52 protein-coding genes (1 of these 52 running past the window's edge) are annotated in these 57,671 nt (G+C 65.2%); 14 read left to right on the top strand and 38 right to left on the bottom strand.

Going from position 1 to position 57,671, the window contains the following annotated elements:
- The 3 genes from ABIR17_RS06470 to ABIR17_RS06480 form a co-directional block, all read left to right on the top strand.
- Window positions 1-525, top strand: a 525-nt coding sequence (locus ABIR17_RS06470) for an SDR family oxidoreductase (protein WP_348003560.1), incomplete at its 5' end; no start/stop codon positions are given.
- Between the two features lie 52 nt (window positions 526-577).
- On the top strand, window positions 578-1,021 hold the full coding sequence (locus ABIR17_RS06475; RefSeq protein ID WP_348003561.1) for a hypothetical protein: 444 nt from the start codon (window positions 578-580) through the stop codon (window positions 1,019-1,021).
- 45 nt (window positions 1,022-1,066) lie between these two features.
- The gene (locus ABIR17_RS06480) at window positions 1,067-1,909 is read left to right on the top strand and encodes a hypothetical protein (protein ID WP_348003562.1); all 843 of its coding nucleotides are present in this window, start codon (window positions 1,067-1,069) and stop codon (window positions 1,907-1,909) included.
- 15 nt (window positions 1,910-1,924) lie between these two features.
- Here ABIR17_RS06480 and trpD read toward each other — a convergent pair whose 3' ends face one another.
- Complete coding sequence (trpD, locus tag ABIR17_RS06485; protein WP_348003563.1) at window positions 1,925-2,977, bottom strand: anthranilate phosphoribosyltransferase; 1,053 nt, start codon at window positions 2,975-2,977, stop codon at window positions 1,925-1,927.
- 88 nt (window positions 2,978-3,065) lie between these two features.
- Between trpD and ABIR17_RS06490 the strand changes: the two genes are divergently transcribed.
- From ABIR17_RS06490 to ABIR17_RS06505, 4 genes are read left to right on the top strand one after another with little or no spacing between them, the layout of a single operon-like run.
- A complete protein-coding gene (locus tag ABIR17_RS06490; protein ID WP_348003667.1) occupies window positions 3,066-3,683 on the top strand; it encodes a heme-copper oxidase subunit III in 618 nt (205 codons plus the stop codon).
- Window positions 3,684-3,687: 4 nt separating this feature from the next.
- Window positions 3,688-4,488 carry a c-type cytochrome gene (locus ABIR17_RS06495; RefSeq protein WP_348003564.1) on the top strand — a complete coding sequence of 267 codons (801 nt, stop codon included), beginning with the start codon at window positions 3,688-3,690 and terminating at the stop codon, window positions 4,486-4,488.
- 50 nt (window positions 4,489-4,538) lie between these two features.
- A complete protein-coding gene (locus tag ABIR17_RS06500) occupies window positions 4,539-5,639 on the top strand; it encodes a Rieske 2Fe-2S domain-containing protein (RefSeq protein ID WP_348003565.1) in 1,101 nt (366 codons plus the stop codon).
- A gap of 59 nt (window positions 5,640-5,698) precedes the next feature.
- A complete protein-coding gene (locus ABIR17_RS06505) occupies window positions 5,699-7,264 on the top strand; it encodes a ubiquinol-cytochrome c reductase cytochrome b subunit (protein ID WP_348003668.1) in 1,566 nt (521 codons plus the stop codon).
- Window positions 7,265-7,318: 54 nt separating this feature from the next.
- Here the strand turns inward: ABIR17_RS06505 and ABIR17_RS06510 are convergent, their stop codons facing one another.
- The 6 genes from ABIR17_RS06510 to ABIR17_RS06535 form a co-directional block, all read right to left on the bottom strand.
- Entirely contained in the window at window positions 7,319-7,780 is a 462-nt protein-coding gene (locus ABIR17_RS06510; RefSeq protein ID WP_348003566.1) for a GNAT family N-acetyltransferase, read from the bottom strand.
- An 11-nt stretch (window positions 7,781-7,791) separates the two neighbouring features.
- Window positions 7,792-8,244, bottom strand: a complete 453-nt coding sequence (locus ABIR17_RS06515; RefSeq protein ID WP_348003567.1) for a cytochrome c oxidase subunit 4 — start codon at window positions 8,242-8,244, stop codon at window positions 7,792-7,794.
- A gap of 1 nt (window position 8,245) precedes the next feature.
- The gene (ctaD, locus tag ABIR17_RS06520; protein WP_348003568.1) at window positions 8,246-9,964 is read right to left on the bottom strand and encodes a cytochrome c oxidase subunit I; all 1,719 of its coding nucleotides are present in this window, start codon (window positions 9,962-9,964) and stop codon (window positions 8,246-8,248) included.
- Window positions 9,961-10,845, bottom strand: a complete 885-nt coding sequence (gene coxB, locus ABIR17_RS06525; RefSeq protein ID WP_348003569.1) for a cytochrome c oxidase subunit II — start codon at window positions 10,843-10,845, stop codon at window positions 9,961-9,963. Before coxB ends, ctaD begins: the two co-directional genes overlap by 4 nt.
- Before the next feature lie 116 nt (window positions 10,846-10,961).
- Window positions 10,962-11,327 carry an iron-sulfur cluster insertion protein ErpA gene (gene erpA / locus ABIR17_RS06530; protein WP_348003570.1) on the bottom strand — a complete coding sequence of 122 codons (366 nt, stop codon included), beginning with the start codon at window positions 11,325-11,327 and terminating at the stop codon, window positions 10,962-10,964.
- A gap of 83 nt (window positions 11,328-11,410) precedes the next feature.
- Window positions 11,411-12,811 (bottom strand): dipeptidase, encoded by a 1,401-nt coding sequence (locus ABIR17_RS06535; protein ID WP_348003571.1) that lies wholly within the window; start codon window positions 12,809-12,811, stop codon window positions 11,411-11,413.
- Between the two features lie 17 nt (window positions 12,812-12,828).
- Between ABIR17_RS06535 and ABIR17_RS06540 the strand changes: the two genes are divergently transcribed.
- Window positions 12,829-13,392 carry a DUF3043 domain-containing protein gene (locus ABIR17_RS06540; RefSeq protein ID WP_348003572.1) on the top strand — a complete coding sequence of 188 codons (564 nt, stop codon included), beginning with the start codon at window positions 12,829-12,831 and terminating at the stop codon, window positions 13,390-13,392.
- Between the two features lie 18 nt (window positions 13,393-13,410).
- Here ABIR17_RS06540 and ABIR17_RS06545 read toward each other — a convergent pair whose 3' ends face one another.
- The 3 genes from ABIR17_RS06545 to hisD are packed head-to-tail and all read right to left on the bottom strand — an operon-like array spanning window position 13,411 to window position 16,285.
- Window positions 13,411-14,418 carry a quinone-dependent dihydroorotate dehydrogenase gene (locus tag ABIR17_RS06545; protein WP_348003573.1) on the bottom strand — a complete coding sequence of 336 codons (1,008 nt, stop codon included), beginning with the start codon at window positions 14,416-14,418 and terminating at the stop codon, window positions 13,411-13,413.
- Between the two features lie 26 nt (window positions 14,419-14,444).
- Window positions 14,445-14,927 (bottom strand): transcriptional regulator NrdR, encoded by a 483-nt coding sequence (gene nrdR, locus ABIR17_RS06550; protein WP_348003574.1) that lies wholly within the window; start codon window positions 14,925-14,927, stop codon window positions 14,445-14,447.
- Between the two features lie 47 nt (window positions 14,928-14,974).
- A complete protein-coding gene (gene hisD, locus ABIR17_RS06555; protein WP_348003575.1) occupies window positions 14,975-16,285 on the bottom strand; it encodes a histidinol dehydrogenase in 1,311 nt (436 codons plus the stop codon).
- Window positions 16,286-16,351: 66 nt separating this feature from the next.
- On the opposite strand from hisD, the gene ABIR17_RS06560 reads away from it, so the two are divergent.
- Window positions 16,352-16,855, top strand: coding sequence for a flavin reductase family protein (locus tag ABIR17_RS06560; RefSeq protein ID WP_348003576.1), 504 nt, complete (start codon window positions 16,352-16,354; stop codon window positions 16,853-16,855).
- 2 nt (window positions 16,856-16,857) lie between these two features.
- Here ABIR17_RS06560 and ABIR17_RS06565 read toward each other — a convergent pair whose 3' ends face one another.
- The 21 genes from ABIR17_RS06565 to ABIR17_RS06665 all read right to left on the bottom strand — a co-directional run bounded on the left by ABIR17_RS06565 (window position 16,858) and on the right by ABIR17_RS06665 (window position 41,812).
- Window positions 16,858-18,204 (bottom strand): FAD-binding oxidoreductase, encoded by a 1,347-nt coding sequence (locus tag ABIR17_RS06565; RefSeq protein ID WP_348003577.1) that lies wholly within the window; start codon window positions 18,202-18,204, stop codon window positions 16,858-16,860.
- 40 nt (window positions 18,205-18,244) lie between these two features.
- The gene (dnaE, locus tag ABIR17_RS06570; RefSeq protein WP_348003578.1) at window positions 18,245-21,769 is read right to left on the bottom strand and encodes a DNA polymerase III subunit alpha; all 3,525 of its coding nucleotides are present in this window, start codon (window positions 21,767-21,769) and stop codon (window positions 18,245-18,247) included.
- A gap of 46 nt (window positions 21,770-21,815) precedes the next feature.
- Window positions 21,816-22,739 (bottom strand): RluA family pseudouridine synthase, encoded by a 924-nt coding sequence (locus ABIR17_RS06575; protein WP_348003579.1) that lies wholly within the window; start codon window positions 22,737-22,739, stop codon window positions 21,816-21,818.
- Window positions 22,739-23,305: a signal peptidase II gene (gene lspA / locus ABIR17_RS06580; protein WP_348003580.1), complete on the bottom strand. Its 567-nt coding sequence runs from the start codon at window positions 23,303-23,305 to the stop codon at window positions 22,739-22,741. The genes ABIR17_RS06575 and lspA overlap by 1 nt, the downstream gene beginning before the upstream one ends.
- A gap of 37 nt (window positions 23,306-23,342) precedes the next feature.
- A complete protein-coding gene (locus ABIR17_RS06585) occupies window positions 23,343-24,080 on the bottom strand; it encodes a DivIVA domain-containing protein (RefSeq protein ID WP_348003581.1) in 738 nt (245 codons plus the stop codon).
- A 216-nt stretch (window positions 24,081-24,296) separates the two neighbouring features.
- A complete protein-coding gene (gene sepF, locus ABIR17_RS06590) occupies window positions 24,297-24,752 on the bottom strand; it encodes a cell division protein SepF (protein WP_348003582.1) in 456 nt (151 codons plus the stop codon).
- Between the two features lie 50 nt (window positions 24,753-24,802).
- Window positions 24,803-25,468, bottom strand: coding sequence for a YggS family pyridoxal phosphate-dependent enzyme (locus ABIR17_RS06595; protein WP_348003583.1), 666 nt, complete (start codon window positions 25,466-25,468; stop codon window positions 24,803-24,805).
- 19 nt (window positions 25,469-25,487) lie between these two features.
- Window positions 25,488-26,630 carry a cell division protein FtsZ gene (ftsZ, locus tag ABIR17_RS06600; protein WP_348003584.1) on the bottom strand — a complete coding sequence of 381 codons (1,143 nt, stop codon included), beginning with the start codon at window positions 26,628-26,630 and terminating at the stop codon, window positions 25,488-25,490.
- A 134-nt stretch (window positions 26,631-26,764) separates the two neighbouring features.
- Window positions 26,765-27,502 carry an FtsQ-type POTRA domain-containing protein gene (locus tag ABIR17_RS06605; protein ID WP_348003585.1) on the bottom strand — a complete coding sequence of 246 codons (738 nt, stop codon included), beginning with the start codon at window positions 27,500-27,502 and terminating at the stop codon, window positions 26,765-26,767.
- Window positions 27,503-27,693: 191 nt separating this feature from the next.
- Complete coding sequence (gene murC / locus ABIR17_RS06610; protein ID WP_348003586.1) at window positions 27,694-29,091, bottom strand: UDP-N-acetylmuramate--L-alanine ligase; 1,398 nt, start codon at window positions 29,089-29,091, stop codon at window positions 27,694-27,696.
- A 10-nt stretch (window positions 29,092-29,101) separates the two neighbouring features.
- Window positions 29,102-30,205, bottom strand: a complete 1,104-nt coding sequence (locus ABIR17_RS06615) for a UDP-N-acetylglucosamine--N-acetylmuramyl-(pentapeptide) pyrophosphoryl-undecaprenol N-acetylglucosamine transferase (RefSeq protein ID WP_348003587.1) — start codon at window positions 30,203-30,205, stop codon at window positions 29,102-29,104.
- The gene (gene ftsW, locus ABIR17_RS06620) at window positions 30,202-31,386 is read right to left on the bottom strand and encodes a putative lipid II flippase FtsW (protein WP_348003588.1); all 1,185 of its coding nucleotides are present in this window, start codon (window positions 31,384-31,386) and stop codon (window positions 30,202-30,204) included. Before ftsW ends, ABIR17_RS06615 begins: the two co-directional genes overlap by 4 nt.
- Window positions 31,387-31,474: 88 nt before the next feature.
- Window positions 31,475-33,148, bottom strand: coding sequence for a UDP-N-acetylmuramoyl-L-alanine--D-glutamate ligase (murD, locus tag ABIR17_RS06625; RefSeq protein ID WP_348003589.1), 1,674 nt, complete (start codon window positions 33,146-33,148; stop codon window positions 31,475-31,477).
- Window positions 33,133-34,263 carry a phospho-N-acetylmuramoyl-pentapeptide-transferase gene (gene mraY, locus ABIR17_RS06630; protein ID WP_348003590.1) on the bottom strand — a complete coding sequence of 377 codons (1,131 nt, stop codon included), beginning with the start codon at window positions 34,261-34,263 and terminating at the stop codon, window positions 33,133-33,135. Before mraY ends, murD begins: the two co-directional genes overlap by 16 nt.
- A complete protein-coding gene (gene murF, locus ABIR17_RS06635) occupies window positions 34,260-35,657 on the bottom strand; it encodes a UDP-N-acetylmuramoyl-tripeptide--D-alanyl-D-alanine ligase (protein ID WP_348003591.1) in 1,398 nt (465 codons plus the stop codon). Before murF ends, mraY begins: the two co-directional genes overlap by 4 nt.
- Window positions 35,654-37,168, bottom strand: coding sequence for a UDP-N-acetylmuramoyl-L-alanyl-D-glutamate--2,6-diaminopimelate ligase (locus tag ABIR17_RS06640; RefSeq protein WP_348003592.1), 1,515 nt, complete (start codon window positions 37,166-37,168; stop codon window positions 35,654-35,656). Before ABIR17_RS06640 ends, murF begins: the two co-directional genes overlap by 4 nt.
- A 127-nt stretch (window positions 37,169-37,295) precedes the next feature.
- Window positions 37,296-39,071 (bottom strand): penicillin-binding protein 2, encoded by a 1,776-nt coding sequence (locus ABIR17_RS06645; RefSeq protein ID WP_348003593.1) that lies wholly within the window; start codon window positions 39,069-39,071, stop codon window positions 37,296-37,298.
- Between the two features lie 16 nt (window positions 39,072-39,087).
- A complete protein-coding gene (locus ABIR17_RS06650; RefSeq protein WP_348003594.1) occupies window positions 39,088-39,711 on the bottom strand; it encodes a hypothetical protein in 624 nt (207 codons plus the stop codon).
- Complete coding sequence (gene rsmH, locus ABIR17_RS06655; protein WP_348003595.1) at window positions 39,708-40,685, bottom strand: 16S rRNA (cytosine(1402)-N(4))-methyltransferase RsmH; 978 nt, start codon at window positions 40,683-40,685, stop codon at window positions 39,708-39,710. Before rsmH ends, ABIR17_RS06650 begins: the two co-directional genes overlap by 4 nt.
- A 103-nt stretch (window positions 40,686-40,788) precedes the next feature.
- Window positions 40,789-41,223 carry a division/cell wall cluster transcriptional repressor MraZ gene (gene mraZ, locus ABIR17_RS06660; RefSeq protein WP_348003596.1) on the bottom strand — a complete coding sequence of 145 codons (435 nt, stop codon included), beginning with the start codon at window positions 41,221-41,223 and terminating at the stop codon, window positions 40,789-40,791.
- A gap of 226 nt (window positions 41,224-41,449) precedes the next feature.
- Window positions 41,450-41,812, bottom strand: coding sequence for a DUF3040 domain-containing protein (locus ABIR17_RS06665; protein WP_348003597.1), 363 nt, complete (start codon window positions 41,810-41,812; stop codon window positions 41,450-41,452).
- 63 nt (window positions 41,813-41,875) lie between these two features.
- Here ABIR17_RS06665 and ABIR17_RS06670 point away from each other — a divergent pair, with 63 nt between their 5' ends.
- Window positions 41,876-42,994 carry a polyprenyl synthetase family protein gene (locus tag ABIR17_RS06670; RefSeq protein WP_348003598.1) on the top strand — a complete coding sequence of 373 codons (1,119 nt, stop codon included), beginning with the start codon at window positions 41,876-41,878 and terminating at the stop codon, window positions 42,992-42,994.
- Here the strand turns inward: ABIR17_RS06670 and ABIR17_RS06675 are convergent.
- Window positions 42,991-43,332, bottom strand: coding sequence for an Rv2175c family DNA-binding protein (locus tag ABIR17_RS06675; protein WP_348003599.1), 342 nt, complete (start codon window positions 43,330-43,332; stop codon window positions 42,991-42,993). The genes ABIR17_RS06670 and ABIR17_RS06675 overlap by 4 nt on opposite strands.
- Window positions 43,333-43,477: 145 nt before the next feature.
- Between ABIR17_RS06675 and ABIR17_RS06680 the strand changes: the two genes are divergently transcribed.
- On the top strand, window positions 43,478-44,803 hold the full coding sequence (locus ABIR17_RS06680; protein WP_348003600.1) for a LysM peptidoglycan-binding domain-containing protein: 1,326 nt from the start codon (window positions 43,478-43,480) through the stop codon (window positions 44,801-44,803).
- A gap of 73 nt (window positions 44,804-44,876) precedes the next feature.
- Window positions 44,877-46,877 carry a Stk1 family PASTA domain-containing Ser/Thr kinase gene (gene pknB / locus ABIR17_RS06685; protein WP_348003601.1) on the top strand — a complete coding sequence of 667 codons (2,001 nt, stop codon included), beginning with the start codon at window positions 44,877-44,879 and terminating at the stop codon, window positions 46,875-46,877.
- 4 nt (window positions 46,878-46,881) lie between these two features.
- Here the strand turns inward: pknB and ABIR17_RS06690 are convergent, their stop codons facing one another.
- The 3 genes from ABIR17_RS06690 to ABIR17_RS06700 form a co-directional block, all read right to left on the bottom strand.
- Window positions 46,882-48,252, bottom strand: coding sequence for a 3-deoxy-7-phosphoheptulonate synthase class II (locus ABIR17_RS06690; protein ID WP_348003602.1), 1,371 nt, complete (start codon window positions 48,250-48,252; stop codon window positions 46,882-46,884).
- Window positions 48,253-48,319: 67 nt separating this feature from the next.
- Window positions 48,320-49,024, bottom strand: a complete 705-nt coding sequence (locus ABIR17_RS06695; RefSeq protein WP_348003603.1) for a lysophospholipid acyltransferase family protein — start codon at window positions 49,022-49,024, stop codon at window positions 48,320-48,322.
- A gap of 44 nt (window positions 49,025-49,068) precedes the next feature.
- Entirely contained in the window at window positions 49,069-50,022 is a 954-nt protein-coding gene (locus ABIR17_RS06700; RefSeq protein ID WP_348003604.1) for an ROK family glucokinase, read from the bottom strand.
- Between the two features lie 81 nt (window positions 50,023-50,103).
- Between ABIR17_RS06700 and ABIR17_RS06705 the strand changes: the two genes are divergently transcribed.
- Window positions 50,104-51,930, top strand: a complete 1,827-nt coding sequence (locus ABIR17_RS06705) for an AMP-dependent synthetase/ligase (RefSeq protein ID WP_348003669.1) — start codon at window positions 50,104-50,106, stop codon at window positions 51,928-51,930.
- A 30-nt stretch (window positions 51,931-51,960) separates the two neighbouring features.
- On the opposite strand, the gene ABIR17_RS06710 is transcribed toward ABIR17_RS06705, so the two are convergent.
- From ABIR17_RS06710 to ABIR17_RS06720, 3 genes are read right to left on the bottom strand one after another with little or no spacing between them, the layout of a single operon-like run.
- Entirely contained in the window at window positions 51,961-52,461 is a 501-nt protein-coding gene (locus ABIR17_RS06710) for a peptide deformylase (RefSeq protein WP_348003605.1), read from the bottom strand.
- Window positions 52,458-53,648, bottom strand: coding sequence for a MinD/ParA family protein (locus ABIR17_RS06715; RefSeq protein ID WP_348003606.1), 1,191 nt, complete (start codon window positions 53,646-53,648; stop codon window positions 52,458-52,460). The genes ABIR17_RS06710 and ABIR17_RS06715 overlap by 4 nt, the downstream gene beginning before the upstream one ends.
- A 4-nt stretch (window positions 53,649-53,652) precedes the next feature.
- Window positions 53,653-57,051, bottom strand: a complete 3,399-nt coding sequence (locus tag ABIR17_RS06720) for a pyruvate carboxylase (RefSeq protein ID WP_348003607.1) — start codon at window positions 57,049-57,051, stop codon at window positions 53,653-53,655.
- 71 nt (window positions 57,052-57,122) lie between these two features.
- Between ABIR17_RS06720 and ABIR17_RS06725 the strand changes: the two genes are divergently transcribed.
- A protein-coding gene (locus tag ABIR17_RS06725) for a ParA family protein (RefSeq protein WP_348003608.1) crosses the window boundary here: on the top strand, window positions 57,123-57,671 show its 5' portion. Its footprint extends 264 nt past the window's final position; 549 of the gene's 813 nt are visible here — the first part of the coding sequence; its start codon is at window positions 57,123-57,125; the stop codon falls past the right edge of the window.

The raw sequence follows: 57,671 nt of genomic DNA on the forward strand, positions 1-57,671 counted from the left end.
GGCACCGCGATCGATGCCGGAGGGCTCCTCCCCGACCTGCACGACTCGAACTCGTGGACGCAGCACGTGCAGGAAGTCGATCCGCTCGAGATGCTCGAGGTGCAGCTCGCGAACACGACAGCGCCGTTCCTGCTCGTCTCGCGGCTGCGCCCGTCGATGGCGGCAAGTCCGGCACGGCGGAAGTACATCGTGAACGTCAGCGCGATGGAGGGTGTGTTCGGCCGTGGCTACAAGGGCCCCGGTCACCCGCACACCAACATGGCCAAGGCCGCGCTGAACATGCTGACCCGGACCAGCGCCACCGAGATGCTGACCGACGGCATCCTGATGACCTCGGTCGACACCGGCTGGATCACCGACGAGCGCCCGCACCCCACGAAGGTTCGGCTCGCTGAGGAAGGATTTCACGCTCCCCTCGATCTCGTCGACGGCGCGGCCCGGGTCTACGACCCGATCGTGCGCGGCGAAGCAGGAGATGACCTGTTCGGCGTCTTCTTGAAGGACTACGCCCCAGCCGCTTGGTAAGTCGAGCAGCTTCGGAGAAGCATCCGCCCGGAGGCCTTCCTAACATGGGTCTATGGCAGAGACGAAGAGCACCAAGTCCGGATTCACGGCCGACGAACGCGACGCGATGAAGCAGCGTGCGGCCGAACTCAAGGCGCAGGCGAAAGCCACCGACCTCCGCGTGTCGGGCACGAAAGACGTTCTCGACGCGATCGCCAAGCTCGACGGCACCGACAAGAAGATCGCCGCCCGTCTGCACGAGATCGTGACGGCTGCGGCACCGCAGCTGGTTCCGAAGACTTATTACGGGATGCCGGGCTGGGCCAACGCGGACAGCAAGATTGTTTGCTTCTTCCAGCCCGCATCGAAGTTCAAGGTGCGCTATGGAACCCTCGGCTTCGAGACGGTGTCGAAGCTCGATGACGGCACCATGTGGCCGACCGCGTTTGCGATTCTCGAGCTGACTCCGGCACACGAGAAGGCGATCACCGCCCTCGTGAAGAAAGCCGTCGGCTGAACCCCAACTCGCCGTCACGTCCACTTCCGTGCTTGTCTTGGTGGCATGACGTCGTCGTCAGAAAGTGATCGATCGGGTCTCGACACCGGGCGTCCAATCGCGCAAGCGGCACTCACCGTCGCGATCAGCACCGTGACGCTCGTGGCCGGAGTCGCGACCTTCAGCCTGGCAACGTCGGCCGCGACGCTTTCACTCGCGCTTCTCGCCGCGGTAGTCAACCCCATTCTCGGCATCTGGATCCTCGCCGTCGCCCTGATCACCGTTCTGGCTCGCCGTCGGGATTCTCGCGGTCGAGCGCGCTGGTACATCGGTGCCGGCGTCGCGGTCGCCGTCATCAGCGCGGGGATCAACGTGGCGCCAAACATCGTCTACAACGGCCCGAGCATCCTGCTCCTCCTCGGGCTTCCGGGCCTCATCTCAATCGCCTCCTTCGCAACCTGTGTCGCTGTCGGGTCGATCGGTGCCGAGAGGCTTACCCGCGGCCGCTTGAGGCTGCGACCCGGAGCCGTCGTCAGCGCAATCGGCACGGCCCTCTTGGTGATCGGCGGCGCCCTTGTCGTGGCTGTGTTCGGTCAGTGGGTCCAAACGTCGTTCACCCTCTTCGGGTCGCCTCCCGCCCCGACCGACGCGGACGGTGTGAGATACCTGGTGACCGCAGGAGCTGCGTTGACATTCACCCTCGCGGCGACCGGGATCGGCTTCGCCCGACGGTCGTTGGCACTTGGTGGGTGGGGAGTCGCCTTCGTTGCCGTTGCACTGCTCACGGCTCTGACCTTTTCTGTCCCCACCGGACGGTGGTTCGACCAAGACCTCACCCCGCCAACCGCTCCGGGGGGCGGTGGAACAGACTGCCAGTTCGATCCGTCCCAACCCGGATGCGGCGGCTGACCGCTCGGGGCGTCCCTACTTTCGCGTGGCCGCGACCAGGGCGTCGAGTTTCGCGGTGGCGGCGCCCGAGTCAATCGCCTCAGAGGCCAGCGCGATCTTCTCGGTGAACCGCTCCCGAATGTCGCGCTCCTGCTCACCGGGGTCGCGCGCGAGTTCCCACGCGACCAGCGCGGCGGCGCTGTTCAGCAGCACGATGTCGCGCACCGGTCCCGACTCGCCCGCGAACGTCGCGCGTGCGATTGCCGCGTTTCGTTCGGCATCCCCACCCCGCAGCTCCTCAATCGTTGCGCGGCGAAGACCGAAGTCACCCGGGTCGATGTCGTGCTCGCGCACCTCCCCCCGAGAGACCTCCCAGAGGTGGCTATGGCCCGTCGTGCTGAGTTCGTCGAGCCCGTCGTCGCCACGGAACACCAGCGCCGCCGCACCACGCGTACGAAACACCCCGACGATCAGCGGCACTTTGTCGAGCGCAGCAACCCCGACACTCGACGCCTCGGGACGCGCCGGGTTGCAGAGCGGGCCGAGAAAGTTGAAGACGGTCGGGATGCCGAGCTCACCGCGCACCGCGCCAGCGTGCTTGAACCCGGGGTGAAAGAGCGTCGCGTAGACGAAGGTGATCCCCACCTCGTCGAGAACTTCGGCGACGCGTTCGGGGCTGATCGTGAGGTCAAGACCGAGCGCCGCAAGCACGTCCGACGACCCGGATGCGGAGGACGCGGCACGGTTTCCGTGCTTGATCACACGTGCGCCTGCCGCCGCCGCCACGATCGATGCCATCGTCGACACGTTGACCGTTCCCATCCGATCGCCGCCCGTTCCGGCAAGGTCGACGGCCATCGGATCGACCGGCAACGGGAGGGCGTGCGCGAGTACGGCATCCCGGAAACCGACGATCTCGTCGACAGTTTCCCCCTTACCGCGTAAGGCGACCAGGAAGCCGGCCAGTTGCGCAGGTGTGGCGCGACCGGCCATCACCTCCTCCATCGCCCAGGAGGCTTCGGCGATCTTCAGATCCGCCCCAGCCAACAATTGCGTCAGCAGCGCGGGCCAGGTCAATTCCGTCGGCATGGCGTCGATCGTAGCGACCTCGGATATCGGCCATAATGAGAGAGTGACTTCCGCACCGCTCACCCATAGCTCCGCTGGGGCGCATCCGATGGCCGGGGGCATCAATCGCCCGAACGTCGTCCAGGTAGGAACCATCGTCTGGCTGGGCAGCGAGGTCATGTTTTTCGCTGGCCTCTTTGCGGTCTACTTCACGCTGCGCTCGACCTCGCCGGAGTTGTTCGCGGTCCAATCCGGAAAGCTCAACGTCGCGCTGTCCGCGACGATCACGATCATCCTGGTTTCGTCCTCGTTCACGGCCCAGTTCGGCGTGTTCGCGGCTGAGCGGCTGCAGAAGTGGCGCACGGGCTCAGTCTTCAACCTCGCCAAATGGGGCGTTGTCGAGTGGTTCTTCCTGACCTTCCTTCTCGGCGCGCTGTTCATCATCGGCCAGTCCTACGAGTACGCGTTACTCGTCCAAGAACACGTCGGAATTACCTCCGACTCTTTCGGGTCGTCATTCTTCCTCGCGACCGGATTCCACGGGCTCCACGTGACGGGCGGCCTGTTCGGCTTCCTGATCGTGATCGGACGCTTCTTCGCCGTGAAGACCTTCACCCACAAAGAGGCGACCACCGCGATCGTGCTCTCGTACTACTGGCACTTCGTCGACGTGGTGTGGATCGGTCTGTTCCTGATCATCTACATCCTTCCCCACATCGGAGGTTGAGATCGTGACTCAACGCACCGTGACCCGTACCCGTCGCACCGGCCGACGCTCGCCGCTGGCGTCTGTTTCGTTGCTTCTGATCGGCCTTCTTGCAACCGGTGGCGCGTACGCGCTGGTCACCTCGAGCGCTACGGCGAACACGAACTCCGCAGCCGTCGCTGCAGCATCCGAAGGCGAGAAGTTGTTCCTCGCGAACTGCGCTTCGTGCCACGGCATTGGAGCAATCGGCAGCGCGGTTGCCCCCAGCCTGATCGGCGTCGGCGCGGCTGCAACGGATTTCCAGGTCGGAACCGGTCGGATGCCGGCCGCCGCGTCCGGTCCGCAGATCGAAGAGAAGCCATCGCAGTTCACCGACGAGCAGGTCAAGGCGCTTGCGGCCTACGTCGCGACTCTCGGAATCGGCCCTGGCATCCCTTCCTCCTCTGTACTCACGAGTTCGAGCAACGTATCCGCCGGCGCAGAAGTGTTCCGCGTCAACTGCGCAATGTGCCACAACGTCGCGGGTGCCGGTGGTGCACTCACTCAGGGCAAGTTCGCGCCGGCCCTTCAGAACGTTGACCCGGCCCACGTCTACGAGGCGATGGTCACCGGCCCGCAGAACATGCCGGTCTTCAACGACCTGAACATCACACCCAAGGACAAGGCGAACGTCATCGCCTACCTTCAGTACCTCGACGACAACCCCTCTCCTGGCGGCCTCGACCTTGGAGGATTGGGACCCGTGTCGGAGGGACTTTTCGTCTGGATCTTCGCGCTCGGAGCGGTCGTTGCGGTGACCGTCTGGCTCACCTCGAAGTCCAACTGAGTTTCGAACCCGCCGACTGAACTTCGACAAGCAGACAAGAGAGCATCGAAATGGCTGACCACGGCAGCGTCGACCACGGCAGCGCCACTCACGGCAGCGTCACTCACGGCACCGCGCTCGAGCGTCTCGATGTGCCCGTGGATGCCCCTGGAACGGCCGTCGTCACCTCGGACGGCATCCAGAACCCCGGCTTCGAGCCGTACCGTCCTCGCGTTGGTGACCTCGATCCCAAGAAGGAACGGCAGAACGAGCGTCGCGTCGCTTGGTACTTCTGGGCTTCGATCGTTGGCAGCGTTTTCGCGATTGTTGCGTACTTCGTCTTTCCGATCGATCCGAACGACTTTGGCTCGATTCGCACCAACAACGCGATGCTGGGGATTGGTATCGCGCTCGCTCTGCTCGGTATTGGCTTTGGTGCCGTCCACTGGTCTCGGTCGATCATGGAGGGCCACGACCTGGTCGAAGACCGCAATGCCGGTCACCCGCCCGAAGAGAAGTACGAGAAGCGTGCCGGCGCTGCCGCTGTCTTCACCGCCGGCAACCAGGAGTCGGGCTTCACGCGTCGCAAGCTCATTCGTAACTCGCTGATCGGCGCCCTCGTTGTGTCGCCGCTGCCCGCGATTGTGCTGTTCCGCGACCTGGCCCCAGCCGCCGACCCGGTGGGTTTGCTCAAGCACACGATGTGGGACAAAAACGTCCGACTGACCCGTGACCCCGACGGCGCCCCGATCCTGGCATCCTCGGTCACGCTCGGCTCGGTGTTCCACGTCATCCCCGCCGGTCTCAACGATCGCGAAGACCGCCTCGAAGAAAAGGCCAAAGCCGCTGTTCTGCTGATGCGCTTGAAGCCTGAAGACCTGCACGTTTCGCCGGAGCGCAAAGACTGGAACTACCAGGGCATCGTTGCCTACTCCAAGATCTGCACCCACGTTGGCTGCCCCGTGGCGCTGTACGAGCAGCAGACCCATCACCTCCTGTGCCCGTGCCACTCCTCGCAGTTCGACATCACGCATGAGGCGAAAGTCATCTTCGGACCTGCGAAGCGCCCGCTGCCGCAATTGCCCATCACCGTGGATGCCGAGGGTTACTTGATCGCGCGCAGCGACTTCACCGAGCCTGTCGGCCCGAGCTTCTGGGAGCGTTCGCTGTGACTGTAGAAAATGCCGCGCTCCCCGGCAATGAACCCGAAAAGCCGGAGACGAGCCCCGGCATGCGCCTGACCAACTGGGCAGCCGGCTACGTCGATGAGCGGTTCAAACTCTCCGGCTGGGTGCGCGACTACGGTCGCAAGATCTTCCCCGACCACTGGTCGTTCATGCTCGGTGAGGTCGCCCTCTACTCCCTGATCATCGTGCTGCTGTCAGGAACTTTCCTGACCTTCTTCTTCCAGGCGTCGATGGCGGAGGTTGTCTACGACGGCTCCTACGTGCCGCTCAAGGACATCCACATGTCCGCGGCGATGTCGTCGGTGCTCGACATCTCGTTCGACGTGCGCGGTGGGCTTCTGGTGCGGCAGATCCACCACTGGGCGGCGCTGCTGTTCGTGGCCTCGATTGGCCTGCACATGCTGCGCATCTTCTTCACCGGTGCATTCCGCAAGCCGCGTGAGTTGAACTGGCTGCTCGGCTTCACCCTCTTCGTGCTCGCTATGGGTGAGGGTTTCACCGGCTACTCGCTCCCTGACGACCTGCTGTCGGGCAACGGCCTGCGCATCATTGATGGCTTGGTCAAGGGCCTCCCGATCGTCGGAACCTGGATCTCATACCTGCTATTCGGCGGGGAGTTCCCGGGCACCAGCGTGATCGGAATGTTCTACAGCCTGCACATCCTGTTGCTTCCGGCGATCCTGGTCGCGATCGCCGGTGTGCACGTGCTGATGGTGTTCGTGAACAAGCACACCCAGTACGCGGGGCCGGGTCGAACCAACGACAACGTCGTCGGCGTACCCGTGATGCCGGTGTTCGCTGCCAAAGCCGGTGGATTCTTCTTCATCGTCTTCGGCATCGTCGTGCTGATCGCCGCGAACGTCACGATCAACCCGATTTGGACGTACGGGCCCTACGACCCCTCCCCTGTTTCGGCAGGGACTCAACCGGACTGGTACATCGGCTTCGCCGACGGCATGCTCAGACTCATTCCATCTGGGTGGGAGTCCGTGATCTTTGGCTTCACGTTCTCGTGGAACATCATCGTGCCCGTGGTCGTGCTGGGCCTGTTCCTGGTGATCGTCGCGCTGTACCCGTTCTTCGAAGCGTGGGTTACGGGAGACAAGCGTCATCACAACATCGCCGATCGGCCGCGCAACGCCCCGACCCGCACCGCGATCGGCGCTGCCGGCGTCACCTTCTACGCGGTCATGTGGGCCGCCGCATCGTCTGACCTCATGGCGACGCATTTCAAGCTGACCGTTGAGGGCGTCATTCTGGTGCTCCAGATCCTGCTGATCTTCGGCCCGATCATCGCCTTCGTGATCACGCGGCGGGTCTGCTTCGCGCTCCAGAAGAAGGACCACGAGATCGCGCTGCACGGCTACGAGTCGGGTCGCATCGTGCGCCTTCCCGGCGGTGAGTACGTCGAGGTCCACCAGCCGCTCAGCGACTACGAACGCTGGCGCCTGGTGTCGTACAACGACTACAAGCCGCTGATGGTTCGTCCCGACAAGCACGGCCGCATTTCGGTGATCCAGCGCATCCGGGCTGTTGTGTCCAACGCGTTCTTCGAAGACCGCATCGTGCCGGTGACCAAGGCCGAGCTCGAGCAGCAGTCCCACCACTAAACGACGGTCGCTGCCTCACGCTTGTTACTTGCCGCGTTGTTACTTGCGGCGTTGTTATTGTGAGGGCGTTGCCGAAGGCGTAGGCGTGAAGAAGCGCCTCATGTATTCGGCGCTTTCGTGGAATCCCAGGCGGTCGTAGAAGCCGCCAGCACGACGGCTCGCAACGGTGAGCTGCGTGACACCGCGGCGTTCGCACTCCGCTTCAACAGCGCGAACGAGCAACGTGCCGTACGACAGGCCGCGTGCCGCGTCGTCAACGACGATTTCCTGGAGCTGTGCGGAAGGCCCGTTCGTCGCGAGAAGGGGCACAATCGTCGTCAACGCGTAGCCGCCCAATTGCGGCGTTCCGTCGTCGACGACGAGCAGAAACACGCTGGGATGTTCCCCGGCGAAATACGACTCGAGCGTCGCATCGTAAGCCGCCCGATTCGGCGCGAGGGCGTGCCCGAGTTGGAGGACAAGGCGATACAGCGCGTCCTCGTCGCCGCGATGAGCCTCACGAATCGTTGCAACCATGGATGCTGCGCTCAGCGCGCGAAGAAGCCGCGGTAGTACTCGTACTGCCACCCGATGATCGCGATCACCGCGAGCGGCGCTCCAATGAAACTGATCCAGGTACCGATCGCGAGGCCGAGGAAAAACAGCGCCAGACCAAACGCCAAGAACATCGGCCACCAGCTCCAGGGGCTGAATTGCCCGACTTCGGGGTCGCCGTCGTCGATTGCGGCGGTCAGGCTGTCTTCCGGCAGGTCGCCGCCCTGTGCGCGCCGCGTGATCGTGATGTAGAAGCCCAGAAAGAACGAGAGCACAGCGCCTAGCGTGATGCCGACAGTTCCGACCCACTCAACGCCCTGGTGAGTGATCGGCTGGACCGCGGTTGGAGTGTTCCCGTAGTCGATCAACGACCACACCGTGTAGCCGGCGGCCGAGATCAGAAAGAAGGCACCGAGGATCCAGAACAGATTCGCGTTGACGCGCACGTTACTTCACCTCTCCCGTGCTCAGTTCGACGACGGGTCGCTCGGGGGCATCCTTCAACGGACCAATTCCCACCTGCACCAATTCAGGGTGGTGCAGGTCAAACGCAGGAGACTCGGAACGGATGCGCGGGATTGATTCGAAGTTGTGACGCGGCGGTGGGCAGGAGGTGGCCCACTCAAGCGACCGCGCGTTGCCCCAGGGGTCATCGACCGTGACCTTCTCGCCGCGACGGGCCGTAATGAAGACGTTGAAGAGGAACGGGATCATCGAGATGGCCAGAATGTAGGCGCCAATCGTCGAAATCTGATTCATCCAGGTAATGCCGTCTTCGGGAAGGTAGCTCCAGTACCGGCGTGCGCCGCCCATGACCCCGATCCAGTGCTGGATCAGGAAGGTGGTGTGGAAGCCGATGAACAACAACCAAAAATGCACCTTACCGAGCGTCTCGTTGAGCATCTTGCCGGTCCACTTGGGCCACCAGAAGTAGAACCCGGCGAACATCGCGAAGACGACAGTGCCGAACACCACGTAGTGGAAGTGCGCGACCACAAAATACGTGTCGGAGACGTGGAAGTCGAGCGGCGGGCTCGCCAGGATGACACCCGTCAGGCCGCCGAAGGTGAACGTAATGAGGAAGCCGATCGCCCAGATCATCGGCGTCTCGAACGTCACCGAGCCTCGCCACATCGTGCCGACCCAGTTGAAGATCTTCACCCCGGTCGGCACAGCAATGAGCATGGTCAACAGCGCGAAGAACGGCAGGAGCACCGATCCGGTGACGTACATGTGGTGCGCCCAGACAGTGACCGACAGCGCGGCGATCGCGATGGTCGCGTAAATCAGAGTCTTGTACCCGAAGATCGGCTTTCGGCTAAATACCGGGAGGATCTCCGAAATGATGCCGAAGAACGGCAGCGCAATGATGTACACCTCGGGGTGACCGAAGAACCAGAACAGGTGCTGCCAGAGGATGGCGCCGCCGTTCGCCGGATCAAGCAGGTGAGCGCCGAACACGCGGTCGGCGCCGAGCGCGAACAGGGCGGCAGCGAGGACCGGGAAGGCGAGCAGCACGAGGATCGACGTCACCAGGATGTTCCAGGTGAAAATCGGCATGCGGAACATCGTCATACCGGGCGCACGCATCGTGATGATCGTTGTGATGAAGTTCACCGCACCGAGGATCGTGCCGAAGCCGGCGAGAGTCAGGCCGAATACCCACAGGTTCCCGCCGAGCCCGGGCGTGAAGGTAGTGTCCGAGAGCGGTGCGTACGCGGTCCATCCGAAGGATGCCGCTCCCTGCGGGGTGAGGTAGCCGCCCATCACAATGAGGCCGCCGAACAGGTAGAGCCAGTACGCGAAGGCGTTGAGACGGGGGAACGCCACGTCGGGCGCACCGATCTGAAGCGGCATCGCCACGTTGGCGAAGCCCGCGAACAGCGGCGTCGCGAACAGCAGCAACATGATCGTGCCGTGCATCGTGAAGAGCTGGTTGTACTGCTCACCGGTGGGCACGATGGTCAGACCGGGCTCAAATAGCTGGGTTCGGATGATCAGGGCCATCACGCCACCGAGGCAGAAGAAAATGAACGACGAGATCAGATAGAGGTAGCCGATCGTCTTGTGGTCAGTCGTGGTGATCCACTTGACGACGATGTTGCCCTTGCGCTCAACGCGCGGCGATCCATAGACCGTTTGCGATGCCGCTGTCGCGCTGCTCATTTGTTTTCTCCCGTGGAGGGTGCGCCGGTTCCCGGCAGGTTCTGGTCCAAGTTGTAGGTGGCATCCAGCTGGCCGGTCTGTCCCTTTTTCGCCAGCAGGTCCATCTGGTGGTCGTACTCCGCCTGCGAAACCACCTTTACGGTGAAGAGCATCTGCGAGTGGAACTCACCACAGAGCTCGGCACATTTGCCCTCGTAGGTGCCCTCTTTGAGAGGGATGAAGTACATGTAGTTGGCTCGCCCCGGGATCATGTCTTTCTTGTACAAGAAGTCGACGATCCAGAAGGAGTGAGCGACGTCGCGCGACTCGATCTCGATCTGGACCCGAGCGTTGACGGGCAGGTACAGCACCGGCAGGGCGTCGACGTCGATTTTGCCGTCGGGGCCTGCTTGCGCCTGAACGCCCGGGGAGTAGACGTTGGCCGAGACGTAGTTGAAGTCCCATGACCAGCGCTTGCCAAAGACCTCGATCTTCACTTGCGGGTTGGGATCGACCTTCTCGATAGCAGCCTGATCGCGTGCCGTGAACGCGAAGAAGCCGAGCACGAGGATGAGCGGAACGATCGTGTAGAAGATCTCGATCGGAAGGTTGTAGCGCAGCTGAATCGGAAGGCCGGTCTGACCCTTCCGTCGGCGGTAAACGACCGCCGCCCAGATGATCAGAGCCCAGGTGACGATTCCCACCGCAAGCAACACGATCCACGAGTTGACCCAGAGAGCCGTGATCGGACCGGTATGGTTCGTCGCCCCCTCGGAGTCTGCGGGAAGGTAGCCACGCAGTTGAGCCTGGGTGCAACCACCCAGGATGACGGTGACGACGGCTCCGATCGGGAGCAACGCCCAGCGCGCCAATTTCGACTTCTGGGAGCGAGTTGAGCGCACCGTAGACCTCTCAGGACAGAAGGATGATCTCCTCCGGTCAGTCTATCTACCGGCGGGACGGGATCGAACGCAGCCGCGCTAGGACGCGTGCAGTTTGCGGACGACGCTCGTGCCGTTTAGTGGAAGGAGTCCCCGCAGGCGCACGATCCGCTGGCGTTCGGGTTGTCGATCGTGAAGCCCTGCTTCTGGATCGTGTCTTCGAAGTCGATCGCCGCGCCCTCAAGGTACGGGACGCTCATCTTGTCGACGACGACCTCGACACCGTCGAAGTCGCGCGTCACGTCACCGTCGAGCAGGCGCTCGTCGAAGTAGAGCTGGTAGATCAGGCCGCTGCATCCGCCGGGCTGCACCGCAACTCGCAGGCGCAGATCGTCGCGACCCTCCTGCTCGAGCAGGGTCCTGACCTTCGTCGCCGCGACGTCGGTCAGGTTCACACCGTGAGTGGCGAGATCGGGCGACGTCGTGAGAGCGGTATCGGTCATGTCACCGATTGTAAGCCTGACGGCTGCTCGGTGCCGGAAGCTGGGCGCCGGAAGGTCAGTGCCGCGAGATCAGTGCCGCGAGCTCAGTGGCGATCGTTCAGGCGCGACAACAGGAATGCCTCCGCGAGGATCGCCCGCTGAAGCGTCGGCAAATGGAGCGACTCATTCGGGCTGTGTGCCCGCGATTCGGGGTCTTCCACGCCCGTGATCAAAATCTGCGCCTTCGGGAACATCTCGACCAGATCCGAAATGAACGGAATCGACCCGCCGGCTCCGATCTCGACGGCGTCGACACCGTAGGCCTCCCCCATCGTCTCGAGGGCGTCTTCGGCAGCCCAGCCACTGGCATCCACCAGGAAGGGATTGCCGAGGTCGAGATCTTCGATACTCACGTGGGCGCCGTGTGGCACGTGGTCGAGAATGTGAGCCTCGATCGCAGCGAAAGCTTCTTTCGCGGTCTGACCGGGAGCGACCCGAGCCGAAATGCGCACCCGAACGCTGGGCACGAGAGTGTTCGACGCGTTGCGGATGTTCGGGATGTCCATGCCGGTGACGGTGATCGACGGTCGGTACCAGAGGCGGGAGAGGATCTCCCCTTTGCCGATCGGCGAGACGCCGTGGAGCAGGCCGGTTTCTTCGCGCAATTTCGCTTCGTCGTACTCGGGAGTCTCTTCATCGTGACTCGTGAGGCCTTCGACGGCGACGCTGCCATCCTTCTTCCAGAGGGTCGCGAGCAATTCGATCGCAACGAGCGGCGCATCAGGGACTGCTCCACCGAACATCCCGGAGTGCGAGGCGTGGTCGAGTGTCGTGATGCGCAGATTGAAGGCGACCGCGCCGCGCAGCGCAATCGTGAGGGCGGGGGTGGTGAGGTCCCAGTTGCCCGAGTCGGCGACAACGATGACGTCGGCCGCGAGTCGGTCCCGGTAGCGGCGCAGAATCTCGGGAAGTGCGCGAGAGCCGAACTCTTCCTCCCCTTCGACGAACAGCACGAGGCCGACATCCAGGTCATCGCCGACAACGGAGGTGAGGGCACGAATCGCGCCGAAATGGGTCATCACACCGGCCTTGTCGTCAGCAGCGCCGCGTCCATACAAGCGGTCACCGCGAAGGGTGGGCTCGAACGGCTTGGAGTCCCAGGCCTCCTCGTCGCCTTCCGGCTGCACGTCATGGTGCGCATAGAGCAGGATCGTCGGCCGGCCGTTGCGAGCCTTCCGGGTGGCGATCACGGCGGGCAGCCCGAGGTTCGCGCCGTCGTGGATCGGAACCTGCACGATGTCGATGTCGTCGAAAACACCGGTCGCCTCGGCGAGCCGCTTTACCTCGGCCGCACTAGCTTCGACGTGCGCGGCGTCGAAGCCATCCCACGATACCGACGGGATGCGAACCAGGCGCGAAAGGTCGGCGACGGCTACCGGAAACCCGGCCGCGACGGCCTCAGTGAGCTGCGCGGCGTTCGGGGTCGAAGAGTGCTTCTTGGGCATGCCACTAATCTTAAGAGGTGGCCAGAATCTCAAAGAGCGAGCCGACCCCCGAAGTCGAGCCGGACAGCGCATCAGGCAAGGGCCACGCGACTCCGAGCCGCAAAGAGCAGGAAGCCGCTCGCCGACGTCCGCTCGTCCCCAGCGACCGCCGCCTTGCTGCCCGCCAGAACCGAGCCACCGCCGCAACGGAGCGTGACCGCGCCCGGGTCGGGATGGCCGCGGGCGACGACAAATACCTTCCGTTGCGCGACAAGGGTCCCCAGAAGCGCTACATCCGCGATTACGTTGACGCTCGATTCAGCGCCGGCGAGCTGATGATGCCGCTCCTCGTAGTCGTGCTGATCGGATCGTTCGTGCCCGTGGTCGGCGAGTACGCATTCTTCGCCTTCTACGCGTTCTTCATCTTCATTGCGGCAGACACCATCTACCTGATCGTTCAGGTCAACAAACGTCTCGCCGCGAAATTCGGCAAGGCCAAGGTCGAGCGCGGGGTGCGCTGGTACGCCATCTCGCGCGCCATCCAGATGCGGTTCCTGCGTCTGCCGAAGCCGCAGGTCAAGCGCGGCGCCTTCCCCTCCTGAGATCAGGCCCCCCTGAGCTCAGAACCGCCTGAGTCCTCGGTTGATCGACCGGGCCCAGAACGGGCCTCGGTAGAGGAACGCCGTGTAGCCCTGCACCAGGGTCGCGCCCGCAGCAAGCCGCTCGGCGACATCGGCCGCGGTGTCGACACCTCCGACCGAAATCAGCACGAACTCGGCGGGAACCGCGGCGCGCAGTAGGCGCAGCATCCCGAGTGAGCGTTCCGCGAGGGGCGCACCTGAGAGGCCGCCCTCCCCCGCGTCCGCTACGGTCCTGGCATCGGTGAGCAGCCCCTCGCGCGACAGCGTGGTGTTCGTTGCTACCAGCCCCGGGAGGCCGAGGCGCACCGACAACTCGGCGATCTTCAACGCCTGCTCGTCGGTGAGATCAGGCGCGATCTTGACCAGCACCGGCACTCCCCCGGCAGCATCCCGGACTGCCTCGATGAGTGGAGCGAGGCGGTCGAGTTCCTGCAGGCCGCGCAAGCCGGGCGTGTTCGGGGAACTGACATTGACGACGAGGTAGTCGGCGTGCGGTGCCAGAGCTCGGGTCGAGATCAGGTAGTCGTCGATGGCATCGTCGACCGCAACGACGCGCGACTTGCCGATGTTGACGCCGATGATCGGGCGGCTGCGGCGACGGCGTTCGCGTTCGAGATGGCGAGCAGCAGCATCCGCGCCTGCGTTGTTGAAGCCCATCCGGTTGATCACGGCGCGGTCCGGAACGAGCCGGAACAGCCGCGGTTTCGGGTTGCCCGGCTGCGGGACTGCCGTGATCGTGCCCACCTCAACATGCCCGAAACCCAGAACTCCGAGACCGCGGATGCCGGACGCATCCTTATCGAACCCGGCCGCGACTCCGAACGGGGAGGCAAAACGAAGGCCAAGCGCCTCAACCGCGAGAGATGGATGCGGACGGCTCAGGCCGCGCAGAAATCCGGGCAGGAGGCGGATGACACGGAACGCGAAATGGTGGGCACGCTCGGGGTCCATCCGACTGAGCACGAGTCGGAACAGGAGGGCGTACATCCCGATCAGATTACGGGGTGCCGCGGCTACGGGGTGTCGCGGACGATCGGAATCGACCCGGTAGCATTTTCGACCCGGAGCAGCGCGATCGCCGACTCGAAGTCGTCGAGAGAGTCGAAGCCCTGGTACACGCTGGCAAACCGCAGGTAGGCGACCTCGTCGAGTTCGCGCAGCGGCGGCAGGATGGAGAGCCCGATGTCGTTCGCGTCGATCTGCGAGACACCCGTCGCGCGAATGGACTCCTCGACGCGCTGAGCGAGCAACGCGAGGTCAGCATCACTCACCGGGCGCCCCTGGCAGGCCTTACGCACGCCCGACACGATCTTCTCCCGGCTGAATGACTCGACGATGCCGGACCGCTTGATGACCGTGAGGCTTGCCGTTTCGGTCGTCGAGAATCGACGTCCACATTCCGGGCACTGGCGGCGTCGGCGAATGGCGAGTCCGTCGTCACTCGTACGGGAGTCGACGACGCGACTGTCTGGATACCGGCAGAACGGGCAGAACATGGTGCGACCAGGATACCCGGGCGGTGGCGCGGACGGCTGGTTCAGCCTTACGGAGTAAGGAATCTGGCGTCGACGGCGTCGCCGTGGGCAGGCAGATGTTCGGCGTCACTCATCGCCCGGATGTGGGGTGCAACGGCGCGCAGGGCATCCCGGTCGTACTGAATGATCTGTTGCGGACGCAGGAACGTCGTCGCCGTAATGCCCGATGTGAACCGAGCGGAGCCTCCGGTCGGCAGGATGTGATTAGACCCGGCGAGGTAGTCACCGAGGCTGACCGGGGAGTACGCGCCGAGGAAGATCGCGCCCGCGTGCGAGACACGGTCGAGCACCGCACCCGGGTCGGCGGTCTGGATCTCCAAGTGTTCAGGCGCGTAGGCGTCGCTGACGCGGGCCGCGGTCTCGAGATCGTCGACGAGCACGATCGCCGACTGCGGTCCGCCGAGGGCGATGGTGACGCGGTCGCGTGCCGATGCGTGCGCGACTTGACGTTCCAACTCGGCCCGCACGGCATCCGCGAGTGCTGCCGAATCGGTGACCAAAACGGCAGCCGCCGACTCGTCGTGCTCGGCCTGGCTAATCAGATCGGCCGCGATGAGAACCGGGTTCGCCGTGGCGTCGGCAATTACCAGCACCTCGGACGGCCCAGCTTCGGCATCGATGCCGACATCCCCCTGCACGACGCGTTTCGCCGCAGCAACGTAAACATTCCCCGGGCCGGCGACGACGTCAACGCGGTCGAGACCCACCGACGGGATGCCATAGGTCATCGCCCCGATCGCTCCCGCTCCGCCCATTGCGTAAATCTCTTCGACACCCAGAACACCGGCCGCCCCGAGGATGAGCGGGTGGATGCCGTGGTCGAAGTCCGCCTGTGGCGGCGACGCAAGCGCGATCGATCCGACCCCCGCAACCTGAGCGGGCACGACGTTCATCACGACGCTGGATGGGTAGACCGCCTTGCCGCCCGGGATGTAGAGCCCCACGCGATCGACAGGTTGCCAGCGCTGCGTGATCTCGGCACCGGTGGCGACCCGACTCACGGCGGGCGGCGGCACTTGCGCGTCACTTGCCGTGCGCTCGCGACCGATGACCTCGTCGAGGGCGGCGCGAATCTTCTGAGGCAGTTTCAGCACGGCAGCTGTGATCAGCGCGGGATCGACCCGTAGGGCGGCGGGACGACCCCCGTCGAATCGCTCGGCCTGTTCGGCGAGAGCATCAATGCCCCGAGCACGCACGTCGGCTATCAACTCGGCGGCAACGGGCATCGCCGCAGATACGTCGATCTCGGCACGATGCACGAGGGCCTCGAGGTCCCGACGAGAAGGACGTTGACCGCGGAGATCGAGGGTCTGGATCATGGCTCGACCATGCTACGGGTGCCTCCGGCCGGAATACGTCCGACGCCGCCGCGGTTGACTGTGCACGTGGAACCGCACATCGTTGATGAGCTCTCGGCGTTCAAGCTCGCGTTCCGCAGGCACGCCGCCGGTGTCGCCGCAGTGACAGGTCTCACGCCCGCCGGCATCCCCGTGGGTTTCACAGCGACCTCGCTCGCCTCCCTGGCTGCCGTGCCGCCTCTCGCGACCTTCAACATGTCCCGTATCTCGACAGCGTGGCCCGCCGTCGAAGGAACCTCGCACGTGCTCATCCACCTGCTGGGTGCGCGCAACCGCGCCCTCGCCGATCGGATGTCGGGTCCGCACGATCAACGGTTCGTGGGCGAACACTGGGCGGTTGGCCCACTCGGCCTCCCGCTCCTGAACGACGTGCCGGCCTGGATGCTGGGTCGAATCGTTGAGCGCGTGCCCGTCGGGGACGCCGCCGTGGTCGTCGTGCAGATCGAAGACGGCGGACTTGGGGACGACGACGAAGCGCTCCTGTACCACGAGCGCGCCTATATGAGTCCGGGCGACGTCATTCTCGACTGAACTCAGCCGGCGCCGTAGGCGATGACGCCGTGCGGGTCGACGGTCTGTCGTACCTTCTCGAGCCGAGCGAAGGTCGCATCGGGCCACGCTCTCGCAAAGTCGTCCCGTGTCTCGAAATGGTGCGCGTAGTTGATGGTCGTTTTGGGGGCGATCCACGCACCAATTGCGTCGGCAAACCCAGCCGCGGCACGAGGCAGGACCTCGGCGAACAGGGTCGGGTCGGGCGCTCCGATGACGTGAATGGCGAAGGCCGCATCCCGACCGCCCACCGCAGAACCGCCGTCGACATCGACCTTCGTTCGACCCCCGAGATGTCGAATCTCAATCGCCAGAAACGGGATGCTGGCCGTGGGGTTGAAGAGGTCACCGAACACGGTCGCGAAGTCCTGATCGATCGGCGTGAGAAGCGCACCCCACCCCCATCCCGGAGCGGGATCCGTCGGGTCGGCGTGAATCTGCGCCACGTCGGTCAGCGCCATCGTGCCGAGCGCATCCGTTTCAACCGGGGCGAGAGCACGCAGCGGAGCCGCGAGTCGCTCACCCTCTCGCGCGCTCCCGGCGTACGCGAAGCGGAGGGTCAGCAGGAAGCGTCCCCGAAGATGCGGTGGCAAGAACGGAAGATCGGGGAACTTCGCGACCAGAACCGAGGTGGTGACATCATCCGGAGCTGCAGCTGTCCAGTCGATCCAGCCGCGCAGCACCGCCTCGACGTTGGCGGCGGCGAAGGTGAGCGATCCCGCGTACAACTCCGGGATCGCCACGAGCCGCACCCGCACCCCGACAACGACGCCGAGTCCACCCTTCCCCCCGCGCAGCGCCCAGAACAGCTCCGGCTCGGAGTCCGGGGTCGCCTCGACGACGTCGCCAGCGGCCGTCACCACGGTCGCTCCGAGCAGGTAGTCCGACGAAAAACCGTGGCTGCGAGCGAGAGGTCCGAGACCGCCGCCCATCAGGTAGCCGACAACGCCGACGTCCGGCGACGATCCGGTGATCGGCGCGAGACCGAACGGCGCGGCCGCGGCCACCACCGCCCCCCAGCGCGCACCAGCACCGATCGTCGCGACACCGGCATTGGCGTCGACGGTCACCCCGTTGAGACGTTTCGTTGATATCACCAGGCCATCGGTGATCGGCTCCTCCGAGCCGTGCCCGGTGGCCTGCACCCGCACCGCCATGCCGTGCCGTGCGGCGTACAACACGGCAGCGACGACATCCGCCGTCGATGCCACGGCGACCACGAGGTCCGGGCTGTGGCTCACGGCGAGGTTGAAGCCGGCCAGTTCTTCGGTGAACCCCGCCTCCCCCGGTTCGAAAACCGCGCCGTCAAGGGACCCGCTGAGCTCGTGCATCCTTCGATGCTACCCAGGGCCACCAACGTCGCTACAGCGCTCAGACCAGGCAGTTGGGCCCGAGCAGCGACTTGAGTTCGCCGTAAAGGTCGGCCGTCACGGTCACCGGGAACGGGATCTCGAACATGCGCGCACTATCGCCGCGCACGAGCCGCAGTCGCACCTCGTTATCACCCCGGTGCCGGATCAACACGTCGTTGAGTTTTGAGACGATCTCGGTGGTCGCGCGATGCTCGGGAACCGAGATCACGAGCGGCCCCGAGCCCAGCGATGAGCCGGTATCGGGCACCACGAGACTCACCGCATGCAGGTTGAGCCCGTCGTCGCGCGTGGCGACGCGACCCTTGATGACGACGATGGCGTCGTTGTGCAAGGCGGGTGCGAACTCCTGGTAGGTCTTGCCGAGGAACAGGACGGTGACTTCTCCCCCGAAGTCTTCGACCGTCACCATGCCGTACTGGTTGCCTGACTGCCGTGCCGTGCGGTGCTGAACGCTGGTCAGCAGGCCGGCGACCGTCACCGTCTCGCCGTCACCGGCGGCCTCCCCGCCGATCAGGTCGCCGATTGAGACGGTTGCATGTTTGGCGAGAGTTGACTCGAGCCCAGCGAGCGGGTGATCGCTCACGTAGAGGCCGAGCATCTCGCGCTCGAACGCCAGCTTGTCGCGCTTGCTCCACTCGGGCCGAACGGGCACCGAATCGGCTGCCTGTTCAGGCTCATCCCAGAGCGAGTCGAAGTCGAACCCGACCTGCCCGTTGGCCTCGTTGCGCTTGTCAGCCACCGCGCGTTCGACGGCGCCCTCATGGATCTCGATGAGAGAACGCCGGGTCGACCCGAGCGAGTCGAAGGCACCCGCCTTGACGAGCGACTCGACAGTGCGCTTGTTCGCGACCGGAATCGGCACCTTGCGAAGGAAGTCGTGGAACGCGACGAACCGTCCGTGCGTCTCGCGCGCAACGCGGATGTGCTCAACGACCCCGTAGCCGACGTTGCGCACCGCACCCAGACCAAACCGGATGTCGCCGATTCCGGTCTCCGAGGGAACGGCGGTGAAGTCGCCCGCCGACTCGTTGACGTCAGGTGGCAGCACGTGGATGCCCATCCGGCGACACTCGTTGAGGTACATCCCGAGCTTGTCCTTGGCGTCGCCGACACTGGTCAGCAGTGCCGCCATGTATTCAGCGGGATGATGCGCCTTCAGGTAGGCCGTCCAGTAGGCCAGAATTCCGTATCCGGCGCTGTGAGCCTTGTTGAACGCGTAGTCGGCGAACGGCATCAGCGTGTCCCACAGCACCTCGACAGCCTGTGGGGAGTATCCGTTGCCGATCATTCCCGACTGGAAGTCTTCGAACTGCTTATCGAGCTCGGACTTCTTTTTCTTGCCCATCGCGCGACGCAGAACGTCGGCCTGTCCGAGCGAGAACCCGGCGACCTTCTGAGCGACCGCCATGACCTGTTCCTGGTAGACGATGAGCCCGAATGTGGTGTCGAGAATCTCGCGCAGCGAGTCAGCAAGTTCGGGGTGGATCGGCTCGGCCTTCTGCAGGCCGTTCTTGCGCAGCGCGTAGTTGGTGTGCGAATTCATGCCCATCGGGCCGGGCCGGTAGAGCGCAATCACCGCCGAGATGTCTTCGAAGTTCGTGGGTTTTAGCTGCTTGAGCAACGCGCGCATCGGCGCACCATCGAGTTGAAAGACCCCGAGCGTGTCGCCGCGCGACAACAGGTCATAGGTCTCGGCGTCGGCGTCGAGGTCGAGATTCTCGATCTCGAGCGCTGTGCCGGTGTTGCGTTTGATCGCGTCGAGAGCGTCTTGGATGACGGTGAGGTTGCGTAGCCCGAGGAAGTCCATCTTCAGTAGGCCGAGATCTTCGAGCGGCGGCTGGTCGAACTGCGTGATGATCGCGCCGTCATCCTGTCGCTTCATCAGGGGAACGATGTCGATCAACGGTTCGGCCGACATGATCACCCCGGCCGCGTGCACGCCCCACTGCCGCTTGAGATTCTCAATGCCGCGGGCAGTTTCGAAGACCTTCGCCGCATCGGCATCGGTGTCGAGGATGGCGCGCAGGTCGCCCGCCTCCTTGTAGCGGTCAGAACCGGGGGTGACAGCGTCGCTGAGCGACATGTCCTTGCCGAGCACCGGCGGCGGGAAGGCCTTCGTGAGCTTCTCGCCGACCGAGAACGGCATCCCGAGAACGCGTGCGGAGTCTTTCATCGCCTGCTTGGCCTTGATCGTGCCGTAGGTGATGATCTGAGCCACCCGGTCGTCGCCGTACTTGTCGGTGACGTAGCGGATCACCTTGTCGCGGCCCCGGTCGTCGAAATCGACGTCGACGTCAGGCATCGACACGCGCTCCGGGTTGAGGAACCGCTCGAAGATGAGCCCGTAGCGCTGGGGGTCGAGTTCGGTGATCCCCATCGCGTAGGAGACCAGGGACCCCGCGGCCGAGCCACGCCCGGGACCCACGCGGATGCCGTGCGCCTTCGCCCAGGTGATGAAGTCGGCGACCACCAGGAAGTATCCGGGGAAGCCCATCTGCTTGATAACGCCGACCTCGTAGTCCGCCTGCCTGCGTTGCTCGTCGCTCACGCCACCCGGGAAGCGAACGAGAAGTCCGCGTTCGACCTCCTTCTCAAACCATGACGCTTCAGATTCGGAGTCGGGTACCGGGAACCTCGGCATCAGGTCGCGCTTGGTGAAGTCGACTTCAGACCGCTCAGCGATCAGCAGGGTGTTATCGCACGCCTCGGGATGATCGCGAAACAGCTGCCGCATCTCGGCCGCTGACTTGAGGTAGTAGTCCTGCCCGTCGAACTTGAAGCGATTCGGGTCGTCCATCGTCGAGCCGGACTGGATGCAGAGCAGAATCTCTTGCGCGTGAGCATCCGCGGCGTGCGTGTAGTGCAGGTCATTGGTCGCGACGAGCGGAAGGCTCAGTTCCTTCGCCAGCCGGATCAGGTCGCTCTGAGTACGGCGTTCGATCTGGAGGCCGTGATCCATGATCTCGACGAAGTAGTTGTCTTTGCCGAAGATGTCCCGAAACTCTGCCGCAGCTGCGACGGCTTCGTCCCACTGACCCAGCCGAAGTCGGGTCTGCACTTCGCCGCTCGGGCAGCCGGTCGACGCGATGAGACCTTTTGAGTATGTGTTCAGCAGCTCCCGGTCCATGCGCGGCTGAAAGTAGTAGCCCTCGATCGACGCCAGCGACGACATCCTGAAGAGGTTGTGCATCCCTTCGGTGCTTGAAGCCCACATCGTGATGTGCGTGTATGAGCCCGATCCCGACACGTCGTCTTGCCCGCCGTCGCCCCACTTGACGCGCGTCTTGTCGGTGCGGTGGGTGTTGGGAGTGAGGTAGGCCTCGGTGCCGATAATCGGCTTCACCCCGACCGCTTTCGCCTGCTTCCAGAAGTCGTAGGCACCGAAGTTGTTGCCGTGGTCGGTGATCGCGATAGCCGGCATCTGCTGCTCGGCGACGGCTGCCATCAGTTCCCCGACGCGCGCCGCGCCGTCCAGCATCGAGTATTCGGTGTGGACGTGCAGATGCACGAAAGAGTCGGTCACTTGCTCTCCGGGGTCGAGTCTTCAGAATAGGCCGCCCCGGCCTGACTCACTGGTCGGCTCGCAGGATGTCGAGCGCTCGCTCGAGATCCTTGGCGTACGGTGACTCGAACTCGACGTGTTCACCCGTCGTGGGGTGGGTGAATCCCAACTTGTGTGCGTGCAGCCACTGCCGGGTAAGCCCCAGCCGTTCGGTCAGAGCCTTGTCAGCGCCGTACAGGGTGTCGCCAACACAGGGATGCCGCTGGGCTGCCATGTGCACACGAATCTGATGGGTGCGCCCGGTTTCGAGATGAATAACGAGCAAGCTGGCGGCCCGCATCGCCTCGATCGTTTCGTAGTGAGTCACGGCGTTTTTACCTTCGGCGCGAATCGCGAACTTCCAGTCGTTGCTGGGATGGCGCCCGATCGGCGCATCGATCGTCCCAGCCAACGGATCCGGATGACCTTGCACGACGGCGTGGTAGATCTTCTCGACCTCTCGGTCGTGAAACTGACGCTTGAGTTCGGTGTAGGCGTGTTCCGACTTCGCGACGACCATCAGGCCGCTGGTGCCGACGTCGAGGCGGTGCACGATGCCAGCACGCTCGGCGGCGCCCGACGTCGAGATGCGAAAACCGGCGGCGGCGAGGGCGCCCAGTACTGTGGGGCCGCTCCATCCCGGCGCCGGATGGGCGACGATGCCCACCGGCTTGTCGATCACGACGAAGTCGTCGTCGTCGTACACGATCCGAAAGCCCGGGACGAGTTGCGGAATGATGCGCGGCGCCTCCTTGGGCGCCCACTCCACCTCAAGCCAGCTATCGACACGAAGCCGATCTGACTTTCCGAGCAGGATGCCATCCAGCCGGACTCCGCCCGCCTCCAGAACCTCGACCGCAAAACTGCGCGAAAATCCGAGAAGCTTGGCGATCCCGGCATCCGCGCGCTCCCCCGCGAGCCCCTCGGGGACCGGCAGGCTGCGCGTTTCCATCAATCGCCGGCCGGGTGGTCGTGCAACGGGGCCGCCGAACTTTTCTCGCCGGCCGGCAACTTCGTCGCATACGCGCTCGACTTGTCGCGGGTGCCGTCGAGCCGGATGTTCCGCAGGGTCAGCAGCAGGAAGAGCCCCATCGCAGAGCTGACCGCAATGTCGGCAACGTTAAAGATTGCCGGGAACGCGTAAACCTGGATGAAGTCGACGACGTGACCGACACCGAACCCGGGCGGACGCGTCAGCCGGTCCGTGACATTGCCCACTGCGCCGCCAAGAACTAGGCCAAACATCGTTGCCCACCCAAGCGAGCGGATGCGTCGAGAGAACCAGACGATAAATACGATCACCAGCGCGGCGACAATCGAGTAGACCCAGGTAAACCCTGTGCCCAGAGAGAACGCGGCACCTGAGTTGGTCACGTAGTGGAGTTGCAAAAACTCACCCAGCACAGGCACCGATTCGTTGAGCCCGATATGGGTCGTGACCAGGTACTTCGAAAGTTGGTCGAGACCAAACGCGACGACGGCGACGCCAGCGAGCAGCACGAGCGCGCGCGGACTCACCCGACCCTTCGGTGTGGCTGAATCCGGCGCAGAAGCGTCAGTTGCCCGAGCCAAAAGGCGGGTAGTCGGTCGGCTGGGGGTACGCGGCATAGTCGGGCTGCGGCGGCGCGTAGCTCGCCGGAGCTACCGGAGCCGCGACCGCTTGCGCATACTGGCCGCCCGTAACCGCCGCCGGTCCTGCCCCGATTGCGTTCGAGGTCTCGAGCTCGCGGAGCTGGCCCTCGATGTAGCCCTTCAGCTTGGTGCGGTACTCGCGCTCGAAGGTGCGAAGCTCGTCAAGCTTGCGCTCGAGTTCCTGCTTCTCTCGCTGGAGCGATTCCACCTGGGACCGTGCCCCCTGCTCGGCGTCGGAAACGACTCGGGCGGCGGCCGCATGGCCCTCGGAGATCAGAGCATCGCGCTTCTCCATACCCTCACGAACGTGCTCCTCGTGGAGGCGTCGCGCGGACTGGAGCAGATTGTTGGTGCTGCCCAGGTCCATCGCGTTCGGGTCGAACCCGCCGGGGGCAAAAGTCGCCTGCTCGGGGACCGGAGCGGCCACGGGTGTCTGAGGAGCGATCGCTTGCGGAGCGCTCTGGGCGGCACGAGCCATCTCGGCGACGCGCGACTCACCGGCGACGATGCGCTGACGCAACTCGTCGTTCTCCTGGTTGAGGCGTCGAAGCTCGACGACGACCTCGTCGAGGAAGTCATCCACTTCATCCTGGTCGTAGCCCTCACGGAACTTCGTCGGGTTGAACCGCTTGTTGACTACGTCTTCCGGAGTCAGCGCCATCACCATCACCTCATCGAATCTCTCGCTAGCGCCCCGGCCGTCGAGCGGCAGCGGTGCATCGCGGTTGTGATCATATTCATCCTTCGTCCTGAGGATGAGACTCTCACTGTACAACGGCACAGGCCATCGTCCGAAAGGTCCAGAAGCCCTGCTAACCGAGAAACTGCTGAAAGTCCCCGGTCACCTCTCAGGGACGTAAACGGTTCTGCCCCGGCTCTACTGCCCGAAGAACCCCGCGTCGACGTCCATCTCAGCTTCCGACTGCTCGCCGCTCACGGCGACATGCTCGGGCGAGAGGAGGAACACCTTGTTGGTCACGCGCTCGATTTTTCCGTAGAGGCCCGAGGCGAGACCGCTGGCAAAGTCGATGAGTCGGCGGGCGTCGCCCTCGGGCATCTGCGACAGATTCATGATCACCGGGACGCCCTCACGGAAGGCTTCGGCAATACCCTGCACGTCTTTGTACTGACGCGGGTTGACCGTCAGGATCTCGTTCATTCCGGGAGCAGGCTGGTGCTTGCTCGGCGCAACCGGACGACGCAGCGGAGTTACCGGGGCACCGCGACCGCTCGACTGGGCCACCGGAGCGACCGGAGCTGACGGCATGTGGTCGTCGTACTCCTCATCGGCCAGGCCGAGGTACACCATCGTCTTGCGCAGTGGGTTAGCCATGTCGTCCTCCAAAATGAGCCGTGGTCACAGTCACAGCAATCGAGTAGACGTTAACCTGCGGTTGAACGTTTTCCGGTGATTGCGGTACCGATGCGTAGGTGTGTCGCGCCCTCGGCAATTGCTTCGCGGAAGTCCCCCGACATCCCCGCTGAGATGGCGGACGCTAGAGGCGAGAGGGTCTGGATGCGCTCCGAGACCGCGCGGAGGCGGGCGAACGCGGCACGCGGTTCTTCCCCAAGCGGTGCGACGCCCATGACACCGAGCAGCGTCAAGCCGGACGCTGCCAGCACCCGTTCGGCTAGCGCTTCGGCCTCTGTCGCCGAGACGCCCCCGCGACCGATCTCGTCACTCAACGCGATCTCCAGGAAGACGCCGAGGTCGGTGCCGTCGTCGGCAGCTAACGCGTCGACCAGGGAGATGCGGTCGACGGAGTGCACGGTGCGCGCGTAACGCCGGACCGCTTTTGCCTTGTTGCTCTGCAGCTGTCCGACGAAGTGCCAGGCGAGTCGGGAGTCGTCGACCTCCGCGGCCTTCGCTGCCGCCTCCTGGTGTCGGTTCTCACCAACGTCGCGCACGCCGAGGTCTGCGAGTTCGCGCACCAGCGATGCCGGATGGAACTTCGTCACGACGATCCGCGTCGGAGGTCGCGATCCGGCTGCGCGGACGGCATCCGCAATCTCGGTATCGACCGCGGCAAGACGGTCGGCGAGCGTCACGGCCTTACGTCAGGCTCTGCTATTTCAAGAACTCGGGGATGTCGAGGTCACCCTCGTCATCGAAGTCGCGATCCAACGGCACGCCCAGGGGCGCGTCCGGCTCGGCGGCCCACCCTCCCGTGTCGCCGGCAGAGGGCTTACCTGACGTGTCGGCGACCGGAACTTCAGCTGCCACATAGGACTCGCGTCGTTCTGTGCCGCGCCGGTAGGTCGGCTCGCCGCCGTCGAAGCCGGCCGCAATGACCGTGACCCGCACCTCGTCACCCAGAGTGTCGTCAATCACGGCGCCGAAGATGATGTTCGCTTCGGGGTGCACGGCCTCTTGCACGAGGCGAGCGGCGTCGTTGATCTCGAAGATGCCGAGGTTCGACCCGCCCTGAATCGAGAGCAACACTCCGTGCGCACCGTCGATCGAGGCCTCAAGGAGTGGGCTCGCAACGGCCAGTTCTGCCGCCTTGATCGCCCGGTCGGCACCGCGGCTCGCGCCGATGCCCATCAGTGCGGAGCCAGCGCCGGACATGACGCTCTTCACGTCGGCGAAGTCAAGATTGATGAGGCCTGGAGTCGTGATCAGGTCGGTGATGCCCTGAACGCCGGCCAGCAGCACCTGGTCAGCCGTTGCGAACGCCTCAAGCATCGAGATCCCACGGTCGCTGATTTCGAGCAGCCGATCGTTCGGCACGACGATGAGGGTGTCGACCTCGTTCTTCAACTGCGCGACCCCGGTGTCGGCTTGCGCTGAGCGACGTTTGCCTTCGAACGCGAACGGTTTGGTGACGACGCCGATCGTGAGGGCACCGATCGACTTCGCGATGCGGGCAACGACGGGTGCGCCGCCCGTGCCTGTTCCGCCACCCTCACCTGCAGTCACGAAGACCATGTCGGCTCCGGCTAGTGCCTCTTCGATCTCTTCGGCATGATCTTCGGCCGCGCGACGGCCGACCTCAGGATCGGCGCCGGCCCCCAGGCCGCGCGTCAGCTCGCGGCCGACGTCGAGCTTGACGTCGGCGTCGCTCATGAGCAGGGCCTGGGCGTCGGTGTTGATCGCGATGAACTCCACGCCCCGCAGGCCGAGCTCGATCATGCGGTTGACCGCGTTGACCCCGCCGCCGCCGATTCCGACGACCTTGATCACCGCGAGGTAGTTTTGGTTCGACGTCACGTTTTCAAGCCTCCGGGAGCGGTACCGAGAAGTTTCAACTTCAGCTTGAAGTTGAGAATCTCTCTCAGTACGATGATTCGCCCTTACGGTAAGCGCGAGAGCTGGCAACGCCCCGGACATCCGTGCGCGTGTCGTCAGTCGGCGTGAAAGACCGCGCTCCCCGGTGCGGAGACGTCGTACTCCCCCGGACCGCTGCCGGCGAAGCGGGCGAGCAACGCTGCAAGAACCTCCGCCTTGCGGGTCGAACTATCTGCGCTCCCCCAGACCACCCGTTGGGCGCTGTCGCTCAAGGTCAGAGTGACATCGTCGTGGGTTTGGGCTGAGACCGAGTCGACTTGAGAAGAGACCGCCGCCGGGAGCGCGATCAGTACTTGACTCATCGCTGCGAATCCCTGACCGCTGACCCCATCCGCATCCACGACGAGAAGCGGCAAACCTGCCGGTCGAGTCGCCGACGACGCTAAGACCACTCCCGCAGCGTCAACGCTGTCGAATCCGGACGCCGTCGCCACGAGACCGATCGGCGAACGTTCAACGATGTGGATGACGAGGGTTCCTGGCGGGATGAGTTCTGTCACATAGCTGCGGATCGTCGGAAACTGCGAGAGATCGCTCTCGAGGCGCGCGGTGTCGATGAGTGCCAACGGAGTACCCAGCTGACCCGAGACAGCGTTCGCAACGACCACAGGATCGAGGCTGGCGGCGCCCTCGACCCGCACGTCGCGCAGCGCGAGGATCGGCGAATACACCGCGGTGAGGACGAGGGCCGCCATGACGCTCACAATCGCGAGAGCAATCGTCCACCCGAGGCGACGACTCCGAGCGCGGCGGGTGAAGCGTTTGACCTCGGCCTTTTCGTAGCGCCTACGCACCCGCTGGGCGGACCGCGATTCGCGCGAGGACGACGCTCGTTCGCGCTTCGTGGTCGTCCCTGCGCCGCGACGTGTCGCCACCTGGGGCTCGCCGCGGATCGGTGCCGGCTTTCGCGGCAACGCAGCGGCACGCGGGGTGGGTGCGGGCTTCGGAGACGGACTGGGCTGACCGCCGGGCCGGTCGGGGCGCTTCACCTGTCGAGTGCCGCGACGAGTTGAGGGATGATTCGGTAGACATCACCGCAGGACAGCGTCATCACGAGGTCCCCCGGACGAGCAAGTTCCGCGACTCGGTTGGCTGCGTCTTGCCAGTCGGGCACGTAGTCGACCCGCGATGGATCGTGGAATCGCTCCGCGACGAGCGCGCCGGTCACCCCTTCGATCGGGTCTTCTCGCGCGCCGTAGACGTCGAGGACGACGGTGTGATCAGCAAGCCGCTCGTACGCTTCCGCGAACTCGCCGGCCATGGCTCGAGTGCGGCTGTACAGGTGCGGTTGGTGAACGGCGATGACACGACCCTCGCCAACGACCGAACGTGCCGTCTCAAGCGCTGCGACAACCTCGGTCGGATGGTGCGCGTAGTCGTCAAAAACACGCACCCCGTGCACTGTCGCGTGCAGTTCGAAGCGACGACCGGTGCCCGCAAAAACGCCGAGCACGCGAGCCGCCTCGGTCGGGTCGAAGCCCAGCCCCACGAGTACGGCAAACACCCCGGCCGCATTGAGGGCGTTGTGTGCTCCCGCCACGGCAAGCCGGGTGGGGTAGCCGTGCCCCGCGTACTGCAACGTGAACGCGAGAGTCTCGCCCGCATCCAGATCGGTGATGCGGATGTCGGCATCCTCAGCGTGCCCGAACGTCAACGCCGTCACCGTGCTCGCAATCGTCGCGCGCGCGGCAACAGCTCGCGCGCCCGGATTGTCAGCCGAGGTGACCAGCAGCTCAGCCGCCCGGGACGCGAAGGCGACGAAAGCATCCTCGACCGCTTCTTCCGACCCGTAGTGATCGAGGTGATCGGTGTCGAGGTTCGTGATCAGTGCCACCGCAGGGTCATAGAGCAGGAACGACCCGTCTGACTCGTCGGCTTCGATCACCCAGAGCTCGCCAGATCCGTATCCCGAGCTGCGTCCGGTTTCGGCAAGAACTCCGCCGCTAACGAAACTCGGGTCGACCGCGAGCTCACGAAGCGCCGTGACCACCATCCCGGTCGAGGTCGTCTTGCCGTGCGCACCCGCGACGGCGATCAGGCGCGCACCGCGCACCAGCCAGGCCAGCGCATTCGCCCGATGCAGGACCGGGATGCCGCGGCGCAGCGCCTCCTGATACTCGGGGTTTTCTTGCCACAGAGCACCCGTAACGACGAGCGTGTCGGCGTCCGCGACGTGAGCGGCATCATGGCCAATCCAGATCTGAGCGCCGGCCTCCCGCAGATCTTGGACTGCAGCCGAGTCGCTGCGATCCGACCCGGTCACCTGATGGCCCGCCTCCAGGAAGAGTCGGGCGATGCCGCTCATTCCTGAGCCGCCGATCCCGACGAAGTGGAGCTTGCCCAACTCGGTCGGGAGCTCGAGCTCGAGGTCGGGCTTGATCATCGGATCAACGCTACCGGTGCCCTGAGGGGTGCGCTGAGGAACGCGCGTCGCGCTGCGCCTGCAGAACCAGATCGACCATCGCATCCGCGGCATCCCGCACGCCGATTGCCGCCATCCTGGCCGCCATGTCGGCAACCCGCTCCGGGCGCGCGAGCAACGCGACGAGGGTCGACTCGACCCAGGCAGGGGTGAAGGCGGCATCGGTGACGAGCAGCGCTCCCCCGGCCTCGACGGCCCCTCGAGCGTTGAGTACCTGCTCGCCGTTACCGACGGCGTAGGGCACGTAGACCGCAGGCACTCCCACGGCCGCGAGCTCGGAGACTGTTGTCGCCCCGGCCCGCGACACCGCGAGGTCGGCCACCGCGAGGGCAAGTTCCATCCGATCGCAATACTCGACGACCCGGTAGCCCTCGAGCCCAGGATCGGTGACCGGCGACCGCGACCCGGTGATGTGCAACACCTGCCAGCCGCTGCCGAGGATTGCCGCCACGGATGCCGACACCGTCTCGTTGAGGCGCCGAGCCCCCGTCGACCCCCCGGTCACGAGCAGCACGGGTCGCTCGCCGAGGTCGAAGAACTGTCGCGCTGCGGTGCGTGCTGACGGGATGTCGAGTCGCTCGATCTCCCGCCGGAGCGGGAGGCCCAGCAGCCGTGCGTGCGGCAGCCGGGTTCCGGCGAAAGTCACCGCGACGAACCTCGTCCACCGGGCACCGAGACGATTCGCGATTCCCGGCTTGGCGTTTTGTTCGTGGATGACGATCGGCACCCTCTCGAGCCGTGCCGCGCGATACGCCGGAGCTGACGCGTAGCCGCCGAAGCCGACCACGACATCCACCCCCCGGTCCCGCAATATCCTGCGCGTCTGTCCAACGGCCGCGCCCCAGCGACCCGGGAATCGCAGTGCGTCCCGGTTCGGCCGACGCGGAAAGGGCAGCCGCGGCACGGTCAGCAACTCGTACCCGCGCGCCGGGACGAGCCGCGCCTCCAGCCCCTCGGCCGTTCCGAGGACGAGCACCTCAGCATCCGGTTCGCGCTCGCGCAAGCGGTCGGCGGTGGCGAGCAGCGGATTGACGTGGCCGGCGGTTCCCCCGCCGGCGAAAAGGTAGGTGGTCACTGTGCCGTGCCTGGGGTGACCCGTGCGCCGGGTGACCGACGACCGGGACGGTCGTCGGCGCTGGCACCGCGGAGACGGCCAGAAATGGCCGTCTCTCTGGGCGAAGTGCGCGCAAACGACAACACCACCCCGATCGCGGCCATCGTCGTGATGAGCGCCGACCCGCCCGACGAGACGAGGGGTAACGGGACGCCAAGCACCGGGAGCACTCCGAGCACCACCGCGATGTTCACGAATGCCTGGCCGATGATCCAGACCATGGCGACGCTCGTCGCGGTTTTCGCGAACAGATCGCGCACCATGCGAATGATGCGGATGAAGCAGATCGCGAGAAGCACGAACAGAATCAGCACCAGGATGCAGCCGACAAGGCCCAGCTCCTCGCCGATGATCGCGAAGATGAAGTCGTTGTCTGCGGCGGGGAGCCACGCCCATTTCGCGGCCGAATTGCCGAGCCCGACGCCGAAGACTCCGCCGTGCGCGAGCGCCTCCCAGCCGTTGACGCTCTGCCAGCAGTGCAGCCCGTAGAGGACCGGGTCGAGTTTCTTCGGGTCACAACCGGCGAGCCACGCGTCGAAACGTCCGCTGCGTGAGGCGCTCACCGAGATCGCGATCCAGCCGGGGAGCGCGACGGCGGCGAGTGCCGCGAGGATGATCCGGAGCCGCACCCCGGCGAAGAACAGCGCGCCGAGAACGATCGCGAGCAAAATCAGGGCGGTGCCGAGATCGTTGCCGAGCAGGACGAGGACGATGGCCAGTCCGGCGACCGGGAAGATCGGCAGCGCTACGTGCCGCCAATTGTCGAGGAGGTGGCGCTTGGTGGTCAGCACCCAGGCGAGCCAGACGACGAGTGCGAATTTGATGAACTCGGACGGCTGCAGAGTAAACGAGCCGAGGCGGAGCCAGTTGGTGTTGTAGCCGTTTCCGAAACCGAGAGGCGTGAAGACGAGCAGTTGCAGGAGCAACCCGATCCCGACGGCATGCCACGCCCATCTGCGCCAGAAACTGACGGGCGCGCGCGACGCAATCAGCATCACGGGAATTCCGACCAACGCGAAGATTCCCTGCCGAGACGCCTGGGCAAAAAAGTCCCCGTCATCAACGCGCGACTCGATCGATGACGACGACAACACCATCACCAGCCCAAAAGCGAGTAGGAACAGGGTCGTGCCGAGCAGCAAGAAGAACTCGGGCGTCTCCGCGGCGAAAAGCTTGCGAACGGCGACTCGAGCGAACGAAACGGGCTTGTCACCCGCTTCAGGCTGCGGCTTAGAGGGTCGGGGGCTCGGCTTCGCGCGGGGACTCGGCGTCGCGCGCGCCGTCGTCGAGGGCTGGGGCTCGGGGCGCTGCGGTTGAGGGCGCTGCGGTTGGGGGCGCTGCGGTTGAGGGCGCGGAGAGTTCGGGCGCTGCGGCCCCGGACGCACGACCCTCGCCATCGTCGCCTCCCGTCCACTCTCGCACCGCGTCGGCGAACCGCCGTCCGCGATCCGCATAGTCGATGAACTGGTCCATCGAGGCCGCCGCGGGAGCGAGCAACACCACATCTCCCGGTTGGGCATGTGATGCGGCGGCGCGCACCGCGGCAAGCATCACGTCAGTTTCGGTCTCGGGTACCTCGACTACCGGGATGTGGGGCGCGTGTCGTTGGAACGCTGCGCGGAGGGCATCCCGATCGAGACCGACCAAAATCGCCGCCCGCAGGCGCTGCGCGTGCCGCTTGACGAGTGGTGCGGGGTCGACGCCCTTGAGTAGTCCCCCCGCTATCCATACCACCGAGTCGAACGCCTCGAGGGCGGCGTTTGCGGCGTGTGCGTTGGTCGCCTTCGAGTCGTCAACGAACGAGATGCCGCCTACCTCGACCACCATCTCGGTGCGATGGTGGTCCAGTTCGAACGAGCGGATGGCATCCCGAATGTCTCCCGGACTCACGTCGGCCGCTCGAGCCAGTGCGGCTGCGGCGATCACGTTCGCGACCGAGTGCGGTGCCCCGAGACCCGAGCCGCGCAGATCGTCAAGAGTCGCGAGCTCGAGCGCACTGGTGCGCCGATCTTCAAGAAACGCGCGGTCGACCACGATGTCTTCGACGAGCCCCAGGTCGGAGGGACCGGGCAGCCCCAACCCGAAACCAATCGCGCGGCAGCCTTCCTGAACGTCCGCGTCCTCGACCATCTCGCGGGTTGCGGAGTCGGCGAGGTTGTACACACACGCGACCCGCACGTTCTGATACACCTTTGCCTTCGCATCCCGATAGGCATCCCGCGACCCGTGCCAGTCGAGATGATCGTCGTCGAGATTGAGGCAGACGCTCGCAAGTGGGGCGAGCATCCCCCCCTCGTTCGTGTTGATCCAGTGCAACTGATAGCTCGACAGTTCGATCACGAGAACGTCGAAGCCGCCAGGGTCACGGATCGCGTCGAGCACCGGGATGCCGATGTTGCCAGCCGGCGCGGCGCGAAGTCCGCCCGCGACGAGCATCGTGGCGGCGAGCTGCGTCGTGGTCGTCTTGCCGTTGGTGCCGGTCACGCAGATCCACTCGGCCGGCTGCCCGTCGGCGCGCGGCACCTTGTCGCGCAACCGCCAGGCAAGTTCGATGTCACCCCAGATCGGGATGCCGCGCTCGGCCGCCCAAACGAGGAGCGCGTGATCGGGGTGGTAGCCCGGTGAGACCACGACGAGTTGCGGGTCTGCGGCGGGAAGGGCATCCGGAATCGTCGAATCGTCAGGGTGCAGCTCGAGGTTCGCGCCGATGACGTCGAGAAGCTGTCGGTGTTCGTCGGACGCCTTCGCCGCGACGACGAGCACCCGTGCCCCGAGCTCGACGAGGGTGTCAGCAACCGCAAACCCGGTAACACCAACGCCAAAGACTGCGACCCGAAGTTCTGACCAGTCAGCGTGCCAGCTGGTCAGACCCGTGAGGTCCCGCGTGCTCAGCGGCTGACCCACTCAAGGTAGAACGCGCCGACACCGGCTGCGACGAAGAGTGCGGCGATGATCCAGAAGCGCACGACGACGGTGATTTCCGCCCAGCCCTTGAGCTCGAAGTGATGGTGGATGGGGCTCATCAGGAAGATGCGACGTCCCTCCCCGTACCGGCGCTTGGTGATCTTGAACCAGGCGCGCTGGAGGATGACCGACCCCGTCGTCATGATGTGAAGGCCCGCGATCACCACGAGCAGCAGTTCGGTGCGGCTGAGAATCGCCAGTGCAGCGAGCGCTCCGCCGAGGGCCATCGACCCGGTGTCGCCCATAAAGATCTGGGCCGGCGAGGTGTTCCACCACAGGAACCCGATCAGCGCTCCGCAGATCGCCGCTGCCGCAACCGCGAGGTCGATCGGGTCGCGCACCTCGTAACACTTGTACGCCACCGCGTGGTCGAGTGTCCTGCTGAAGCACGACTGGTTGAACTGCCAGAAGCCGATGAAGATGTACGCCCCGATTGCGAAAATCGACGCACCCGCCGCGAGACCGTCAAGTCCGTCGGTGACGTTAACGGCGTTCGAGGTGCTTGTCGTAATGACGTTCACCCAGACCACGAAGAGCACGAAGCCGATGACCGTGCCGAAGGCCGCCAGGTTGAGCCAGCCGATATCGCGAACACCAGAGATGTTGGTTGACGCGGGCGTGAGGCCGTTTTCGTCACGGAAGTTCTCCGTGATCGCGAACACCGCGAACACCGTGCCGATGATGACTTGGCCAGCGATCTTGGTCCAGCCGCCGATGCCGAGGCTGCGCTGCTTGCGCGTCTTGATGAAGTCGTCGATGAAGCCGACGAGTCCGAGGCCGAACGCCATCCCGAAGACGAGCACGCCGACCATCGTCCAGGGAACACCAGCCACCCAGTGCCCAACGATGTAACCGAGGAGTCCCCCGATCAGGAAGACGATGCCGCCCATCGTCGGAGTTCCGCGTTTCGTGTGATGACTGAGTTGCCCCCCGGCGACGCCGTCGTCGCGAATGAACTGACCCCAGCCGAGCCGCCTGAACAGCCGGATGAACAACGGGGTGAGAAAGAGCGTGAAGGCGAGCGAGAAGGCTCCCGCGAAGAGCAGAGCAATCACGCGGTCACCCCGCCCAACGTGTCGCCGAGGAAGCGGAGGCCCGCCGACTTGGAGGACTTCACGAGCACCACGTCGCCCGGCCGGAGTTCCTCACGGAGGAAAGCGTAGGCCGCCTCGGCATCGGCGACGAACACCGACTCCCCGTCCCACGATCCCTCAAGACCAGCAGCTGCATGGATGTGGCGCGCGCGTTCGCCGACCACGACCAGTTGAGCAATGTTGAGCCGCACGACCAGACGGCCGATCCGGTCGTGTTCTTCCTGGGAGTACTCACCCAGTTCGGCCATCTCACCGAGGACGGCAATTGATCGACGGCCGGCCTGCGCCAACTGCGCGAGCGTCTTGAGCGCAGCGGCGGTCGAGTCGGGGCTCGCATTGTAAGCATCGTTGATGACCGTGACGCCGGTCCCGGGATCGAGCAGCTCCATGCGCCAGCGCTCGGCTCGCGGAACAGTCTCGATCGCGGCGATTGCCCGCGCGGCAGGCACGCCGAGTTCGCGAGCGGCCGCCAGGGTCGCAAGAGCGTTCGCGACGTGGTGCTCGCCGAGGATGCGGAGCGTCACCCTTCGACGTTCACCGTCGGCGAGATAGTCAAATGCTGTGCCGTCGATTGTGGCGTCGATGTCGTCCGCCCGCACGTCATTGACCTCCCCCAGGCCGAAACGCACGACGCGTGCCGCGGTGAGGTCGGCCATCGCGGAAACCCGAGGGTCGTCCCCGTTCAGCAGCGCGACGGCATCGGGCGGAAGGTTGGTCACCATCTCGGCCTTCGCGCGCTGGATCGCGTCGATCCCGCCGAACTCGCCCGCGTGCGCAAGGCCCACCTTCAGAACGATGCCGATATCGGGGACAACGATCGCGATCAGACGGGCGATCTCCCCGATCTTGCTGGCCCCCATCTCGACGACCAGGTACTCGGTGTCTTCGTCGATTCGCAGCATCGACATGGGTGCACCGACGTGGTTATTGAACGACCCTTCGGGTACGACGGTTCGGCCCTCCGCAGCGAGCACCGCGTGCAGAAGATTCTTCGTCGTGGTTTTGCCATTCGAGCCCGTGACTGCGACGACCCGCAGGCGTCCGAGAGCACGCACGCGCGCGACGACCACGCGGGCGAGCGCGGCGAGTGCAGTCACGCCGTCATCGACGACGATCACGGCCGCCCCCGCATCCGTTTCGCGCTCCGCCACGATCAGCGCGGCGCCCGCGTCAACAGCCGCGCCGACGAAAAGCGCGCCGTCGGTGTGCTCACCGGGCAGAGCGAAGAACACCGATCCAGCGGTGACGAGCCGCGAGTCGGTCTCGACACTGCCGGTAATCACGGCGTCGGGTTCGCCCCGCACAATCCTGCCGCCGAGAGCATCCGCGATCTCGGTCAGGGTGAGAGCGATCACCAGCCGGCCCCGCGCAGAGCCTCTCGGGCAAGTTCGCGTGCGGAATACGGCGTCCGCTGGCCCTCGATGTCGCGATAGTCCTGGTGACCGGGACCTGCCCAGAGAATCGAATCGCCTTCTTTGGCGAGCGAAACCGCTTTCACAATCGCGGCCTCGGGTGGACTTACCTCGTAAGTCTCGGGTTGGTGCTGGGCGAGTTGCGCGCCCGCAAGGAGGGTCTGTCGAATCTCCGCCGGGTTTTCGAACCGTGGATGGTGATCGGTCACGATGAGGATGTCGCTGCCCTCCGCCGCGACTCGCCCCATGTCGAGCCGCTTCGTCTTGTCGCGGTCGCCGTCGGCACCGAAAACCATGATCGTGCGCCCGGTCGTGAATTGCCGAACCGCGGCGAGGGTGTTTTCAAACGCGTCAGGGCTGTGCCCGAAGTCGACGTAGACGCTGGGACCGCGGTCGCCCGACACCCGTTCAGTGCGCCCCGGGAGGTAGGCCTGGATGCCGCCATCGGCATCCAGCGCGCTGCCAATTGCCGCGAGTTCGAAACCGGCCTCGACAAGCATGACAATTCCGAGGGCAGCGTTTGCGGCCATGTGCCACCCGATCAGCGGTTCACGGGTGACCAGACTGCGCCCCTCCGGACCACTCAGGCGGAACTCGGTGTACGCGGCGGTGGCATCAAGGATCTCGACCGTCCAGTCGGCGCCTGCGACATCTTCGGCAGAGGCATGACCGATCGTCGCGATCGTCGTGACCGGCACTCGTGCCGCCTCGACGACCCGCGCGCCATAGGCCGTATCGAGACAGACGACGGCGCGCTTGGCGAGGTCGGGCTGGAAGAGGGGAAGTTTTGCCTGGAAATAGCGCTCCATCGCCAGCTCGACGGTCTCAGCACGATAGTCGTCGAGATGGTCGTGGCTCAGGTTGGTGAAGCCCACGACATCGAACAGCAGCCCGTCAACGCGGTGGTGGGTGAGGGCTTGAGCGCTGACTTCGATCGCGACCGCACGAACTCCCCCCTCGCGCATCCGGGCGAGCAGCGCGTGCATCTCGCTCGCTTCGGGAGTCGTCAGCCGGCTCACGATCGTCAGGTCGCCGATGTGCCGCTCAGCGGTCGACGACAGACCGGTCACGAGCCCCAGTTGTTTGAGGGTGGCCTCCAACAGATACGAGGTTGAGGTCTTGCCGTTGGTTCCCGTGGTGCCAAACAGCAACGGGGTCTGCTCGCGGGTGCGGTAGACCCAGGCGGAGACCTCGCCCAAGGCGAGCCGCGGGTTCTCGACGATCAGGATCGGCAGGCCCGAATCTGTCGCGAGGTCGGCGCCTTCGGCGTCAGTCAGCAGCGCGACCGCGCCACCCTCCCTCGCCTGTGCCGCGTAGGAGGCGCCGTGGACGCCCTTGAGCCCTTGAACACCGACAAAGAGGTCGCCGGGGTGAAGGTCACCGGTGCTGAGCGTCACGCCCGAGATCTCGAGACCGTCGACAGAGCCGCGGTGCTCGACACCGAACTCCTGCACGAATCCGGCGAGCGAGCGGGGCGAAACGTGCTCCGGCCGGAGGACCGGGGGGATCCTGGAACTCAGGCCCGTCTCCTCTCGCTACGTTGTCATTCCGACCCTGCGGGCCGCGAATTGCGCCCTCCGGCTACCAGGTGAGCGGGAGGCTCGGAGCCGTTTCCGTCGACGGGGTGACCCGGAACGTTTTGATGACCTGCTCCATGATCGCGTGGTACGCGGGGGCCGCTGCTGCCGACGACTTAATCGTATCGGGCTTCGCAAAAGTAACCACCATGGCGTACTCGGGATGATCTGCCGGAAAGACGCCGGCCAGCGAGACGATGCGGTCGGCGCCGTATCCTCCGTTGGCCGCCACCTCTGCCGTGCCGGTCTTTGCCGCGATGCGGTACCCGGGGATGCTGATGACGTTGCGCAGGGCCCCTTGGCTCGCGACGGTCTCCATCATCTGCAGGGTGGTGTTTGCCGCGTACTCGGAGACCACGCGGGTGCCCGTCTCCACCGGCACGTCGCTCCAGCTGCCGTCTGGGTGCTCGCACCCAGAGACGAGGGTCAGCGGAAGTCGGACGCCGCCGTTGCCGAGCGTCTGGTACAGGCCGAGCATCTGCGCGCTCGTGACGGTGATCCCCTGACCGAACATCTGGGTTCGTTGGCTAATCGAGTCGATAGTGGCTGCGCCCTGCACATCCCCAGCCTCCTCGCCGAGGAAGCCGGCGGCGGTCGGGGTGCCGAAGCCGAAGGCGGTGAAGTAGTCGTGCTTCTGCTGCTCGGTCAGCTGTTCGCTCAGCATCACTGTCCCGATGTTGGAGGAGTTCATCAGGATGCCGGTGGCCGTCAGGCGCAAGTCGCCGTGGGACCACACATCGGTGATGCTCGTTCCGGCGGGCAGACCGTCACGGTAGGCCGACGGAACGACGACCTGAGTACTTGGGGTGATCAGGCCCTGGTCCAGCAATGCGGCGAACGCGACGGGCTTCATGATCGAGCCGGGCTCGAACGGGGCGGTGAAGCTGCGTGCACCCGAGTCGGCCGCGCTGACCGAATTCAAGTTGTTGGGGTCAATCGAGGGCCAGTCAGCTGCTGCCACGATCTCGCCCGTCGAAACCCGGACGACCATCGCGGTGCCCCAGTCCGCACCGACAGCCTGACCTTGCGTGGCGAGGGCCTGCTGCGCGAACCAGTTCAAGTCGGAGTCGATCGTGAGGTGGACCGTTCCGCCGTTGACGGGTTGCTCCGATACGACGGTGCTCCCCGGGAGCCGCACGCCATCCTCACTGCGTTCGTAGGTCGATGACCCGTTGGTCGCGGCCAGGCAGGTGTTCTGCTGGTACTCGGTACCGGCCAAGGGTCCGTCGGTGCCGATAAAGCCGACGAGGTTGCCCGCTGTCGCGCCACTCGGGTAGCTGCGCGAGGGATGAAGTTCTACGTACAGCCACGGAATTTGAAGCGCGCTGACGGACTGGAACTGCGCAAGCGTGACGTGCTTCACGAGGTAGGTGAAATCAGACTCTGGGTTGACAGCAAGGGCCTCACTAATGGAGGTCGACAGATCGGCGGGAACCGCGCCCGTCAACTCCGCGATCTTCGCGAAGACGTCGCTGGTGGCAACCTCAGTGCGTACGCCGTTGACAGTCATCGACGTAGTCGTCCCTATGTTGCGCGGTGACGCGGTGATGTCGAACCGTTCGACGCTGTCGGCGAGCACCACCCCGTTGGCATCGACGATGCTCCCCCGCGTTCCATAGGTGGTCACCGAAATTTCACGCCTCGACTCCGCAGCGGCCGTCAACTCCGAGGCGCGCACAACCTGGATGTCGACCAACTTGACGACGAAGATGCCGACGACAGCTAGGACCGCACAAATGGTGAGCGCGAGTCGTCGTCGGGTGCTGCGGGCATGAGGCATGGAGTCGTCGCTCTCGTCAGTGCGTCGTGGGAGACGGGATCGGGCCAGAGGACGGCGAGCCAGAAGATTGCGAGCCAGAGGACGGCGAGCCGGACGTCGGCGGGGTCGCACCCGAGGCGGTTGGCGCGCCGTTGGGTGACGCGGTGCTCGGGGTTGCCGAGGGGGTCGTGGTTGCCGAGACAAGCGACGTTCCGGTCAGGAGTGAGTTGCCGATCTGATTGCCGGCTGACCCCGTCAGGCTTCCGCCTGCGGCGGTCGGGTTGCCCGTCACCGCGCCCGTCGACAGATCGAGGAAGACCGGGTTGCCGCTGGCTACCATGCCCAGGTTTTCGGCGTTCGCTGTGAGGTTCTGCGTCGACGAAAGCACTTCGAGGTTTTCGGTGAGCGCCTGCTGCTGACGTTCGAGGTCGCGCTGCTGCGACTGAAGGTCTGAGATTCGGTACGCCCCGTCGGCGACCGCGATGCTCATCAACAGCTGGCCGAGCAGAATCACACCAATGCCGGCAATCGTGACGATCGCGGGAACGAGACGCGGCCTAGCGCGCCGTTGCGCTCGGGTGGGCGCGACTTCTAGGTAGGGCCGCGGCCGAGAATCGGGAGAGCGCAGGGGGCGCGGCGAGGCCAGTGGCAGGGCGCTCATGCGGCCACCCTCTTGAGCTGGCTGCCCCTGAGCCGTTCGGCCGCGCGGAGGCGCACGGGAGTCGAACGCGGGTTGCGGGCCTTCTCGGCATCCGTCGCCAGTTCGGCACCGCGAACCAGCAGCCTCAGTTCGGGCCGGTGCTCGGGCAACTCGACCGGCAGACCGCGCGGGGCGGTTGAGGTCGAGCGGCGTGCGAATTCCTGCTTCACGATGCGGTCTTCAAGGGACTGGTAGGCGAGCACCACGATGCGACCCCCGATTTCGAGAGCGTCGACCGCTGAAGGAATGGCACGCTCGAGGATGGCGAGTTCGGAGTTGACCTCAATCCGCAACGCCTGAAAGACACGCTTCGCCGGGTGTCCGGCTCGTTGCACGGCCGCCGGGGTCGCGGCGGCGATGATGTCAACGAGCTGTGCCGAGGTCTCGATCGGCGCGGCGGCACGACGTTCGACGATGCGACGCGCGTACCGTGCAGCCAGCTTCTCTTCGCCGTACTGGAAGAAGATCCGGCGCAGGGTGTACTCGTCGTACTCCGCGATGATGCGCGCCGCGGTGAGCGGCGCGGTCATGTCCATGCGCATGTCGAGCGGGGCATCCTTCGAATACGAGAAGCCACGCTCGACCACGTCGAGTTGCATCGACGAGACGCCGAGATCGAACAGGATGCCGGCCACCGGCCCCACGCCGAGGTCATCGAGAACATCCGCAATCCGGTCGTAGACGGCGTGAACGAGGTGCACTCGGTCAGTGAACGGAGCGAGACGCTCCCCCGCGAGCCGCAGCGCCTCGGGGTCGCGGTCGAGTCCGACGAACGTGAGTTCGGGAAATCGGCGCAGGAATGCTTCGGCGTGGCCACCCAGGCCGAGCGTTGCGTCAACAAGCACCGCACCCGACCGGTCAAGGACGGGTGCGAGCAGCTCGATGCAACGCTCGAGCATGACCGGAGTGTGAAGGGCGTCGTCGGCGGCGGTCATGGGATGTGGGGCCCGAGGCCCTCGAACCGGATCCCCATCCGCTGCGACCTGTCTCCGGGGAAGTGGAGGCAGGGTGCGCGGCTGAGGGTCGGGCGCGAGGGAATCAGATGGGGCCCGCGATCACCTCCCCCGCTCCGCCTGCTGCGTACGTCGCTTCACGCGCTGCGTAGAAGGTTTCCCAGGCCTGGGAGTCCCAAATCTCGGCTCGGGTCCCGACGCCGATCATCGTGAGCTCACGGTCGAGCGACGCGTAGTCGCGCAAGATCGACGGGATCGTGACCCGGCGTTGCTTGTCGGGAATCTCCTGCGACGCCCCGCTCATGAAGAAGCGAGCCTGGTCGCGCTGTTCCGTGGTGGTGACCGGAGCCGAGTTCATGGCGTCGAGTACTTTCTCGAACTCGCGCTCGCTGTACACGACGACGCAACGATCCACTCCGCGGGTCATGACGAGCCCGCCTGAGAACTCGTCCCAGAACTTGGCCGGAAGAATCACGCGGCCTTTTTCATCCAACTTGGGCGCGAAGGTGCCGAGCAACATGCGGCGACCCCCTCACTCTCCGGCCAGATGTGAATGACTCCACACTACTCCACTTTCCTCCCCAAGCAACCACTTTCCACCCATTCCCCTCCCTTTGGGGCCACCGCGCTCCCCGAGCGCAAAAAAAAAGACCGACCCGAAGGTCGGCCTTTCACAAAAACGGGGAGGGAGCTCGTGCTACTCGGTACTGCTCCTCGGTACTACTTCGCGGTACTACTCCGCGGAGCTACTCTTCGGTGTCGTTGCGGCGTTCCCACCGCTCGTTGAGCGTGTCCATGAAGCCCGCGCGGGGCGGACCGGCCGCGTCGCGCGGGTCCTGAGGAACCGTGAGCCGGCGGGGCGGGGCGAAGCAGAGCAACGCTCCGCCGAACATCAGGAGGAATCCGAGTAGACCCACCACGGGCTGACGAACGATCACACCCACCACGAGAAGAATCAACCCGACCACGCCACCCAGGATGCCCAGAGCGATTGCGGTGTAGTTGGCGCGACCCGGACGACCAACGGTCGTCACGTCATCGGCGTCGCCGTGGTAGAGATTGCGCTCCATCTCGTCAAGGAGACGTTGCTCCTGTTCAGAAAGTGGCATATCTGCTCCCTAGGCCCTCTTCTGACACATTCTAGGCGGGTCGCTGCTGGGTAGGCTATGTGTATGCCTGGGAGTCCGCGTTTAGTGGACCTCGTTCAGGCTCGACTCGACGAGTTCTTGATCGAGCGGGGCACGGCGCTTCGGCTGATCTCGCCCGACCTGGACGTGATCGATGATTGCGCTCGACGCCTCCTCGCGGGCGGCAAACGCTTTCGCGCGCTGTTTGCCTTTTGGGGATGGCGCGCGGTGAACGCGCAGGCGACCGACTTTGACCCTCTCGCCGAACTCGACGACAGCGACCTCGGCGCGATTGTGTCGATCGCTGCCGGACTCGAGGTCTTCCACGCGGCCGCCCTGGTTCACGACGACATCATCGACAACTCGGATCTGCGTCGCGGGAAACCTGCCGTGCATCGCGCTCTCGAAACCCTGCACACCGAACGCGGCTGGGACGGGTCAGCGCAGCGGTATGGCACCGCCGCCGCCCTCCTGATCGGCGATCTTCTGCTCGGCTGGAGTGACGAACTGGTGGATGCCGGGGTCGCCTCGGTCGGGGACGTTGCCGCCGGGCGCGCTGCCCGCACCGAGTTTGCGACCATGCGCACCGAAGTTACCGCCGGCCAATACCTCGACATCTTCGAAGAAACCGCCTGGCGCGGCCACCCCGACGACGAACTTTTGCCGCGCGCGCAGCGGGTCATTCTCTTCAAGTCGGCCAAGTACAGCGTCGAGGCGCCGCTCGCCATCGGGGCATCGCTCGCCGGTGGGTCGCTGGCTCAAATCGCCGCGCTGCGCGACTTCGGTATCCCGCTCGGGATCGCGTTCCAACTTCGCGACGATCTGCTCGGCGTGTTCGGCGATCCAGATCTCACCGGAAAGCCTGCAGGGGATGACCTGCGCGAAGGCAAGCGCACGGTGCTGGTGACGTTGGCTCGTCAGAAACTCCCGGCATCCGCGATGCGGGTCTTCGACGAGTTGCTCGGCGATCGCACCTTGGACGCCGAGCAGATCAGCGTGCTGCAGACCGCCGTCCGGGACAGTGGCGCGGTCGAACACGTCGAGCGAGTCATTGTCCACCAACTCGACAAAGCTCGCGCCGCGCTCGCTGATGCGCCCATTGCGCGCTCAGCCCGCGACGAGCTGACGGCACTCGCCGACGCCGTCACCCAAAGGACCAGCTAGAAGCCGAGCGCTTGGGCGACCCGACGGACTTCGGCTTTGCGTCCGGCCCGAAGTGCATCGATGGGTGCCGTACCGAGCAGATCGGTCACACCCAGCATCCAGGTCATTGATTCGGCGTCGCTGAATCCCGCATCGTGCAAGACGATCAGCGTGCCGCGGAGTTCGGGCATCACTTCGCCGTTGAGGATGAAGTCGGCAGGAACCTTGAGCACCCCGTCGATACGTGCCGCGAGGAGCTGGCGATCCTCGATCATGCGCCGTACCTGGCTCTGCGAAAGGCCGAGAAGGTCGACGAGGTCGGGAACTGTCAGCCAGGCGCGCTCAGAGGATGCAATCACGAGTCAAGATTGCCATGCGCAATTGTTTCGAACATGTTAACTCCTCTAACACGAGCAACAGTGATTGACAGTAGTTCACAGCTATGTCACGGTTGGGAGGCATGCCGACACGGATCCCCGGGGGCTGGGGAGATTGAGGCGGGAATTGATCGACACATTCGAGGCTGACGAGAGCGCACTCCCGGTGTTCCCGGGTATTGCGCCGACCCCGGTAACGGGGGCGCGGCATCTCGCCGACCGTCAGCCGAGCCTGCTCGGCAAAGGGTTCCGGATGACTCTTCCGTTTGTGGTCGCGAGCGCGATGACAGTCGGGCTGAACCTGACGGGCCCGATCAGCCCCGCGTCCGCAGCGCCGAAAAAGCCCGCGAAATCGAAGGTAGACCTTTCGACGCTGCGTTCCCTGGTGGCGGCCGCTCAGTCCGAGACCTCGGCCGCGCCGACGACCAATTACACCGTCAAGGCTGGTGACACCGTCGCCTCGATTGCCGTGCTTCACGGCATTCCGACAGCCTCCGTGCTCGCCCTCAACGGTCTCGGCTGGAAGTCCCTGATTTTTCCCGGTCAAGTACTCAAGCTGAGCGCGGGCACTCCGACCGTGGCGGTACCGGTCGCTCAAGTCGGCGGCCGATACACGATCTTGGCTGGCGAGACGGTTTCCCGCATTGCGGCAAAATTCGGTGTTACCGCAGAGGCCATTCTGAACGCGAACGGGCTGGGCTGGTCGAGCATCATCTACCCCGGGCAGACCATCGCGATTCCCGCTGCACCGGCTGCGCCCGAAGCACCCGCCGCCGCGCCCGCCATCGAGAACGTCTCCTCGGTCACCCGTGCGCCCGCGGCGCCCGCGCCACCCGCCGCTCCGTCGGCGCCGTCGGCGCCGGGCGGAAACTATGTCATCGCGTCGGGCGACACGATCTCGTCGATCGCTGGCCGGTTCGGCGTCAGTACCCAGGCAGTTTTGGATGCCAACGGGCTCACCAGTTCAAGCATCATTTACCCCGGGCGCACTCTCGTCATCCCGTCGCCTGGTTCGACCGCTCCGGCATCTGCCGGCGGGTCAACGGGCGGGGTCACGACCCTCTCGAGTGAGCAAGAGGGCAACGCGCGCATCATCATCCAGGTCGGTCGCCAGCTCGGCATCCCGGACTACGGCATCGTTATTGCTCTCGCGACGGCGATGCAGGAGTCCAGCCTGCGCAACATCAACTACGGCGACCGTGACTCGGTGGGACTGTTCCAACAGCGTCCCAGCACCGGATGGGGCTCGGTCGACGACATCATGGATCCCAGCCACGCCGCCGCATTGTTCTACGACGGCCGATCCGGTTATACCCGCGGCTTGCGCGACATTGGTGGGTGGGAATCGATGGCTCTGACTGTGGCCGCCCAGCGGGTGCAGGTCTCTGCCTACCCGAACGCCTACGCCAAGTGGGAAGCCAGCGCCCGAGCCTGGTTCGCGGCGTTCGCCTGACCCTGATTCTGGAAGCCCCCGCGGGTGGGGTGTCCTCCCAGAGACGCGGAGCCCCCAAACGTAGACTTCGGGGGTGAGTGTAGGCACCACCGATCCGATGATCGGCCGGCTAATTGACGGCCGGTATCAGGTGCGCTCCCGCATAGCTCGAGGCGGGATGGCAACTGTCTACCTCGCGACCGACCTCCGGTTGGAGCGTCGGGTGGCGGTCAAAGTCATGCACGGCCACCTCGCGGACGACAGCGCTTTCAAGGAGCGCTTCATCCAGGAAGCGCGAAGTGCGGCACGGCTCGCGCACCCCAATGTGGTTAACGTCTTCGACCAGGGGCAAGACAGCGAGTCGGCCTACCTGGTGATGGAGTACCTGCCCGGCATCACGCTGCGCGAACTCCTTGAGGAGTACGGCACCCTCACTCCCCAGCAGACCATCGACATCACCGAGGCCGTGCTCAACGGACTCCAGGCCGCACACAAGGCCGGCATCATCCATCGCGATCTCAAGCCCGAGAATGTGCTGCTGGCTGATGACGGACGCATCAAGATCGGCGACTTCGGCCTGGCGCGCGCGGCATCCCAGAACACCGCGACGGGGGCGGCGCTGCTCGGCACGATCGCCTACCTCTCCCCCGAACTCGTCACCCGCGGGGTCGCAGACACCCGCAGCGACATCTACGCGGTCGGCATCATGATGTACGAGATGCTCACCGGCGAGCAACCGTTCACGGGCGAGCAACCGATGCAGATCGCGTATCGTCACGCGAACGAACCCCTTCCGCTTCCCAGCGCGAAAAACCCGCGGGTTCCCGCAGAACTCGACGAGATTGTGCTCTGGGCGACGGCCAAGGATCCCGAGGCCCGGCCCGCCGACGTTCGCGTGCTCCTCGAGCAGATTCACGACACCGAGGCGCTCATCGACCTCGCTTCCACCGGACCGCAGAAACCTCTCACGACGCGAGCGTTTCCCAACACTCGTCCGCCGCAGCGAGGGACGGGGGCAATGACGTCGGTGATCACGCCCGCGATCACCGATGCGGCGCGGCCCGAACGCCCGCTCGCAAATGCAGAAACCCAGGTACTCGGGAGTCGGATGCCGGGGGCTGCCGGCACGGCTCTCGCTGTCGCTGAGCCGGCCGCGCGGCGACGCCAGCCACGCCGGTGGATTCCGATCGTCGCGATTCTCGCGGTGCTCCTGCTCGCCCTCGGCACCGCGTGGTGGTTCGTGTTCGGTCCCGGTGCGCGCGTCACGATCCCTGACTCGATCCGGGGCGCAACCGTCGAAGAGGCCACCACGACGCTGACCGGTCTTGGCCTCGAGGTCTCGAGTGCGACCGGAACCGCCTACTCGGTAACGGCGCCGGTCGGTACGGTCGCGGAATCGACCCCCGCGATCGGCGAACCGGTGGGCAAGGGCGTGTCGGTGACGCTCCTCATCTCCCAAGGACCCGAGCCATTCGACGTTTCGGCCCTGCAGGCGGGCATGACAGAGGTGGCCGCGAATGATGTGGTCGCCTCGCACTGGACGCAGAAGGACACCGAGTACCGCTTTGACGCCGCGACCGGCAAGGGCCTCCTCCTCGACGCCCTCGACGGCGACGGCAAGACTCTGCTCGGAGTCGCTCAGTACGGCGACCAACAGCCGATCACCCTCGTCGTCTCCGCAGGCCCGGTGCCTCCCGTGGCAGGACTCACCGTCGCCGACGCGACGAGCGCCCTTTCCGCCGTGAAACTGTCGGTCGACGCCGGCAAAGCGCAGCAAAACTATGACGACACGGTGCCCGAAGGGTCAGTCATCGGAATCGTCGATCCCGGCGGCCCGCTGCGCCCGAATGACAGTGTCGGCCTCAACCTTTCGCGCGGTCGCGAACCGGTGACAGTGCCCAACATCGTCGGCCACACCTGGACCGAAGCCAAGCAAATGCTGACGGATGCTGGCCTCCGCTGGACGTTGGAGCGCGATATTGACACGTTCCTCGCCAGCAAGCCCGACGATTCGAGGGTCAGCAGGGTCACCCCCGACGTCGGCGCGCCGGCGTTCCGCGGTGACACCGTGTCTATCCGACTCACCGCGGGCTAGGTCCCTACTTCTGCCCGAGCTCCTCGGCGACCAAGAACGCGAGTTCGAGCGACTGCATGTGGTTGAGGCGCGGATCGCACAACGACTCGTACTTCGTCGCCAGCGTCGCTTCGTCGATCTTCTCTGAGCCGCCCAGGCACTCCGTGACATCGTCGCCCGTGAGCTCGATGTGGATGCCACCCGGGAAGGTTCCCGCGGCACGGTGCGACTCGAAGAAGCCGCGGACCTCATCCACGACATCGTCGAAGCGCCGAGTCTTGTAGCCGTTCGGCGTCGTGAGTCCGTTGCCGTGCATCGGGTCGGTCACCCAGAGCGGGGTCGCGTCGAACGACTTGATCGCTTCGAGCAGCGGCGGAAGTGCATCCCGAACCTTGCCCGCGCCCATCCGCGTGATGAAGGTCAGTCGACCCGGCTCGCGGTTCGGATCGAGTTTGTCGATCAGTTTCTCCATATCCGACCCCGTCGTCGTCGGGCCGAGCTTCACCCCGATGGGGTTGCGGATGCGTGAGAAGTAGTCGACGTGCGCATCCTCAAGTCCGCGGGTGCGCTCGCCAATCCAGAGGAAATGGGCACTCGTGTTGACCGGCGTTCCGTTGCGCGAGTCGATGCGCGTCATCGGCCGCTCGTAGTCCATCAGCAGACCCTCGTGCGAGGTGTAGAACTCGACGCGGCGCAGTTCGTCGAAGTCGGCGCCAGCGGCCTCCATGAACTTGACCGCGCGGTCGATCTCTTTCGCGAGGCTCTCGTAGCGGTGATTGGCCGGATTCTCGGCGAAGCCACGGTTCCAGGAGTGGACTTGCCTCAGATCAGCGAAACCACCCTGCGTGAAGGCGCGGATCAGGTTCAGAGTCGCGACCGCCGTGTGGTAGCCCTGCACGAGGCGCCGCGGATCGGCCCGCCGTGACTCGGGAGTGAAGTCGTAGCCGTTCACGATGTCGCCCCGGTAGGCGGGAAGCGTGACGTCGCCACGGGTTTCGTCGTCGCTCGAACGCGGCTTGGCGAACTGCCCCGCCATCCGACCCATCTTGATGACCGGCATGGAGGCGCCGTAGGTGAGAACGACCGCCATCTGCAACAGAGTCTTCACTCGGTTGCGAATCTGGTCAGCCGTCGCGCCGGCGAAAGTCTCGGCGCAGTCACCGCCCTGCAGCAGAAACGATTCACCGCGCGCGGCGCGCGCGAGACGATCACGCAGGATGTCGATCTCACCGGCGAAAACGAGGGGCGGGTAGGACGCGATTTCTGCGGATGCCGCAACGACGGCGGCGTCATCCGGCCAGGTCGGCTGCTGCTTGATCGGCAGACTCCGCCAATAGTCCAGGCCGGCGAGGACGCTCGGATCTGCTTGGACAATGGTCTCGGTCGGGTCAACCACGGAAGGAACTCTCTACTGTGTGGGATCGGCGTCCGTTCGGTCGCCAGCCGTTCAGCCTAGCCGCAGGTTACGCGGGCCGTCGGACTGCAGCCGCCGAGCGGCTCTTGACCGACGAGGCGTAGACGTCGACGTACTCTTGGCCGCTCAACTTCGACAGTTTGTGCATGATCTCGTCGGTGATCGACCTGAGAACGAACCGGTCGCCCTCCAGGCCGGCGAACCGCGAGAAGTCCATCGGTTCCCCGATCACGACGCCCACTTTGCGCAGCCTGGGAAAGATGCTTCCTGTCGGCAGAACTTTGTCGGTGTCGATCATCGCGATCGGCACCACGGTGACTTCGGATTCCAGCAGCATGCGCGCGATCCCCGTGCGACCTCGGTAGAGGCGACCATCGGGGCTCCGCGTGCCTTCGGGGTAGATCCCGAGCTGCCGGCCCGACGCGAGCACACCGAGTCCAGCATCCAGAGCAGCCTCGGATGCCTTCCCGCCCGACCGGTCGATCGGCACCTGGCCGACTCCGCTGAAGAACATTCGACTGAACCAGCCTTTGACTCCCGCACCCGTGAAGTACTCGCTCTTGGCGAGATAGACGATGTGCCGGTCAACGAGCAGGGGCAGGAAGATCGAGTCGACGAACGACAGGTGGTTGACCGCAAAGATCACGGGACCCGACTCCGGGATGTTTTCGACGCCAACGATCCACGGCCGGTACACGGTGTGCACGAACGGTCCGAGGAAGACGAACTTGATCAACCAGTAGAGGAGAGGCACCGGGGGTCAGTCTATTCCGGGCTCACGTTGCGGGGGGACGCCGTTCATGACCTGCGCGCATGAATCCGGGCGAGATCAGCGGCACCCACGACTCCTGCGTCGTTCACCAGTTCCGCGACAGCGAAGACGGGCTCAGGGTGGAACCCTCTCGCGGGAAGGTGCGCCAAGTACGCCGCACGAATCGGATCGAGAAGCAGATCTCCCGCGACAGCCACTCCCCCGCCAAACACGAACACCTGAGGGTCGAGAACAGCGCCGATCGACGCACACGCTTGGCCGAGCCAATCGCCGAGTTCGTGGAGCGCGGCGAGGGCTCCCGCATCTGTCAATTGGATGAGCTCCGACACGATGGCGCCGTCGAGGGTTCCCCCGTTTGCCGTACGCGCGATGTCAAGTTCGCGCCCGATGCCGCCGGCGTCCGCGATCTCGTTGGCGAACCTGAGCAGCGCGCGACCGGAACCGTACTGTTCGATGCAGCCCTTCTGACCGCACCCGCACGGATGACCGTTCGGCACCACGCGAAGGTGCCCGATCTCGCCGGCAGCACCGAATCCACCGCGAAACAGTTGCCCGCCCGAAACGATCGCCCCGCCAACGCCGGTGCCGATGGTCAGCATCGTCATGTCGGTCGTCCCCCGCCCGGCGCCGAAGCGGTATTCCGCCCACCCTGCGGCATTGGCGTCGTTGTCGACGGTGATGTCGAGACCCGGCAGCCGTGCCTCGAGGAGTTCACGCAGCGGCTCGCCGCGCCAGTTGATGTTCGGGGCGTAGTAGACCAGCGACTGGGTGACGTCGATGAAACCCGCCGCTGCGACCCCGGCGGCAACGATGTCGTGCCCGTCCGACAACTCTCGGATCAGCTCGACGACAACGTCGAGGATGGCGGCGGGATCGCCCGCGGGTGTGGGGCGACGCTCAAGGCGATGGATCGCGCCCGCCTCGTCGACCAAAGCCCCTGCGACCTTGGTTCCCCCGATGTCGATCCCGATGGCGTGCACTCGCAACAGCCTATTTGCCGCGCGGTTCCGAATACCCCGGGATAGGGTCGTAGCTACGTGACCGGCCCCAAAGGAGTAGCCGTGAAAGAGATTTTCCTGCCTGTAGTTGTTCAACCAGACCCTGACGCGAACATCACCGATCTTCTGCTCGACAGGGTTGCTGCGACTCCCGATGCCGCACTGTTCTCGGTTCCAACCGCAGACGGCGGTTGGAGCGACATCAGCTCGACCGAGTTCCATCGTCAAGTCGTCGCCCTCGCCAAGGGTTTTGCCGCCGCAGGGCTCAAGCCAGGCGACAAGATCGGCTTCATGTGTCGGGTCCGATATGAGTGGACCCTGATCGACTTCGCCGCTGCGTTCGCGGGAGCCGTGATCGTTCCGATCTACGAGACGTCCGCACCTTCCCAGGTCCGGCACATTCTCAACGACTCGGGTGCGAACGCGATCATCCTCGAAACGGCCGAGCACTTCACCCGGTTCGACGAGGTTCGCAGCGAAACTCCGCAGGTCGAGAAGGTGTGGCAGCTACACCTCGGTGATCTTGAAAAGCTCTCCAGCTCAGGTGCCGCAATCACCGATACCGATCTCGAGAAGCGCCGGACCACGGCCAAGGGCAAAGACCTCGCGACCCTGATCTACACCTCGGGTTCGACCGGAGTGCCCAAGGGCTGCATCCTCTCGCATTCCAACTTTGTCGAGCTGAGCCGCAATGCCGCGGTCGCGATGTCGGATGTTGTCAGCACGCCGGGCGCCTCGACGCTGCTCTTCATCACCACGGCACACGTCTTCGCGCGTTTCATTTCGATGCTCTCGGTGCACGCCGGCGTGAAAGTCGGCCACCAAGCCGACACCAAGCAGTTGCTCCCGGCGCTCGGTTCGTTCAAGCCCACCTTCCTGCTCGCGGTACCGCGCGTCTTCGAAAAGGTCTACAACTCGGCCGAACAGAAGGCTGAAGCGGGCGGCAAGGGCAAGATCTTCCGCTCCGCGACCGAGGTCGCGATCGCGCACTCGAAGGCACTCGACGCGGGGCACGTGCCGCTCGGGCTTCGCATCAAGTTCGCCCTCTTCGACCGGTTGGTGTACAGCAAGCTCCGGGCGGCGATGGGCGGCAACGTGACGTACGCCGTCTCGGGATCGGCTCCCCTCGGCACCCGACTCGGCCACTACTTCCGAAGCCTCGGCATCCGCATCCTGGAGGGCTACGGCCTCACCGAGACGACCGCGCCGGCCACGGTCAACCTCGCCGACAAGTTCAAAATCGGCACCTGCGGTCCGGTGCTTCCCGGCGTCGGGGTGAAGATTGCCGACGACGGCGAGATCATGGTCAAAGGCATCGACGTCTTCGGTGGCTATTGGAACAATCCCCAAGCCACCAAGGAAGCGTTCGACGGTGAATGGTTCCTGACCGGAGACATCGGCGAGCTGGACGACGACGGCTACTTGAAGATCACCGGTCGCAAGAAGGAGCTGATCGCGACCGCCGGCGGCAAGAAGGTCGCCCCGGCCGTGCTCGAAGACCCGATCCGCGCCAACCCGATTATTGGCCAAGTCGTCGTCGTCGGCGAGGGCAAGCCGTTCATCTCGGCCCTCATCACCCTGGACCCCGAAATGCTGCCGGCCTGGTTGGGCAACAACGGCGAGAAAGCCGATATGTCCCTCGCCGATGCGTGCACGAACCCGAAGGTCATGGCCGAAGTACAAAAGGCGGTGGACGCGGCGAACTCGAAGGTGTCGCGCCCGGAGTCGATTCGAAAGTTCTCGATCCTCGCGACCGAGTTCACCGAGGACAGCGGGCACCTCACCCCGAAGATGAGCATCAAGCGGGGGCCGATCCTGGAAGACTTCTCGTCTGAGATCGAGGCGATGTACGAGGTCCCGGCGACCCAGGGCGAGAGCCTGGTGCACTGAAGCACCGGATGACGGCCGCCGGGTGAATAGCTACCGGGTAAACCAGGCGGCCTGCCGAATTGCGCGCATTGCTTCACGCTTGACGTCGGGTTCGAGCCCCTCGATGTACAACTTTCCATCGAGATGGTCGCACTCGTGCTGGAGGGCTTGGGCCATCAGGCCGTCGCCGCTGACCTCGCGAGGATTGCCGTCAGCGTCGATGCCCGTCACGCGCGCCCAGGGGTACCGCATCCGTGGGAAGTAGAAGCCGGGTACCGAGAGGCAGCCTTCGTCGACGAGTTCGGGCTCACCCGATACCTCGAGCACCGGATTGATGATGTACCCGATGTCGTCGTCGATGTTGTAGCTGAACGCACGAAGCCCGACGCCAATCTGGTTCGCCGCGACACCCGCCCGGCCAGGCGGAGTCACGGTATCGATGAGGTCGGAGGCGAGGGCGGCAATGCGCGCGTCTCCTGGCAGCGCCGTGACGACGTCCGTACGGGACCGCAGAACGGGGTCACCGAACAGGCGGATCTGACGTTCGGTCACGCGCCCCGCTCGCTCTGCAGTCCGTCCATCGTCACAGCCGCCAGATCGCGCGCCGAGTCGCGGGTGAACGGCCGAAGGGCTTCGTAGCGAATCACCGATCCCGCCGCGAGCTCGGGGTCGTACGGGATACGCACGACAGCACGTACTCGCGACAAGAAGTGGTTGTCGATCTCCTCGAGTTTGTCGAGGTCGGTGCCCTGGGTCGACGCGTTGAGTGCCACGACCGCGTTCGCGACCAGATCGCCATTCCCGTTGGCCTCCAGCCAGGTGAGCATCTCGGATGCCAGCCGCGCCTCGTCGAGGCTGCCTCCTGAGACGACGATCACCGCATCCGCCCGCAGCAGTGCTGCCCGCACCACGGGCTGCATGATTCCCGTTCCGGTATCGGTCAGGATGACGGCGTGATGGGGTCCCGCGACGTCGGCGATCACGTTGTAGTCGCCGTCACCGAGTGGGGTCGCGAGCAGCGGGTCGGTGTCCGAAGCCGCGACGGAGAGTCCCGTGGCGTCGCGCACGACGTGGCGAGCAAAGTTGTCGTAGTCGCCCAGCTTGGGCGCTTGCAAAACGATGTCGCGCACTGTGGCGTGAGACTGCGGGGGAACACGGTCGACGAGGGTGCCGCGATCGGGGTTGGCATCGATCGCCAGCACGCGGTCCGTTCGCACGTCAGCCAGTGCCATCCCGAGCAGTGCCGTGATCGTCGTCGTGCCGACCCCACCCTTGCGACTGATGATCGGAACGAAACGGGGACCGCCGACCAACGGTTTCGCGATTCGGGCGTCGAGCGCCTTCCGAGTGCGTACCGGGACCGAGTCACCGATGTTCACCAGATGCAGGGTCGCCGCGTACACGACTTCGGGGACGAGCCCCTCGGGCGCCGGTGCGCGTCCTGCTTTGGTCGGCTTCTTGGGCTTTTTCGGCTCGGCCCTTTTCGACCCGTTCCCTGTCGCGGCCTCAGCGGGTGCGGGCAACGGGACTATCGCGACGGGCTCGTCATCATCCGTCGGGAGCGTCGCATCGTCGTCGCTCGAGTCTTCAGCTACCGACGTGACGACCTGGATCGACACTGTCGTCGGCGCCACCTCGTCGGCAACGGGAGTCTCGTGAATCGGCTGGGCCACCCGGAGGTCGGCCGTCAGACTCGATGGCAGAGCCGCCGCGAGGTCGTCGTCGGGATCGGAACGCATCCGACTATTCGACCACGATCAGCAGGTCGCCCGCCTCCACCTGCTCGGTGGCACGAATGGCGAGGCGTTTGACGGTGCCGGCAACAGGGGTCGTGATGGCGGCCTCCATCTTCATCGCCTCGATCGAAGCAATCGGTTGACCGGCCGCAACGGTGTCGCCCTCCGCGACCTTGAGGGTCACTGCCCCGGAGAACGGTGCTGCGATCTGGCCAGGGGTCGCGGGATCCGCTTTCTCGGCCGCCTTGGTCTCGACGGTGACGCCGAGGTCGCGTACCAGGATCGGCCGGAGCTGGCCGTTGATCGTCGCCATGACGCTGCGCATGCCCTGCTCGTCAGGTTCGCCGACCGCTTCGAGAGTGAGCAACAGATCGACGCCCGGCTCCAGTGAGACGGTGTGCTCGACACCCGCCTTCAGGCCGTAGAGGTAGCCCAGAGTGTCGAGCACGGAGAGGTCGCCGTACTGTTCCCGGGCCGCTTCGAACGTCGCGGTTGGGCCGGCAAACAGCAACCGGTTCAGTGCCGCGCGACGGGTCGCGGGATCGCCCTCCAACGCGGCGACATCGTCGGGCGTGAGCGGCGTGACACCGATCTTGACGTCGCGGCCCTTGAGAACTTTCGAACGGAACGGCTCCGGCCAGCCTCCCGGCAGGTCGCCGAGTTCCCCGGCCATAAAACCGATCACCGAATCGGGGATGTCGTACTTGTCGGGGTTCTGCTCGAAGTCGGCCGGGTCGGCGTCGGCCGCAACCAGGGCGAGCGCGAGATCGCCGACCACCTTTGACGACGGCGTCACCTTGGGCGGACGACCCAGGATGAGGTTGGCCGCAGCGTAGGCATCCTCCACCTTCTCGAACTGGTCGCCGAGCCCGAGAGCGATCGCCTGCTGGCGCAGGTTGGAGAGCTGCCCGCCGGGAATCTCGTGCTTGTAGACGCGCCCCGTCGGCCCCGGAAGTCCCGACTCGAACGGCTTGTAGGCGCGGCGCACGGCCTCCCAGTACGGTTCGAGATCTTCCACAGCCTGGAGCGGGATGCCGGTGTCGCGGTCGGTGTGCGCTGTCGCGGCGATGAGTGCCGAGAGCGATGGCTGGGATGTCGTTCCCGCCATCGGCGCCGACGCAGCGTCGACAGCATCGGCTCCGGCACGAGATGCGGCGAGCAGAGTCGCGAGTTGCCCGCCTGCGGTGTCGTGAGTGTGCACGTGAACGGGCAGATCGAAGTTGTCGCGAAGTGCGGCGACCAACTTCTCGGCCGCACTTGCCCGCAGCAGGCCCGCCATGTCTTTGATCGCGAGGATGTGCGCCCCGGCAGCCACCATCTGCTCGGCGAGCTTGAGGTAGTAGTCCAGCGTGTACAGGGTCTCCGCGGGATCAAGCAGATCTGCGGTGTAGCAGAGCGCAACTTCGGCGACGGCAGTGCCGGTCGCAAGCACAGCATCGATCGCTGGCTTCATCTGGTCGACGTCGTTGAGGGCGTCAAAGATGCGGAAGATGTCGACACCGGTCGCGGCCGCCTCACGCACGAACGCATCCGTTACCTCGGTCGGATACGGCGTGTACCCGACGGTGTTACGACCCCGCAGCAGCATCTGCACGGCGATGTTCGGAAGGGCTTCGCGCACGGCCGCGAGACGTTCCCACGGGTCCTCGGCGAGGAACCGCAGCGCGACGTCGTAGGTCGCCCCGCCCCAGGCTTCGATCGAGAACAGTTCAGGCGTCAACCGCGCGACGTGCGGCAGAACCGCGACGAGGTCTTTCGTGCGCACCCGGGTGGCGAGCAACGACTGGTGAGCGTCACGGAAGGTCGTGTCGGTGACCGCGAGCGGAACCTGCGCACGCAATGCCGCGGCAAAGGCGACCGGTCCCAGCTCGAGCAGCCTCTGCCGGGAGCCGGCGGGGGCAGGAACGTCGAGGTCGACGACCGGGAGTTTCCGCGCGGGGTCGATCGCGCCAGCGCCGTCACCGTTGGGCTGGTTGACGGTCACCTCGGCGAGCCAGGCAAGCATCTTCGAGCCGCGGTCCCGCGACTCACGACCGCGCACCAGCCAGGGTCGCTCCTCGATGAACGCCGTCGACAGGTCGCCCTTCTGGAAGTCGGGGTCGTCGAGAACTGCCTGAAGGAACGGGATGTTGGTGGTCACCCCGCGCAGGCGAAACTCCGCCAGGCCGCGGCGTGCGCGACGAACGGCCGTCGCGAAATCGCGGCCGCGGCAGGTCATCTTCACGAGCATCGAGTCGAAGTGCGGCGAGACCTGGGCGCCAGCGGCGACCGTGCCGCCGTCAAGGCGCACCCCCGCACCGCCCGGGGATCGATACGTGGTGATCTTGCCGGTGTCGGGGCGGAAGCCGGCGGCCGGATCTTCGGTCGTGATGCGGCACTGGAGGGCGGATCCGTGGAGGTGCACGTCCTCCTGGCGCAACCCGAGGTCGGCGAGAGTCTCCCCCGCCGCAATCCGCATCTGCGACTGCACGAGATCGACATCGGTGACCTCTTCGGTCACGGTGTGCTCGACCTGGATGCGCGGGTTCATCTCGATGAAGAAGTGTTGGCCCTGGCGTTCCCCCGCGGTGTCGAGCAGAAACTCCACCGTGCCCGCGTTGACGTAGCCGATCGACTTCGCGAACGCGATGGCATCGCGGAACATCGCCTGTCGGATCGTGTCGTCGAGGTTCGGCGCTGGCGCGATCTCGACGACCTTCTGGTGGCGGCGCTGCACCGAGCAGTCGCGCTCGAACAGGTGGATCGTCTCGCCCGTGGCATCGGCGAGAATCTGCACCTCGATGTGACGTGGCCGCACGACGGCTTGTTCGATAAACATCGTCGAGTCGCCGAATGCCCCGTCGGCTTCGCGCATCGCGGCTTCGAGTGCCTCCCGCAGATCTTCTGGCTTCTCAACCCGGCGCATTCCGCGTCCGCCGCCGCCGGCAACAGCCTTCGCAAAGACCGGGAATCCGATCTCATCCGCACCGCGCATCAGTTCGTCGAGGTCCGTCGTCGCCGGAGTGGATTTCAGCACCGGAACGCCGGCCGAGATCGCGTGCTCCTTAGCAGTGACCTTGTTGCCCGCCATTTCGAGCACGTGGTTTCCGGGGCCGATGAACGTAATTCCGTTCGCCGCCGCCGCTTCGGCCAGGTCGGGGTTCTCGGACAGAAAGCCGTAGCCGGGGTAGATCGCGTCGGCACCCGATTCCTTCGCGACACGGATGATCTCCGAGACGTCGAGATAGGCGCGCACGGGGTGGCCTTCTTCGCCGATCTGGTATGCCTCGTCGGCCTTCAGCCTGTGGAGCGAATTGCGGTCCTCATAGGGATACACCGCAACGGTTTTTGCTCCCAGTTCGTACGCCGCGCGGAAAGCCCGGATCGCGATCTCGCCTCGGTTCGCTACCAGGATCTTGCGGAACATGCGGTCCTTTCGGGACGACGTCGACGGTCGCTGAGTCTCCTTTCAGAGTAGTGAAGGTAGGCTCCCCATTTGTGCATGTGCTCAGCGTCAGCTCCCTCAAGGGGGGCGTGGGGAAGACCACCGTGACGCTCGGTCTCGCATCTGCCGCCTTCGCACGAGGAGTGTCGACTCTCGTCGTCGACCTCGACCCTCAGTCGGACGCTTCGACCGGGATGGACATCGACGTCACAGGTCATCTCAATGTCGCCGATGTCCTCGCCTCTCCCAAAGAAAAGGTCGTGCGGGCCGCCATTGCGAAGAGCGGCTGGACACGGGGTCGCGCCGGCATCGTCGACGTGATGATCGGGTCGCCGTCGGCGATCAATTTCGACGGGCCCCACCCCAGCATCCGCGACATCTGGAAGCTTGAAGAGGCGCTGGCCCACGTCGAGCGTGACTACGAACTCGTCCTCATCGACTGCGCACCGTCGCTCAACGCCCTCACCCGAACCGCCTGGGCGGCAAGCGACCGGGTTGGCGTTGTCACCGAACCCGGGCTCTTCTCGGTTGCAGCCGCCGATCGCGCGTTGCGGGCGATCGAGGAGATCCGCCGCGGCCTCTCGCCCCGACTCCAGCCGCTC

The sequence above is a fragment of the Pseudolysinimonas sp. genome, assembly GCF_039912695.1.
GTDB lineage: Bacteria > Actinomycetota > Actinomycetes > Actinomycetales > Microbacteriaceae > Pseudolysinimonas_A.

Coding starts and splice junctions, on each gene's coding strand:
- nrdR (WP_348003574.1), bottom strand. CDS start 14,927: ATGTTCTGCCCGTTCTGCCGGTATCCAGACAGTCGCGTCGTCGACTCC.
- ABIR17_RS06645 (WP_348003593.1), bottom strand. CDS start 39,071: ATGCCTCATGCCCGCAGCACCCGACGACGACTCGCGCTCACCATTTGT.
- ABIR17_RS06490 (WP_348003667.1), top strand. CDS start 3,066: ATGGCCGGGGGCATCAATCGCCCGAACGTCGTCCAGGTAGGAACCATC.
- ABIR17_RS06585 (WP_348003581.1), bottom strand. CDS start 24,080: ATGGCGCTGACTCCGGAAGACGTAGTCAACAAGCGGTTCAACCCGACG.
- trpD (WP_348003563.1), bottom strand. CDS start 2,977: ATGCCGACGGAATTGACCTGGCCCGCGCTGCTGACGCAATTGTTGGCT.
- ABIR17_RS06475 (WP_348003561.1), top strand. CDS start 578: ATGGCAGAGACGAAGAGCACCAAGTCCGGATTCACGGCCGACGAACGC.
- ABIR17_RS06720 (WP_348003607.1), bottom strand. CDS start 57,051: ATGTTCCGCAAGATCCTGGTAGCGAACCGAGGCGAGATCGCGATCCGG.
- ABIR17_RS06480 (WP_348003562.1), top strand. CDS start 1,067: ATGACGTCGTCGTCAGAAAGTGATCGATCGGGTCTCGACACCGGGCGT.
- mraZ (WP_348003596.1), bottom strand. CDS start 41,223: ATGTTGCTCGGCACCTTCGCGCCCAAGTTGGATGAAAAAGGCCGCGTG.
- ABIR17_RS06650 (WP_348003594.1), bottom strand. CDS start 39,711: ATGAGCGCCCTGCCACTGGCCTCGCCGCGCCCCCTGCGCTCTCCCGAT.
- ABIR17_RS06665 (WP_348003597.1), bottom strand. CDS start 41,812: ATGCCACTTTCTGAACAGGAGCAACGTCTCCTTGACGAGATGGAGCGC.
- ABIR17_RS06670 (WP_348003598.1), top strand. CDS start 41,876: ATGCCTGGGAGTCCGCGTTTAGTGGACCTCGTTCAGGCTCGACTCGAC.
- ABIR17_RS06500 (WP_348003565.1), top strand. CDS start 4,539: ATGGCTGACCACGGCAGCGTCGACCACGGCAGCGCCACTCACGGCAGC.
- ABIR17_RS06510 (WP_348003566.1), bottom strand. CDS start 7,780: ATGGTTGCAACGATTCGTGAGGCTCATCGCGGCGACGAGGACGCGCTG.
- ctaD (WP_348003568.1), bottom strand. CDS start 9,964: ATGAGCAGCGCGACAGCGGCATCGCAAACGGTCTATGGATCGCCGCGC.
- ABIR17_RS06715 (WP_348003606.1), bottom strand. CDS start 53,648: ATGCGTTCCGATCCCGACGACGACCTCGCGGCGGCTCTGCCATCGAGT.
- erpA (WP_348003570.1), bottom strand. CDS start 11,327: ATGACCGATACCGCTCTCACGACGTCGCCCGATCTCGCCACTCACGGT.
- ABIR17_RS06545 (WP_348003573.1), bottom strand. CDS start 14,418: ATGTACGCCCTCCTGTTCCGACTCGTGCTCAGTCGGATGGACCCCGAG.
- sepF (WP_348003582.1), bottom strand. CDS start 24,752: ATGGCTAACCCACTGCGCAAGACGATGGTGTACCTCGGCCTGGCCGAT.
- hisD (WP_348003575.1), bottom strand. CDS start 16,285: ATGATCCAGACCCTCGATCTCCGCGGTCAACGTCCTTCTCGTCGGGAC.
- ABIR17_RS06535 (WP_348003571.1), bottom strand. CDS start 12,811: ATGCCCAAGAAGCACTCTTCGACCCCGAACGCCGCGCAGCTCACTGAG.
- rsmH (WP_348003595.1), bottom strand. CDS start 40,685: ATGACCGCCGCCGACGACGCCCTTCACACTCCGGTCATGCTCGAGCGT.
- murC (WP_348003586.1), bottom strand. CDS start 29,091: ATGATCAAGCCCGACCTCGAGCTCGAGCTCCCGACCGAGTTGGGCAAG.
- ABIR17_RS06565 (WP_348003577.1), bottom strand. CDS start 18,204: ATGCACGAGCTCAGCGGGTCCCTTGACGGCGCGGTTTTCGAACCGGGG.
- ABIR17_RS06505 (WP_348003668.1), top strand. CDS start 5,699: ATGCGCCTGACCAACTGGGCAGCCGGCTACGTCGATGAGCGGTTCAAA.
- ABIR17_RS06575 (WP_348003579.1), bottom strand. CDS start 22,739: ATGGAAACGCGCAGCCTGCCGGTCCCCGAGGGGCTCGCGGGGGAGCGC.